Genomic DNA, 53,615 nt, shown 5'->3' with positions numbered 1-53,615 from the left:
GGCGCGCGCCAGGACGGAAATGTCGGGCCAGTCGAGGCGGATCGAGGTGGTCGGCACCGCAAAGTCCGGATCCGGCCCGCGCCACGTCTCCACGGCGCCCAGACGGCGATAGAACCGCTCCGCCCCGTCGTTTCCCGCGATGATGTAGAGGTAGAGCGACCGCGCCCCGGCCTCCTGCGCCCGCGCCGCCGCTTCCGCCAGCAATCGCGCGCCGATCCCAAGGCCCCGACCATGCGCCGCGACATGCAGCGCATCGACATAGGCCTCCTCGCCCGGCTGCACCCAGACGAACCCGGCGAGCCCCTGCGATCCGTCCGCCACCAGCACGACGCCCTCCGGAACCTGCGCCCACTTCGCGGCGAGCTCCGCTGGAACGGCCTCCGCGAGGTAGGCGGCAGGCAGAATGCCCCGATAAACGTCCCGCCAGCTCGCCACATGTAGCGCGGCGATAGCGGGCAGGTCGGAAGGGATCGCGTCTCGGAGCAACATGCAGCGGACGCTAGTCGTTGCAGGGCCTCTCCGTCCAGACGCCCATCTCCTATGGACACCGGGTTCGCGTATTTCGGGAAAGATGAAAGCGCCGCTCTCTTCTTCTTTGCCCATACACGCCGGGGTCCGGGGCAGCGCCCCGGCTGCCCGCAGGGCCAGAGGGCGCGCGCGTCAGCGCTCCGCCGTATTCAGACCGGCGTGCCCCAGAGGTCGTATTCGCTGGCCTCGTCGACCTCGACCGTCACGATGTCGCCGGGCGAGAGCGCCTCGAAGCCCTCGTCGATGAAGAGGTTGCCGTCGATCTCCGGCGCATCCGCCTTGGTGCGGCAGACGGCCCCCTCGCCGTCCACCTCGTCCACGATCACGTCGAGGCGGGTGCCGACCTTGGCCGCCAGCTTCTCGGCCGAGATGCGCTGGGCAACCTCCATGAAGCGGGCGTAGCGCTCCTCCTTCACCTCTTCGGACACGTGGTCGGGCAAGGCGTTGGAGCGGGCGCCGGCCACGTTTTCATACTTGAAGGCGCCGACCCGGTCGAGTCGCGCCTCCTCCATCCAGTCGAGCAGGTGCTGGAACTCGGCTTCCGTCTCGCCGGGATAGCCGACGATGAAGGTGGAGCGCAGGACGATCTCCGGGTTGATCGCGCGCCAGGCGGCGATGCGCTCCAGCGTCTTCGCCGAGGCCGCGGGGCGGGCCATGCGCTTGAGCACGTCGGGGTGGGAGTGCTGGAAAGGGATGTCGAGGTAGGGCAGCAGGTTCTCGCCCATATGCGGGATCAGCTTGTCCACATGCGGGTACGGATAGACGTAGTGGAGCCTGACCCACGCCCCGAGCGTCGCCATCTCCCGCGACAGGTCCTCGATATGGGTCCGGACCTCGCGCCCTTGCCAGTCGTGCACGTCATGCTTCCGGTCCACCCCGTAGGCCGACGTGTCCTGCGAGATCACGAGGATCTCCTTCACCCCGCTCTCCACCAGCTTTTCCGCCTCGCGCAGCACTGCGTGGACGGGGCGGGAGGCCAGCCGCCCACGCATATCCGGGATGATGCAAAACTTGCACTTGTGATTGCAGCCCTCGGAGATCTTCAGATACGCGAAGTGGCGTGGCGTGAGCTTCAGCCCTGCAGGCGGCAGCAGGTCGATGAAGGGGTCGGGGTCCGGCGGCACGGCGTCGTGCACGGCATCCAGCACTTGCTCGTACTGGTGCGGCCCGGTGACGGCGAGCACCGACGGATGGGTGCCGCGGATGTAGTCCTCCTCCGCCCCCAGACAGCCGGTGACGATGACCTTGCCGTTCTCCTGCAACGCCTCGCCGATCGCCTCCAGGCTCTCGGCCTTCGCGCTGTCGAGGAAGCCGCAGGTGTTCACGATCACTGCGTTGGCACCCGCATAGTCACCGGTGATCGCGTAGCCCTCTGCTCGCAGCCGCGTCAGGATGCGCTCGCTGTCCACCAGCGCCTTTGGACAGCCGAGCGAGACCATGCCGATCTTCGGCTGGCCGGGACGGGCGGTGTCGCCGACCGCGGCGCGCGGCGCGAGGTCGGGGCGCAGATTCGGCGGGTTGAGGCTCATGGCGCGGCCTTAGCCCAGATCGGGGGCGGAGGAAAGCGGGGCTAGCGGCTGCGCAGCTCCGCGAAGGCCCGATCCATCAGGAGGCCGAGCCCGGCATAGAAGACTGACACCCGCAACCGGCGCCCGCCGCGGAAGATCAACTGCGTCTCCAGCGATCCGGCGCTGGGGACGATCCGCTGGAGATCGGCCCAGGCAAAACTGCGCCAGCGGCCCAGCATGTCCCGGTCCATCACCTGCTCCGCGTCGAAGGCGATGGTCATGGACCACATCGACCAGCCCATCCACAGGAAGGCGGTGGCGCAGAGCGCCGCAACGGCCTGCGTGAGAAGCGTCGGCGCGGCCATGAAACCCCAGAAGACCAGCGCGGCGAGCGCCACGCCCAGCATCGCGCCGCCCCAGCGGGCGCCGGGTTTGAGCCGCATCACCACGACTTCGCCAGCGACCAGCTCTACCCGTTCGCCGCCGAGGCCGAAGATCCCCGCGATCAGGGCAAAGGCGGGAAGCGCAATCAGCGGCTGCGCCAGCAAGGTGAGCCCGATCAGGAGGAGCTGTTGCCCGCTGAGCGTGACGCCGATCTGCGTGAGGCCGAACCGCAGCGGCTCGGTCAGCAGAGGCGACTGCATCCACGCCAGCGCCGCTAAAAGCCCAAGACCGGCGAACAGCAACAACAGCCAGACGGCAACGCGCACCATCATGCTTCGAGCGCCGCCTTCCACCCGCTCACATCGGTCATGATCGCATCACCCATGTGGCGCATATTGGCGAGCGAGCGCGCCCCGGCCTCCGCCGAGCCGTGGCCGCACGCCTCCTCGATCACGATCGGGATCAGGCCGAGGTCGGAGCCGTGGCGGACGCTGGGATAGATCCCGATCTCGGTGGCCACCCCGCAGATGGCGAAGGACACCAGCCCCAGATCGCGCAGCGTCATGGCGAGCGGCGTTCCTTCGAAGGCGGACATGCCGAGCTTGTCGAAGATCGCCTCGTCCTCCCGCGGCGCCAGCTCCGGCGCCAGCGCATGGGCCGGGCTGCCGCGCAGGAACCAGGGCTTCACCGCCCCCGGATCGTCGGTCCGCTGCCACGTCATCGCCTGGCGCATCTGGAACGTGCCCATCAGTTTCACCGGCAGCGACATGTGCCGCAGGAAGATCACGGGCATCCCGGCGGTCCGCGCCGCCTCCAGCGCGCCCAGCACCCGCTCCAGCACAGCCGCGCCGTCTGCGAGCTGCGACAGAATCCCGGCCTGCATGTCATAGACCACCAGCGCGCACCGCTCCGGGCGCGCGAGGTCGGTCAGTGAAGTCGATGTGTTCGTCATGGCGTCCCTCTCCTGCGGCGCGCACCCTAGCATGGATTGGCGGGCAGTCAGACTGTTGCGAAGAGGACCTGCAGTGCTACTTCTGCGCCAGCACGGACCGGGATCGCCAGCCATGACCGAAGAGACCGAGGGCCAGCCGCCTTCCGACGACGCCTATGCCCTGAACGCCGCCACGGTGGACGCGATCCTCGCCGCGGTCGAGGTCGGCGCGCGGGAGCGGCTGATCGAGTATCTCGCCCACATGCACCCCGCCGACGTGGCCGACCTTCTCGAACAGATCGAGGAGCCGCGGCGGGTGAGGCTTGTCGAGCTCTGGGGACCCGATCTGAACGGCGACGTGCTCACGGAGCTGGAGGAGGGCGTTCGCGACACCGTCCTTGCCACCCTGACGCCAAAGCAGCTCTCCGAGGCGGTGCAGGAGCTCGACACCGACGACGTCGTCTACCTCGTCGAGGATCTGGACGAGCCGCAGCAGGAGGCCGTGCTTGACGCGCTCGACGATGCGGATCGGGTCGCCGTCGAGCAGTCGCTCACCTATCCCGAATACACCGCCGGCCGCCTGATGCAGCGGGAGATGGTGACGGCGCCGGTCCACTGGACCGTCGGCGACGTCATCGACTACATGCGCGCCTCCGACGATCTGCCCGAGCAGTTCTACGACATCATCATCGTTGATCCGGCCATGCACCCGGTGGGCGAGGTGCGGCTGGGCAAGGTCATGGCCCATCCGCGCAGCGTGAAGCTCGACACCCTGATGGAGCAAGACTTCCGCACCATCCCCGTCGATCAGCGGCAGGAGGATGTCGCCTACGCCTTCAACCAGTACCACATGATCCAGGCCCCGGTGGTGAACGCCGATGGCCGGCTCGTGGGCATCGTTACCATCGACGACGCGATGGACGTGCTGGAGGACGAGGCGGAGGAGGACATGAAGCTCCTCGCCGGTGTCGGCGACGAGGAGATCAGCGACAGCACCATGGCTATCGTGCAGCGCCGCTTCCCGTGGCTTCTGGTGAACCTGATCACGGCGATCATCGCCTCCATCGTGATCTCGCTGTTCTCCTCGACCATCGAGGCGATCGTGGCGCTCGCCGTGCTGATGCCGATCGTCGCCAGCATGGGCGGGAACGCCGCGACGCAGACGCTGACCGTGGCGGTGCGGGCGCTCGCCACGCGCGACCTCACCGGGTCGAACGCCATGCGGATCGTGCGGCGGGAGCTTGTCGCAGGCACGATCAACGGCGCCGCCTTCGCGGTCATCATGGCCGTGGTCGGCATCATCTGGTTCGGCAACCCGATGCTGGGCGTCGTGCTCGCCATCGCCATGGTCGGCAACCTCGCCGTCGCCGGGCTCGCCGGGATCCTCGTTCCCATCGGGCTCGACCGCGCCGGTGCGGATCCGGCGCTGGCCTCCGGTACTTTCGTAACCACCGTGACGGACGTGGTGGGCTTCCTGCTCTTCCTGGGGCTCGCCTCCGCCCTGCTGCTTTGAGGCGCGGAATCCGAGTATTTGTGCGAACTCGAAGCCCCTTTCGATTTCGTCCAAATACTCCCGCGCGGCGCGCACCCGACCTTCGCCCCCCTTGACCCGCCCGCCCGGACGGGCAGGCTGGCCCGACACCTGAGAGGAGCCTGCCCATGACCGACCTGCCCGACAGCATCGATGCGACGCAGGCGCTTCTGAGCGGTGCGGGCTACGTGGCGGGCCGCGACCTCGCCACCGTCGCCTTCCTCGCGCTGAAGCTCGGGCGGCCGCTGTTTCTGGAGGGTGAGGCGGGTGTCGGCAAGACCGAGATCGCGAAGGCGCTCAGCGCCGCGCTCGGCCGCCGCCTGATCCGGCTCCAGTGCTACGAGGGGCTCGACGCGGCCTCCGCTGTCTACGAATGGAACTTCCCCGCCCAGATGGTCGCGATCCGCACGGCGGAGGCGGCGGGCAGCGCCGACCGCGATGCGCTCACGCGGGAGCTCTTCTCCGGCGACTACCTCATCTCCCGTCCGCTCCTCGAAGCGATGGAGCCGCAGGAGGCCGGACCGCCGGTCCTGCTGATCGACGAGCTCGACCGCACCGACGAGCCGTTCGAGGCGTTCCTGCTGGAGGCCCTAAGCGATTTCGCCGTCACCATCCCGGAGCTCGGCACCGTCAAGGCGCCTGAGCCGCCCATCGTGATCCTCACCTCCAACCGCACGCGCGAGGTGCACGACGCCCTCAAGCGCCGCTGCCTCTATCACTGGGTCGACTACCCCAGCTTCGACCGTGAGATGCAGATCGTCACCGCCCGCGCGCCTGAGGCGGCGGAGGCGCTGAGCCGTGAGGTCGTCGCCTTCGTCCAGAAGCTGCGGACGGAGGATCTCTTCAAGAAACCGGGCGTGGCCGAGACCATCGACTGGGCCAAGTGCCTCGTCGCCCTCGACGCGATCGAGCTCAGCCCGCAGGTCATCGCCGATACACTCGGTGCGATACTCAAGTATCAGGACGACATCCAGAAACTGCAGGGGTCCGAGGCAAAAAGGATACTGGACGAGGCGCGCGCGGAGCTTGCCTGAGGCTCTTTCTTGACAGGTGGGATGCCGGCTCACACGGTTCAGTCGCCATCCAACAACGAAATGAAAGGTTCCAGGAATGCGCGCCCTTCTTCTGTCCACCCTGCTCGCCACGGCACCGGTCGCCGCCATCGCCTGCCCGAACTGGCAGGGCACGCCGACCTATGGCGACGTGCAACTGTCCGCGGGCTTCCTGCCCGATCCGCATACGGTCAACCTCGTGGCGGGCGGTCCGAACGACCTGACCAAGTGCGGTGTCGGCGGTGCCGGCTTCGTCGCGACCGACCCGGACTACGACGTCTACTGGTCCGACAGCACCGGCTCTCTGACCTTCAGCGTATCCTCGGCCGAGGACACGGTCCTGCTGATCAACGCGCCCGACGGCTCCTGGCTCTATAACGACGACACCAATGGGCTGAACCCGGAGATCGTGGTGAACAAGCCGCAGGAAGGGCTCTACGACATCTGGGTCGGCTCGTACGACCCGACGGGCTACGCCAACGCTCAGCTCAGCGTCAGCGAGTTCTGAGACATAGATCTGACGCCGCCGGGCTCACGTCGCGGCGGCGTGTTGACAGATTGGGGGGTGAGGTCGCAGCCTGAAGGGGCTGGGGGCATGTTCAACGCGAACAGGAAAGCCCATCAGCCATGCGCATGTTTCTCGCTGCCGCCCTTCTCGCCGCCTCACCCGCGATCGCCTGCCCCAACTGGCAGGGCGCTCCGCATTTCGGGCAGATCGATCTGCGGGCCGGTTTCCAGCCCGATCCCCATATCCGCTCCATCACGGCGGGGGGCACCCACGACCTCGCCCGCTGCTTCGGCAACAACTGGGCCGGTTTCGTCACCGTGCGCCCGGATTTCGACCTGTACTGGAACGGGCAGAGCCGCCAGCTTACCATTGCGGTCCAATCCAGGGCCGATACGGTGCTTCTGGTCAACGCGCCCGATGGCTCGTGGCACTACAACGACGACTATCAGGGCCTGAACTCGGCCATCACGTTCCGCAATCCGCAGCAGGGGCTCTATGACATCTGGATCGGCAGCTACGACGGGTCGCGGCGCAATCCCGGCACGCTCATGTTCACCGAGTACGATTACTGAGGGGTGCGGGGTCGGCGATGGCTGAGTTCGCCGACCTTCCGCTGCCGGAAAACCCGCGGCTCGCCCAGAACATCACGCATTTCGCCCGCGCCCTGCGCCGCGCGGGTTTGCGCGTCGGCCCCGGCCAGGTGGTCGATGCAATCCGCGCGGTGGAGGCCGCGGGCTTCTCCGAGAAGCGCGACTTCTTCTGGACGCTCCACGCCTGCTTCGTCCGCAAGCCGGAGGAGCGGAGCACCTTCGCCCAGGTCTTCCGCCTCTACTGGCGCGACCCGCAGTTCCTCGAAAAGATGATGGAGATGCTCACGCCCATGGTGCGCGGCGTGAACGAGCAGCCCGACCCCAAGGCGGCCGAACGGCGCGCCGCCGAGGCGCTGCTCGACCAGCCCGAGGCGCCGCCGCCCGAGCTGGACCGGGAGGAGGGCGAGCGGATCGAGATCGACGCGACGCTCACCTTCTCCGCCGAGGAGAAGCTGCGTCACACCGATTTCGAGCAGATGACCACCGCGGAACTGGCCGAGGCGCGGCGCGCGATCGCCAAGCTGGAACTGCCCGTCCGCCCCATCGCGTCACGCCGCACGCGGGTCTCCACCCGCGGCCATATTGCCGACTGGCGCGGCACCATGCGTGCGGCTATGCGCACCGGCGACATCACGCGGCTGGAGCTGAAGGAGCGGCGGACGCGCTGGCCGAACCTTGTGGCGCTCTGTGACATCTCGGGCTCCATGTCCGGCTACAGCCGCATGCTGCTCCACTTCCTGCACATGGCCGCGAACCAGAAGGGCGCGGGCTGGGCGCAGGTCCACGCCTTCACCTTCGGCACGCGGCTCACCAATATCACGCGGCACCTGCGCCAGCGCGACGTGGATGCTGCCCTCGCCGCCACGGGGGCGGAGGCGCTGGATTGGGAGGGGGGCACCCGGATCGGCGCCTGCCTGCACGCCTTCAACCGCGACTGGTCGCGGCGCGTGTTGGGGCAGGGCGCCGTGGTGCTGTTGATCACCGACGGCCTCGACCGCGACGCGCCCGAGCTGCTGGAACGCGAGGCCGAGCGCCTGCGCCTGTCGAGCCGCAAGCTCATCTGGCTCAACCCGCTCCTGCGGTTCGACGGGTTCGCGCCGAGGGCCAGGGGCGTGCAGGCTCTGCTTCCGAATGTGGACAGTTTTCGCGCGGCCCACTCGATCGCATCCCTTGAGGATCTCTCGGCCGCGCTGACGCGGGCGGAGGATCAGGGGCTCAGGGCCCGGATGCTCGGCCGCATGACGCCCGGCGGGCCATGAAGGCCGCGGGCGTCCGTCGGTCAGGTCAGCTACCCTGGCTGGGCGCCTGACGGGTCTGGATGACAATCGCGATTTCTTCCATCGTCATGTCATCGAGCTGTTCGGCGGTCAGGCCGGTCAGCCCTTGCAGGTGGTGGTTGCCCGTGTCCTGAGCGGCTGCGGGCGAGATCACGGCCATGAGGGCCGCGGCAAGGGCGAGTGCTTTAATCGAAATACGCATCTTCTTCTTCCTTTCCTCGGGGCGGTGCGGAATAGCCTCCGCCCGTCGATGGTAGATATGTGGTAGAGACCACCGGTCTCTTAAACTTCGATCTGCGCAATGGACCTGCGCGGATCGGGAAACAATCAGAACTGCGCCTGCCGTGCCTCGATTACGTCGGCGAGCTCTTCGAGGCTCATCTGCTCGATCGTCGCAGCGTCGAGGCCGGTTATCCCGCCAAGCGCGTGGTTGCCGGTGACAGCCACGTCACTCTGCTGAGCGGTCGCGGTCAGGGCGGCGGTGAGCATTGCTGCGAGGGCGATTGCCGTAAAGATCTTGGTCATGTCTTCGGTCCTTCCTTGGGCGGGTCCGGCTGTGTTGTCCCCTAGTTGGGGTCGGCCGGACGGTGCTTAAGGCACGAAACGTTCACCGTAAGAGTTTCGCACAGGAAACAATCACGAGGGTTTCACAACTGTGGCTGGCGGTCTGTGACCATTGCCACGTCCTGGGACACGCCGGCTCCTGCCGACGTGAGCGACAGGCCGGGCAGGCTGCCCGACGGCGCTTCGAGCATCGTGGCACGGCGTCCGTCGGCGAGCCCGGCGAGGGCCGCGACGAGTGCGAAGGCGAATACTGCGGTCTTCATGGTCCTGCTCCTCTCTCCGGTTCCGCGGCGCCGACCTGGCCGTTTCCGCGATGAGGCAGAGATGGCGACGGGCGCCGCGTCTGCGCAGGGGGCGAACTCGCCACCTCGTGTTGCGCGCGGCGCAACGCCCGTTGAGCAGGGGGGGAGCGTTCAGCTCCCCGGCGTGTCCCGGACGAAGTCGTTGCCGCGCTGTGCCGTCGCGAAGAAGCTCATCGCGTCGACCTGCCAGCCGTCCTCCGTCCGGATGAAACCGTGCTCATAGGTGCCCCATACCTCCCACAGCGGATCGCCGCCATTCTCCTCGGCGGCCCCGCGCTCCATTCGGTTCCAGGCATAGCCGTGGCTGTAGAGCGTCGCCTCGCCCGCGCCGTCGAAGACGACGCGGTGATTGCCGCGCAGGTGAAAGCTTGTCTTCTCCGCCGTCAGGTTCCCCGACCAGCCGTCGATCAGCGCGTCGGCGGGGATCGTCGCGGGCTCGCCCCCGGTCAGCGAGGTGAAATCCACCTCGATCGTCTCGGTGAAGAAGGAGCGGGCGAGCGGCCAGGCCTTCGCGTCGACGGCCGCGTCGATCGCGTCGGCGATGCGGATCATCTCCACCACGTCCACGGCATTCTCCGCCGTGATCGGATCGCCCGACTGGGCAGCGACAGGCGTTGCGAGGAGGAGGTTGGCAGCAACGGCAAGGTGTTTCATCGGGGGTCTCCTTCGATGCGGAACGTCTCTTTCGGGGATGTACTGCGGCGCGCCGCCGCGGCCAGCGAAGCCCTTGCACCTTCGCCCAAATTGCCACCGGCGCGAAAAGCCGTCACACTTGCCCAAAATGCAGTTTGGGAGGCTGCCGCATGCAGATCGCGGACATCGATCGCATCCCCGAGATCGCGCTCGACTGGCTGGGCGAGGGCCGCCGCGTCGCGCTCGCCACGGTGGTGGAGACATGGGGCTCGGCCCCCCGCCCGATCGGCTCCCAACTGGTGATCTCGGACGAGGCGCAGATGATGGGCTCCGTCTCCGGCGGCTGCGTCGAGGGCGCCGTGGTGGAGGAGGCGATGGCCGCGCTCGAGGACGGGACACCGCGGCTCCTCACCTTCGGCGTCAGCGATGACGAGGCCTTCGCCGTCGGGCTCGCCTGCGGCGGGACGATCCGCGTGCTGGTGGAGCCGGTGGGCGGCGAACACGGTATCGACCGGGGCCTCCTCCAGGCGCTCGCCGACGCGCGCGCGGCCGGGCGGCCGACCACCTACGTCGTCGGGCTCGCCGACTGGTCGCGCCTCCTGATGGACGGCTCCGCCGGCACCCCGCTGGGCGAAGTGGTGCGCAGCGCGCTCGCCGCCGACCGCTCCGGCATCGCGGAACTGGATGACGAGGAGTGGTTCGTCGGCGTCCACAATCCGCCCCTGCGCATGATCATCGTCGGCGGCGTTCACATCGCGCAGCCGCTCTCCGTCATGGCGCAGCTCGCAGGCTACGACGTGATGATCGTCGATCCCCGCGCCGCCTTCGCCTCGGAGGAGCGGTTCCCCGGTCTGCGCCTCGTCCACGACTGGCCCGACGCGGCGCTGGAGGCCGAGGGTATCGACACGCGCACCGCCGTCGTCACCCTGACCCACGATCCGAAGCTCGACGACCCGGCGATCCGGGCGACGCTCGCCTCGCCCGCCTTCTATCTGGGCTGCCTCGGCTCCAAACGCACCCATGGCAAGCGCGTCGCCCGGTTGGAGGAGGCGGGGCTCACCGCCGACCAGATCGCCCGCATCCACGCGCCCATCGGCGCCGATATCGGGGCGAAGAGCCCGGCGGAGATCGCGGTCTCCATCATGGCCGAGATCACCGAGCGGCTGCGCCGGGTCGAGACCCGGCCGGGCCCGTCATGACCTTCGGTGAGATCCCGCTCGACGCGGCCGAAGGCGCGATCCTCGCCCATTCCATTGCGCTGCCTGCGGGCGGGCGCCTGCGCAAGGGGCGGCGGCTGAGTGCGGCGGACATCGAGACGCTGCGCGCCGCCGGGCTGGAGCATGTCACCGCCGCCCGGCTGGATCCCGACGACCTAGACGAGGATGCCGCCGCCGCCGCCCTCGCCGCCGATCTGGGCGGGGAGGGGATCAGCGTCACCGCCCCCTTCACCGGCCGCGTGAACCTCCATGCGGAGGAGGCGGGCCTCGTCCGCGTGGATGCGGCCGGTGTCGCCGCCTTCAACGCCGTGGACGAGGCGATCACGCTCGCCACGCTGCCCGACTACGCGCGGGTCGAGCCGCGGACCATGCTCGCCACCGTCAAGATCATCCCCTACGGCGCGCCCGGGCTGGCAGTGGAGCGCGCCCGCGCCGCACGACCGCTGCTGGAGCTCCACCCCTTCCGCCCGCTCCGCGTGGACCTCTTGCTGACGGAGACGCCGGGGCTGAAGCCGAGCCTCCTGAAGAAGGGCGCCGAGGCGATCTCCCAACGGCTCGACCGTCTCGGCCTGCGCCGCGGCGCGCAGGAGGTCGTGCCGCATCGGACCGAGCCGCTGGCGGCCGCCGTCGCGGCCTCCGACGCGGACGTCGTCCTGATCCTCGGCGCCTCCGCCACCTCCGACCGGGCGGACGTGGCCCCAGCCGCTGTCGTCGCGGCAGGCGGCGAGATCGAGCGCTTCGGGATGCCCGTCGACCCGGGCAATCTCCTCTTCATAGGCGCGCTGGGCGGGCGGCCTGTCGTCGGCCTGCCGGGCTGCGTCCGCTCCCCCGCGCTCAACGGTGCCGACTGGGTGCTGGAGCGCCTCGCCGCGGGTCTCGCGGTCACCTCCGAAGACATCACCGCCATGGGCGTCGGCGGCCTGCTCAAGGAGATCCCGACGCGGCCGCAGCCCCGCAGCCTGCAACGCGCCGACCGCCCCCAGCGCCCGCGGATCGAGGCGCTGCTGCTCGCTGCCGGCGCCTCCCGCCGCATGGGCGGCCGCGACAAGCTGATGGAGCCGGTGGGCGGCGTCCCCCTCCTGCGACACGTCGCCAATACCCTGCGCCGCAGCCGCGTCGACGCCGTGCGCGTCGCCCTGCCGTCCGACCGCCCCGCACGCCGTTCGGTGCTGGAGGGCGCAGGCGCCGACCTCGTCACCATCCCCGATGCGCGCGACGGCATGGCCGCGAGCCTCCGCGGCGCGCTCGCCGCCATAGCGCCCGAGACCGACGCGGTGCTCGTGGTCCTCGCCGACATGCCGGACGTCTCCACCGCCGACATCGACGCGATCCTCGCGGCCTACGATGCCGACGAGGGTCGGGAGATCGTGCGCGCCACCACCGCCGACGGCCGGCCCGGACACCCGATCCTCTTCGGCCGCCGCTTCTTTGAAAGCCTCGCCCGTCTCGAAGGCGACGTCGGCGCGCGCGACGTCCTGCGCGACGCCGCCGATTTTGTGGTCGAGGTCCCCACCCGCGGCGACGCGGCCATCGTCGATCTCGACACACCGGAGGCCTGGTCCCGCTGGCGCGCAGGGCGCGAGGCGAGCTAGGGCAACTCGAGCCGCAGCACCGTCCCGTCGCTCTGCGCAAGCTGGATCGAGGCGCTGGCGATGGCGAGCACGCGCCACGCCCCGATCTCCGTCCCCCGCCGGGCCTGGACCACGTCGCCCGTGGGCAGCCGCACCAGCGCGCGGCGATCCTGCGGCGTGCCGAAGACGCCGAGCAGCGCCATCTGGTCGAGCGGCAGCGCGTCCTCGACCATCGCGCCGCGGCTGACGGGGCCGGGCGTGCGCGTGCCGTCATTCTCCGACTGCTGGGCCGCGATCTCCGCCGCCCGCCGCGCCGTGAGCGCCCGCTGCCCACCGCCAGCCGGGCGAGGACGAGGGATGACGACGACCTCTTCCTCTTCAGGGGCCGCCTCCGGCTCCTCCGCCGCCTCGGCGGTGTCCTCCGGCTCGTCGTTAGGCGACGCCGAGCCGGTCGCGGTCTCGGGCGTCGGCCCCACGTCGGAAGACGCGACCTCATCACCTTCTTGCTCCTCAGGCTCCTGTCCGACGTCTGCCGGGCGGGGCCGGGGAACGACGACGACCTCGTCCTCCTCTGGCGCCGCTTCCGGCTCCTCCACCGCCTCGGCCGTGCCCTCTGGCTCATCCGAAGGCGGCGGCGAGCCGGTCGCGGTCTCCGGCGTCGGCCGCACATCGGACGACGCAACCTCGTCCGCGGACGGATCCTCTGCCGTGTCGGTGACCTGCTCCGGTTCGCCAGCCGGGGGGGCGGAACCGGTTGCTGTCGCCGGCGTCGGGCCAGTATCGGATGACACCGTTTCCTCAGGTGACGCCGGCTCTTCTACGGCCTCGGCCGTTTGCTCTTGCTCATCGACAGATGGTGCCGCATCGGTCGGCGCCTCTGTGGTTGGAGAGGCGTCGGAGGCCGCGGTCTCTTCGGCTGCTGCCTCGTCCTCTGCGGCTTGCTCCCGCTCATCAGTCGATGGCGCGGCATCTGTCTCCGTTGCGGGTGCGTCGGAGGCCGCCAGCTCTTCTGCCACTTCTTCCGCTTGGTCCGGCTCCTCGGCAGGCGGCACGGATCCGGTCGCTGTCGCCGGTGCGGGGCGCTCATCCGACGACGCCAGCTCTTCAGCCGGTGCTGGCGCCTCCGCCGAGTCGGCAGTCTCTTCCGGCTCCTCGGTGGCCTCGACCGCCGGCGCCGGGCCCTCCTCGGACGCCGCCACGTCCGCTGCGGGTGCCGACTCCTCCACCGGGGCAGGCACCTCCTCGGGTGCCCGCACGACGGCGTAGCTCTCGTTCGGCTCCGGACCGAGCAGATAGCGCGCTTCCTCTGCCACCCGCGTCGGCACCACGATCCGCCGCAACGGGCGGATCGAGCCGTCCGGCCGAGACCGCGCGAAGGGCGGCAAGCCGCTGTACAGCGAGGAGATGATCAGCGGCCGCGGCCGGGGCCGTTCGGAGATCTCGGGCGCCACGAACGCCTCTTCGGCCACCTCCTGCGCGCCAGCCGGGGCGGCCAGCGTCAAGGCAACCGCAAGGGCGCACGCAAGATGCCCTGCCTTTCGCACCCGGTTCTCTCCTTTCCGCATAGCCTTCGAGCCTAGCGCGGCCGCGCCGCGGGACCATAGATCGCTTTGTGATCGCGCTGGCAAGGCGTAGCCTGCGCGCGCAACGCCTTATTGAGATGCAGGAGCCTTTTCCGATGTCCCGCCTGTCCCTTCTTCTGATCGCATTGCTTCTTCCCGCGGCCCCGGCCGCCCTCGCGCAGGAGGAGCCCGCCCCGCGCATCGTCAGCGTCGAAGGCTATGGCGAGGTTTTCGCCGCCCCCGACATGGCGACGGTGCGCATCGGTGTGTCGTCCCGCGCTGACACCGCCGCCGCCGCCCTGCGGGAGAACAACGAGGCGATGCAGCAGCTCTTCGACGTGCTCGACACCGCCGGGATCGTGGGCGCGGACCGGCAGACGGCGGGCCTCAGCCTCTTCGAAGTGCGCGGCCGCCGGGACGAGGGGACGGGCGAGTATCCCATCATCGGCTACGACGCGAACAACACGCTGGTGGTGCGGGTCACGAAGCTCTCCCAGCTCGGCACGGTGCTCGACGACCTGACGCAGGCCGGGGCCAACAACATCCAGGGCATCAACTTCGGAGTGCTGGAGACGGCCGCGCTGGAGGAGGAAGCCCGCCGCCTCGCCGTGCAGGACGCGGTGAGCCGTGCGACGCTCTATGTGGAGACGGCCGGGGCGGCGCTCGGCCCGGTACAGAGCATCTCCGAACGCGGCAGCGCGCGCCCGCAGCCGATGCCGATGGTGGCGATGGAGAGGGCCATGGTCGCCGACGCGGTGCCCGTCGCCGAGGGCGAGGTCGGCATCACCGCGCGCGTCGGCGTCACCTTTCTCATCGAGTAGCCCAGATCGAACGGGCCCGCGCCGAAGGCGCGCCACGCCCAACGGGAGGGATCGGGCAGGCCCATGGGCCTGCCCGGTCGTGACGGGCGGGAGCGACCCCGCCTGAACCCGGCTTACGCCGCCTGATCCTGCGCCAGTGCGGCGGTCAGCGCCTGGTCGAGATCGGCGATCAGGTCGTCCGCATTCTCGAGCCCGATCGAGACCCGCACCATGTCCGGGCTCGCCCCCGCCGCCTCCTGCTGCTCCGGCGTGAGCTGCCGGTGCGTGGTGGAGGCGGAGTGGATGATGAGGCTGCGCGTATCGCCCAGATTCGCCACGTGGCTGAAGATGTTGACGTTGTCGACCAGCCGCCGGCACGCCTCGTACCCGCCCTTCACCTTGAAGGTGAACAGCCCCGACGCGCCCTTGGGGCAGAGCTTGCGCGCGCGCTTGTAAACCGGGGAGGATTTGAGCCCGGCATAGCTCACGCTCTCGATCCGGTCGTCGTTCTCCAGCCACTCCGCGATGGTCTTGGCGTTCGCGCAGTGCCGCTCCATCCGCAGGCTCAGCGTCTCGACGCCCAGCAGCGTGATGAAGGCGTTCTGCGGGCTCTGGCAGGGCCCGACGTCGCGCAGGCCGACCGCGTGGCCGTGTAGCGTGTAGGCGAGCGGGCCGAAGGTCTCGTGGAACTTCAGGCCGTGATAGGCGGGCTCGGGCTGGCTGAGGCTCGGGAACTTGTCCGACGCCGACCAGTCGAAGGTGCCGCTGTCGACCACGATCCCGCCCATCGCGGTGCCGTTGCCGGACAGGTACTTGGTGGTCGAATGCACCACGATATGCGCCCCGTGCTCGATGGGCCGGCACAGATACGGCGTCGCCGTGGTGTTATCCACGATCAGCGGGATGCCCTTGCGCTCCGCGATCTTGGCAATGGCCGGCAGGTCGGTGACATAGCCGCCGGGGTTCGCGATCGACTCGCAGAAGATCGCCTTGGTCTTCTTCGTGCAGGCCCGGCTGACGGAGCCCTTGTCGTCGAAATCGACGAACTTCGCCTCCCACCCGAACCGCTTGATGGTCTGGGAGAACTGGGTGACCGTTCCGCCATAGAGCCGGGTTGACACCACGATGTTGTCGCCCGGCCCCATCAGCGGCAGCAGCGCGAGGATCTGCGCCGCGTGGCCCGAGGAGCAGGCGGTGGCACCCACGCCCCCCTCCAGCGTCGCGATCCGCTCCTGCAGCACGGCGACGGTCGGGTTGGTGAGGCGGGAGTAGATGAAGCCCACTTCCTGCAGGTTGAAGAGGGCGGCCGCGTGGTCCGCATCGCGGAACACGTAAGCGGTGTTCTGGTAGATCGGCGTCTGCCGCGCGCCGGTCGCGGGGTCGGGCTTCGCACCGGCGTGGATCTGCAGCGTCTCGAACGCGTAAGTCGGCTGGTCGGTCATGGGGTCCTCCTCCTGTCGGGTTTGCACCGGAACTTAAGGATCACGGGCCGCCTGCGCACGGACTTTTGATATCCGGGCCGCATTCGAGGGGGCGAGCGCAAGGCGGCGCAGCCCCGATCGGTGCTACCATCGGGCTGCGCCTCCCGCCGGAGCGCGCGCCTGTTTACCGTGTCCGAGGGTTTGCCCGATGTCCCGTTTCCCGACCTCCCCGCTCAACCGCCGCGAGGCGCTGGCCCTCACCGCCGGGGGCGCGGCCCTCGCCGCCTTGCCCGCCGCCATTCGCCCGGCACAGGCCCAGGCCGCGACGCCCGGCGCCCTGATGGTGGAGCGGGCGCAGCGTGTGCTCGGCCTCCTCGACGAGCCGCAGGTCGAGAGCGTCCGCTTCGGCTTCGACAGCGCGACCCGGCGCGCATGGGACTACATGATCGGCTCGGCCGTCCCCACCGGCCTGCCGCTCGAACAGATGACTGCCGAGCAGAAGGACGCGGCGATGGACCTCCTCGCCACGGCGCTCAGCCCCTCCGGCCTCGTGATGGCGGAGCGCATCATGCTTCAGCAGGACATCCTGCGCGACGAGTGGGGCAAGGGCTCGCCCACGCGCAACAGCGAGCGCTTCTCGCTGACGGTCTATGGTGAGCCCGGCGACGGCCCCTGGGCCTGGCGGTGGGAGGGGCATCACCTCACCCTCAGCCTGACGCTGGTGGGCGACCGCGTGGTGTCGGTGACGCCCAACGCCTTCGCCTCCGAACCCAACACCGTGCCCTCCGGCCCCCATGCTGGGATGGTCGTGCTGGAGGAGGAGGAGATGCTGGGCCGCCAGCTCTTCGCCGATCTCGCACAGCCGAACCGCGACCGGGCGCTCCTGCGCGAGGCGTCCTTCGGCAACGTGCTCACGACCGCGGGCAACGAGCGGCGTTTCGGAAACGACCGCGCCGGCGTGCCGCTCGCCGATCTTCCGCAGGCGCAGGCCGACCTCGCCGTCCGGCTGATCGAGGTCTACGCCGTCGATCCCCTGACTACAGCACTGGCCGAGGAGCAATCGGCCCGCATTCGCGAGGGCGACCTGATGGCGACCCGCTTCGGCTGGGCCGGGGCCGACCTCGACGGGCCGTCGATCTACTACCGCCTGCACGGCGACACCTTCGTCATCGAGTTCGCCACCGTGCGCAACCAGCCCCAGCACCTGCACACCATCCGCCATGATCCGGAGCGCAATCTCGGCAACCATGCCGTGTAGGCCCAGGGGATAGCCCCCGCGCGCTTTTGTCCCGGTCGGGACTGGAACAGACCGCGCCGCGACCCAATTTCCAAGATTGGGTCGGGTCAATTTGGTTGTGTTTCGATGGCGTTATCCTCGACGGACATCCCGGTGCGCGAGAACGGGGCGCTCGTGTCGCTGATCGTCGCGCTCAACGTGGTGCAGTTCGCCGTGGTCCCGCTCCTGCTTCTCCAGTCGCTCTGGTGGGCGCTGCTGCTCGTGCCGGTTGTGCTGTCGACGACGCCGACCTGGGCGCTGATCCACGAGGGCATCCACAACAACCTGCACCCCGACCGTGCCGTGAACGAGCGGCGCGCGCGGCTCGTCTGCATCCTCTTCGGCTCGCCCTTCCAGCTCCTGCGGCTGGGGCACCTGATGCATCACCGCTTCAACCGCTCGGAGCTCAACCGGCCCGAGGTCGCGCCCCGCGCCGGGCCGCTCGCGCGCCTGCGCTACTACGCCCTGCTGCTCGGCGGCCTCTGGATCGGGGAATTGCTGGCGAGCGTGCTCGCGATTCTGCCCAACCGCTTCTACCGCCAGATCATCATCCTCGGCTTCGGGGACGAGACCCCGGACGGCAAGTCGATGTGGGCCGCCGCCAGGCGCCAGTTGCTGGAGGAGCCGGGCCGCACCCGGATGCGCATTGACGGGGCGGTGATCACAGCACTCTTCACCCTCGCCTTCCTCGCCTACGGGGCGCATTGGTGGGTGCTGGCCCTCGCGCTCTACGGCCGGGCGCTGCTCGTGAGCTTCTTCGACAATGCCTACCACTACGCCAACCCGCTCGATGAGCCGATGGCGGGCCACAACCTGGCCCTGCCGCGCTGGGCCGAGCGGTGGTTCCTCAACTACAATTATCACGCGGTCCACCACGCCCGCCCGCAAGTGCCGTGGTCCGGTCTGCGGGAGGCATTCGGCAGCGGCGGCCACCGCTACGGCGACGATTTCACGACTGCGGCTCTCCGCCAGCTTCGCGGCCCGATCGAGGAGCAGGCGCTGGCCGAGCCCACACGCCCGGACCTCCCGCTCTCAAGCCACCTGCCGCGCTAGCTCCCGAGCTTCGAGGAGATCACGCCGGTCGCGAAGCCGCCCCAGCGCAGTTCCCCGAACAGGCGCTGGTACTCGATCTTCGGACAGCGGTTCATGATGACGTCGATGCCCCGCGCCTCCGCCCGCGCGGCGGCCTCCGCATCCTCGACCCCGATCTGCATCCAGATGGTCTTCAGCTCCGGCCCGAGGGTGGCGAGCGCCTCGTCCACCACCGCGCCCGCCTGGTCGGAGCGGCGAAAGATGTCGACCATGTCCACCGGTTCCGGCAGGTCGGCGAGGCTCGCGACGATGGTCTGCCCGAATTCCTCCTGCCCGGCATATGCCGGATTGACCCCGAACACCGCGAATCCCTTCAGCGTCAGGTAGCGCGCCACGAAGTACGACGGCCGCGTCGGATTGAGCGACACGCCCACGCAGGCGATGCGCCGGGTCCGCTCCAGAATCGCGCGCAGCTTGGCATCCGAATAGCTCATGGCGGCGAGCATAGCCTTGTGATGCCGGAAAAAAAGCGCCCGGGTCAGAGCCCGGGCGTGAAGTCAGAACGAGGGACAGTAGTGGAGACAAACCGGGGCCGTTCACACCCCACCTCCACGGAGCAACATAGCACAGTCGCAACCGTTTTTTTACTCTCTCATCGAGAGGTGACTTTTTTGTTAACGCCTTGTTTTGAAGGGGCGCTTCAGCTTCGCCGTGTAAGTGTGCGCGAATGAAAACAGTTTCTCGCCCGCACCTTGAGCACACAACCTGCAGATGATTCTCTATCCGATAAGCGTCGGATAGCGGGCGTCTGCAGCTTCGATGAAGCCGGCGATATCCTGCTCCCAGCGGCGCTGAATCTCGTCGTTGTAGTTGAGGTAGAGCTTTTCATCGACCACCCGCCAGTTGTCCGGGTCGATCGGTGCGAAATTGCCCTGCGCCATCGCCCAGGCGCACCAGCCGCCATATTGCGGGGCCCACCGCTCGGGATCCGCGTCGAACCGCTCCTTGTTGGCGGCACTCGCAAAGCGCCAGGTCGCTCCGGCCCAGTCCGAGGTGTAGGAGCGGCTGCCCTTCACCGGCGCGGCTTCCGTGAAATAGGCGACCGGGTCGTAGCCGCGGATCGCGCCGCCCAAGAGCGTCGAGAACACGCGCTCGTTCGCCGCGCGGGCGGGCAGGGCGGCAAGCGCGGTGGCTCCGGCGGCGAGGGCGAAGGTCTGGCGGCGGGTGATCAGGGTCATCGTGTTGCTCCAGGCAAATTCGGTTTCTGGAGCCAGAGATGATGCAAGGGACCCGTCGGCGCGACCCCCTCTCCCGTGCCTGTGATCTGGGTTCAGACGTCGTGATGACGGCGTGCGGCGTAGAGCGACACCGCCGCGGCGTTCGAGACGTTGAGCGAGCCGAACGCGCCCGCGAACGGTATGCGCACCAGCCGGTGGCAGGTCTGGCGCGTCAGCTCCCGCAATCCAGGCCCCTCAGCCCCCAGCGCGAGGCCCAACGGCACCTTGGGCAGCTCGGCGAGCGTGCCGTCCAGCGTATGCTCCGCCTCCCCGTCGAGCCCGGCGAGGAAATAGCCCATCTCCTTCAGCGCGTTCATCGCATTGGCCAGATTCGGCACCCGCAGGTAGGGCTGCCGTTCCAGCGCGCCCGAGGCGGTCTTGGCGAGCGCCCCCGTCTCCGGCGCGCTGTGGCGATGGGGTGCGATGACGGCCCGCGCGCCGAACACCTCGGCCGAGCGCAGGACCGCGCCCACATTGTGCGGATCCGTCACCCGGTCGAGCAGCACGATCAGCGGCGCGGCATCGCCCGGCGCACAGAGTTCGCTGACCGAGCCCCAGTCGAGCGGCCGCACCTCCATCGCCGCGCCCTGGTGCACAGATTGCGGGTCAAGCGGGGCGGGGAACCGGCGCGGATCGGCGATCTCGGGCTCCGGCCCCTCAGCCAGCGCCTCGCCCAGCCGGTCGGCGGCGTTCTTGGTCACGATCAGGCGCAGCTTCTCCCGCCGCGGATTGAGCAGGGCGTCGCGCACGGCGTGCAGGCCGAAGAGCCAGACCGTCTCGGGCTGGCCCGCGCGGCTCTTCTCCTTTTCCACCACCCAGGCGGGCTTTTTCTGCGGCTTGCGGCCCATGGCGGCGCTCCTCCGATCAGTTGCGCATTCTCTAGGGCCGTGCGCGGGGGCCGTAAAGCCGCCGCCCATTTTGCGTGTTGACGCGCCCCGGAGCCGGGAGTATCCCCCGCCCCTGTCACCATTGAGATGCGTGCATCGGGGGGGTGGCAGAGCGGTCAAATGCAACGGACTGTAACTCCGTCGGGGAAACCCTACACAGGTTCGAATCCTGTCCCCCCCACCATTCTCTCGCGACAGTTTTCCGGCGCGGTGACGTATCAGAACAGTCGATGATGGCGCCTTCGCGCTGCGGTCTCACCAATCCTGACTAGTGCATCGCAACTCCGTCATCATCGTCTCGTGAATAAGAGACCCTGGGTCACGGAAGTTCACGATCCGGCCTTGTTTTCGTGAACCCGCACCCCGACATGTCGCGGCAACAAAAGTGAACGAAGGAGCGGGCCATGGCTTATCACCTCTACTGGATCAGCGGCTCCCCCCCGTCTTGGCGCGTGATGCTGGGCCTGAACCTCAAGAAGATCCGCTTCACCGACACCCGCTTCATGACCGAGGACGAGGAGCACAAGGGCGAGCCTTATCTCGCGCTCAACCCGCGCGGCGAGGTGCCGACGCTGGTCACGCCGGATGGTCCGATCCGCGAGTCGCTGGCGATCCTCGCCTATCTCGACCGGGTGAAACCCGACCCGCCCCTCTTCGGCCGAACGGCGACCGAGGCGGGCGTGATCTGGTCGTGGATCATGGATTACGAGCACCACCTGCGCCCGGCCATGACCGTGATGACCGGCATCACCTTCGGCTTCCGGGAGGAGATGCATGAGGGTGAGCTCGAAGCCTCGATCCAGCAGGGCTGCGACGAGATGCAGACGATCCTGCGGCGGTTGAAGCTGATGCCGTGGCTCGGCGGCAACCAGGTCTCAGCCGCGGACATCGCTTTCTATCCGGGCGTGCAGTGGATGCGCCGCGCCCTGCGGCGCCTGCCCGATTGCCCGCTGCACGACGTCATGCAGGACCCGGCCCTTCTGCGGTGGGAGAAGAAGATCGAGAAGCTGCCGAAATTCGCCGACACCTGGCCGCCGCACTGGCGCGAGGCGGACGCGCAGGCGGCCGAGTAGTCAGGTCGCGAAGATGCCCGAGGTGTCGGCATAGCCCTTCACCTCGATCGGGTTGCCGGACGGGTCGCGGAAGAACATCGTCCACTGCTCACCCGGCTCCCCCTCGAAACGCACCTGCGGCGGGATCACCCACTCGGTGCCCGCCGCCTCCAGCCGGTCGCGGAGGCTGCGCCAGTCGTCGAGGCCGAGAACGACGCCCAGATGCGGCATCGGCACCATATGTGCGCCGACCTTGCCGGTGTCGGCGGTCGCGAAGGGTTTGCCGCGGTGCAGGCTGATCTGATGGCCGAAGAAGTCGAAATCGACCCATGTCTCGGTCGAGCGCCCCTCCGCACAGCCGAGCACGCCGCCGTAGAAGGCGCGCGCCGCGTCGAGGTCGGTGACGTGATAGGCAAGGTGGAAGACCGAGTTCATGTCCGCTCCGTTGCGGCGAGGACATGTTACAGGATTCCGCCCTCACCTTCTTTTCTGTAACAAATATCCGCGCCCGGACGGGCGAAGTCGGGTCTCAGGCGCTGCCCCCGACCGTCAGCCCGCCGATCATCAGCGTGGGCTGCCCGACGCCGACCGGAACCCACTGCCCGGCCTTGCCGCAATTGCCCATGCCGGGGTCGAGCGACATGTCGTTGCCGATCGCCCGGATCTGGCGCAGCGCCGTGGCGCCATCACCGATCAGCGTCGCTCCCTTCACCGGAGCGCCGACGACGCCGTCCTTCACCCGGTACGCCTCGGTGCAGGAGAAGACGAACTTGCCGTTCGTGATGTCCACCTGCCCGCCGCCGAAGCCGACGGCGTAGATCCCGTCCTTCAGGTCCGCGAGGATGTCGGCGGGCGCCGCGTCGCCGCCCAGCATGTAGGTGTTGGTCATGCGCGGCATCGGCGCGTGCTCGAAGCCCTGACGGCGGCCGTTGCCGGTGGGCTCGACGCCCATCAGGCGGGCGTTCTGCCGGTCCTGCATGTAGCCGACGAGCTTGCCGTCCTCGATCAGCACGTTGCGGCGGGACGGCGTGCCCTCGTCGTCGAAGGTGATGGAGCCGCGCCGGTCCGGGATCGTGCCGTCGTCGACGACGGTCACGCCCTTCGCAGCGACCTCCTGACCCATCAGCCCGGCGAAGGCGGAGGTGCCCTTGCGGTTGAAGTCACCCTCCAGCCCGTGGCCCACGGCCTCGTGCAGCAGGATGCCGGGCCAGCCGGGGCCGAGTACGATGTCCATCACGCCCGCCGGTGCCGGTTCCGCGTCGAGGTTGACCGTGGCGATCCGCAGCGCCTCGTCCGCGACCGCCTTCCAGTGATCACCGTCTAGCAGCCCGGCGAGCCCGTGGCGCCCGCCGCCGCCCGCACTGCCGGACTCGCGCCGCCCGTCCCGCTCCACGATGACGGAGATGTTGAGGCGCGCCATGGGGCGTGCATCCGCGTAGCTCTCGCCCGAGGGACGCAGGATCTCGACCTCCTGGTAGCTCGCGGCCATCGAGGCGCTGACCTGCACCACGCGTGCGTCCTTGCCGCGCAGGTAGTCGTCGATCGCCTTGAGCACGTCGATCTTCACCGGGAATTCCGCATCCGCGGTCGGGTCGATGTCGCCGTAGAGGTGCCGGTTGGTGCGCGCCGGATCGGCGGCCGCCGTACGCCCGCCCTCGCGCACGGCGAGGCGCACCGTCTCCGCCGCCCGCTTCAGCGCCGCCTCGTCGAGCGTCGTGGCATGGGCGTAGCCCGCCATCTCACCGTTCACCGTGCGCAGTCCGAACCCTTCGGAGGCGGTGTAGTTCGCCGTCTTCACCCGCTGGTCGTCGAGCACCAGCGCCTCGGTCCGTCGCCGCTCCAGAAACAGCTCGCCATCCTCGGCGCCCGCGAGCGCGCCCTGCAGAATGCCGAGGGACGCCTCGCGGTCGAGGTCGGTCTCGAACGGGCGGAAGCGGGCGGCGGGCGAATCGAGCATGGGCGAAGGTCTCCTCAAACGGTACTGACTGGACATATAGGGCGCGAAACCCCCGGCTGCCGCAGCGAAATTTCACGGTATGCGACGGAATGCGACAGCGTCCCGTCTTGTTCTGGAAGCGGGCTTCTGATTTATACGCGCCAGCCCTGCCATCTCCTTTCGGACTATGTGCGCACAGGCGCAAAGCGTGGCAGGATGGAACGAACCTGACGATCCGGGAATGCGACAATGCCCTTTGCCAAGACCCTGAGTGCCCTCGGCGCCCTGATGATGACCGGCGGTGCCGCCTTCGCGCAGGAGGAGGTGCTGAGCCCGCTTCCCACCATCGGCCGTCCGGTGCCCGGCGGCACCGGCTTCCAGCCTGCGGTGACCGAGCTCGCCCAGGACATCCGCTGGCTCGACAACTTTCTGCTGGTGATCATCACGCTGATTGTGCTGTTCGTGACCGCGCTGCTGGCGATTGTGATCTTCCGCTACAACGAGAAGAAGAACCCGAACCCCGCGCGCTTCACCCACAACACCAAGATCGAGATCGCATGGACCATCGTGCCCGTTCTGATCCTCGTGGTGATCGGCTCCTTCTCGCTGCCGGTGCTGTTCAAGCAGCTCGAGATCCCGGAAGCCGACGTGACGATCAAGGCGACGGGCTACCAGTGGTACTGGGGTCACGAGTACCCGGATCACGGCATCTATTTCGAGAGCTACATGCTCGCCGAGGAGGAGCTGGAGGAGTTCGGCTACGCGCCGGAGGACTACCTGCTCGCCACCGACACCGCCGTCGTCGTGCCCGTCGGTCAGGTCGTGAAGCTGCAGACCACCGCCGCCGACGTGATCCACGCGTGGAAGATCCCGGCCTTCGGTGTGCATCTCGACGCGATCCCCGGCCGCCTGAACGAGACGTGGTTCCAGGTGGACGAGCCCGGCATCTATTTCGGCCAGTGCTCCGAGCTCTGCGGTATCTCGCACGCCTACATGCCGATCACCGTGAAGGCGGTGCCGGTCGAGGAGTACGAGGCATGGCTGGAAGCTGCGACCGCGCGCTACGCCGATGGCGGTGCGCCGACGACCCGGGTCGCCGCGGCCGAGTGACAGCGCGGCGCCTTCGGGCGCCCGCCAGACGAGTTGAAGTGACGAGATCCTGATGACCGACCTGTCGATGGACGTGGCCCGCACCGGCGAAGCCCAGGTGAAGGACTACTTCGCGCTCCTGAAGCCGCGCGTGATGTCGCTCGTCGTACTGACTGCGGCGGTCGCGATGTTCGCCGCACCCGCACCGATCCACCCCATCGTCGCCTTCGCCTGCATCCTGTGCATCGCGGTCGGCGCGGGCGCGTCCGGTGCGCTCAACATGTGGTGGGATGCGGATATCGACGCGGTGATGAAGCGGACCTCCGCCCGGCCGCTGCCCGCGGGCAAGGTCGAGCCGGACGAGGCGCTGGCAATCGGCGTCGGTCTCTCGATCCTGTCGGTGGGGATGCTCGCGGTCTTCGGCAACCTGTTTTCGGCGGCCTTTCTCGCCTTCACCATCTTCTTCTATGCCGTCGTCTACTCGATGTGGCTGAAGCGCTCGACGCCGCAGAACATCGTGATCGGCGGGGCGGCGGGCGCGTTCCCTCCGATGATCGGCTGGGCGGTGGCGACCGGTGGCGTCAGCCTCGAAGCGGTGCTGATGTTCGCGCTGATCTTCCTGTGGACGCCGCCGCATTTCTGGGCACTCGCGATCTTCCGCAACGAGGATTACGTGCGCGCGGGCGTCCCGATGCTGCCGGTGGCCAAGGGCGACCGGGCGACGCGCAACCAGATCCTGCTCTACACGCTTGCTCTGTTCCCGGTGGCGATGGTGCTGGCCTTCACCCCGGTGGGCGGGCCGATCTACTTCCTCGTCGCACTCGCCTACAACGCCCGCTTCGTCTGGGGCGCCTGGGCGATCTGGCGGCGGGACGAGGCGACGGCGGCCTCAGACAAGTTCGCGGTCGAGCTGCGCGTCTTCCTCGAATCCATCGGCTACCTCTTCGCGCTCTTCATCGCGCTGGGGATCGAAGTGGCCCTGCGTGCCGCCGGTCTCGGCTGGTCGGCATGGCCCGTGTTGTTCTGAGTGAGGTGAGCATGTCCATCGGTCAACCCGAGCACGAGATCTACGACCGGCGCCGCGGGCGCAATACCGCGGTCCTCGTCATCCTGCTCGCCTTCGTCGCCCTGATCTTCGCCGTGACCATCGTCAAGATGTCGAGCGGCCAGAGCATGGAGGCGTTCGACCATGTCGTGCGCCCGTCGATTCTGCCTGAAACGGAGCCGAGCCAATGACCACCAAGCGCACCGCCTTCTACGCAACCGGCCTTGTCGTGTTCATGGTGGGGATGAGCTTCGCGGCCGTCCCGCTCTACGACCTCTTCTGCCGCGTGACGGGTTATGGTGGCACGACCGCCGAGGGCACGGGCTCCGACACCGTGCTGGACGAGACGATCAGCGTCCGCTTCGACGCTTCCAAATCGCGGGAGATGGAGTGGGAGTTCCGCGCGCCGGAGGTCCGCACCGTCGAGATCCCGATCGGGCAGACCGGCCTCGTCTTTTACGAGGCGCACAACCCGACCGACCGGCCCATCGCGGGGCAGGCGAGCTACAACGTGACGCCTTACTCGGCCGGCAGCTTCTTTACCAAGATCGACTGCTTCTGCTTCCAGGAGCAGGTGCTGATGCCCGGACAGACCATCCAGATGCCCGTGACCTTCTACGTCGATCCGGCAATCGTCGACGACCGCGAGGCACGGTTTGTGCAGGAGGTCACCCTGTCCTATACGTTCTACGAAATCGATATGCCGGAGAGCGCGGATACCGCCGCCCTCGACCCGGCCCGCGCCGAAGAGGGATAAGATGGCCCACGCGAAGAACCACGATTACCACGTCCTGCCGCCGAGCATCTGGCCTTTCGTCGGCGGGGTGTCCTGCTTCGTGATGCTGTTCGGCGCCGTGCTCTGGATGCAGGGCATCACGCCGTTCGTGTTTGCCATCGGCCTCGTCGGCACGCTCTTCACGATGTGGAGCTGGTGGGCCGAGGTGATCCTGGAAAGCCGCGCGGGCGACCATACCCCGGTGGTGCAGATCGGCCTGCGCTACGGCGTGATCCTCTTCATCATCTCGGAGGTCTTCTTCTTCGTCGCGTGGTTCTGGAGCTTCTTCAAGCACGCGCTCTACCCGGCCACGGTCGAAACCGTGGGTGGCGTCTGGCCGCCGGTCGGTGTCGAGACCTTCGACCCCTGGCACCTGCCGCTGATCAACACGCTGATCCTGCTGCTGTCGGGCTGTGCCGCAACCTGGGCGCACCACGCGATCGTGCATGACAACGACCGCAAGGCGATGGCGCAGGGCATCCTCGTCGCCGTGCTGCTTGGCGCGATCTTCACAGTGTTCCAGGCCTACGAGTACACGCACGCCTCGTTCGGCTTTGCGAACTCGATCTACGGCGCGAACTTCTTCATGGCGACGGGCTTCCACGGCGCGCACGTCCTGATCGGGACGCTGTTCCTGCTGGTCTGCCTTGTCCGTGCGCGGCAGGGCGACTTCACCGCGAACAAGCATGTCGGGTTTGAGGCTGCGGCCTGGTACTGGCACTTCGTCGACGTGGTCTGGCTGTTCCTGTTCGCGGCGATCTACATCTGGGGCGCCTGAACCACGCCTTGAGGGATTTTGGCGCCGCGCGGGTCCCTCGCGCGGCGCTTTTCGTTTCGGAGAGCCTTTGATGAGCCGTCTTGCAGCCCCGCTGATCCTCGGCCTTGCCGGCTGCGCGATCCTCGTCTCGCTGGGGATCTGGCAGGTGCAGCGGCTGGGCTGGAAGCAGGACCTGATCGCCCGGACCGAGGCGATGATGGCGAGTGCGCCGGGTCCGCTGCCGGCGGAGCCCATCGAGGAGACGCATGAATACACCCCCGTGACCGTCGCCGGGCGGATCGTGGAGGGAGAGCTTCACGCGCTCACCACCCGCCGCGGCTCCGGCCCCGGTTTCCGCGTCATCGCGCCCTTCGAGACCGAGGACGGCCGACGGATCATGATCGACCGCGGCTACGTCCGGGAGGTGGAGAAGACCGCCGTGCGTCCGCTCGGCGAGGCGGAGCTGATGGGCATCCTCCACTGGCCCGACGAGCGGACCTTCGACACGCCGGCCAACGATGTGGAGCGCAACTTCTGGTTCGCCCGCGACGTGGCCGAGATGGCGGAGGTGCTGGAGGCAGAGCCGGTGCTGGTGGTCGTCGCCGAGCCTGCCTTTGACGGCGCGCCGGAGCCGCTGCCGATCACGGCGGCCTATCACAACCGGCATCTGGAATATGCGGTGACGTGGTTCGGCCTCGCGCTCGCCTGGGCGCTGATGACGGTGATCTGGATCCGGTCGCGGCTGGTCTAGCGCCGGTCGGCGAGGGATTTCGCCAGCACGCACATGATCTCGAACATGATGTTCACGCCGAGCCAGGCGGTGCCGCCGGACGGATCGAAGGGAGGCGAGACCTCAACGAGGTCCGCGCCGATCAGGTTGAGCCCCTCGAGCGCGCGGACGCATTGCTGCGCCTGGAAGCTGGTCGGCCCGCCGACCTCCGGCGTGCCGGTGCCGGGCGCGTAGGCGGGGTCGATGAAGTCGATGTCGAAGGAGCAGTAGGTCGGCGCGTCGCCGAGGATGTCGCGCGCCTCCTCCATCACGTCGGCGATGCCGCGCTCGAAGAACTCCTCGATGGTCACGATGCGGACGCCCTGCGCGCGGCCCCACTCGATATCCTCGCCATCGTACATCGGGCCGCGGATGCCGATCTGGACGACGCGGCGCGGGTCGAGCACGCCTTCCTCGATCGCGCGGCGGAACGGGGTGCCGTGGGTGTAGCGATAGCCGCCGAAATAGCTGTCGTAGAGGTCGGTATGCGCGTCGAAGTGGATCATGCCGAGCGGGCCGTCGGCGCCGAGCGCGCGCAGAACGGGCAGGGAGGTGAGGTGATCGCCGCCCGCGGTCATCGGCGCGATGCCCTGGGCCGCGACGGCCTTGTAGAACGTCGTTACCCGCTCCAGCGTATCGTGCAGATCCACCGGATTGGGGTTCACGTCGCCGAGATCCGCGCAATTGCAGAGCGCGAAGGGATCGAGGCCGGAGGCCGGGTTCACCCGCCGCATCATCGTGGAGTAGTCGCGGAGCTGTCGTGGCCCGTGCCGCGGGCCCGGACGGTTGGTCGTGCCCGCGTCCCACGGGATGCCGATCAGGCCGAGCTCGACCTCGGCGCGCTTGGGATCCTCGGGCGTGAGATAGGGCAGGCGCATGAAGCTCGGCACACCGGCGAAGCGCGGCAGCTCCTGGCCGGAAATCGGGTGAAAGAACGGATCGGACATGGGGCCCCCTGGCAACCGGCGGGCCTCTTGCCGCGCCGCTCCTCCTCCGTCACCTTTCCAGAAAATACGCGCAGTGCAACAGGCTGCGTGCAGCGGGAGGGCAGTCATGGCGGGGATCGCGGTCATCACGGGAGCGGGCACGGGGATCGGTCGGGCGGCGGCGGAGGCGCTGGCCGCGGAGGGCTGGACGCTGGCCCTGATCGGGCGACGGCGCGGGCCGTTGGAGGAGGTGGCGAATGGCCGCGCTGCGAGCGTGCATCCGGCCGATATCTCGGATCCGGAGCAGGTGGAGCGGGCGTTTGCGGACATCGCGGCGGAGCATAGCCGGGTGGACCTGCTCTTCAACAATGCGGGCCGGGGCTCGCCGCCGCGGACGATCGATGAGACGACGCTCGACGACTGGTTCGGGGTGTTGGGCGCGAACCTGACCGGCGCGTTCCTGTGCGCGCGGGCGGCCTTCGGGATCATGCGGCGGCAGGCGCCGCAGGGCGGGCGGATCATCAACAACGGCTCGATCTCCGCCCATGCGCCGCGGCCGGGTTCGGTGCCCTATACGACGACGAAGCACGCGATGACGGGGCTGACGAAATCGCTGAGCCTGGACGGGCGGGCCTTCGATATCGCCTGCGGTCAGATCGATATCGGCAATGCGCTGACCGAGATGGCGCAGCCGATGACGCAAGGCGTGCCGCAGGCCGACGGATCGATACGGGCGGAGGCGACGATGGATCCGGCGCATGTGGGCCGCGCCGTGGCGCAGATGGCGGCGCTGCCGCTCGACGCCAACGTGCAGTTCATAACGATCATGGCGCGCGATATGCCTTACATCGGGCGCGGTTAGACCGAACGCGGTCAGGCGGCGGGCCGTCCCGGCGCGAAGACGGCGCGGTTCCGGCCCGTATCCTTGGCGTGGTAGAGCGCGGCGTCGGCGTCGCGCAGCAGTTCCGCATAGCCAAGATCCGCATCCGCGCGCACCACGCCGGCGGAGAGTGTCATGGGCACCGTTAGCCCCTCCACCGCCACGGTGCAGGTGAAGGGCTCGCAAAGGCGCGTGGTCAGCGCCTCCAGCGCGGCGGGATCGCGGGTTCGGGCGAGAACCGCGAACTCCTCCCCGCCGTAGCGCGCTACCACGTCGCCCGGGCCGACCGAGCCGCTCAGATGCGCTGCACAGCGGACGAGGCATGTGTCGCCGACCGCGTGCCCGTGCCGATCGTTGATGCGCTTGAAATGGTCGATGTCGAGCAGGATGAAGGCGCCGAAGCTCCTCCGCTCCTCCCCCAACCGCCGCAGCAGCTCACGCCGGTTCGGCAGGCCTGTCAGCATGTCGGTCGTGGCGAGATGCTTGAGCTGCCCCTGCAGGCGGTGCTGGTGCCGGATGATGCTCAGCGCGAAGAGGGTGAAGGGAAAGGCGACCATCGATGTGGTCTGAACGTGTGCGAGCAGCGACATGGAGAGCGCGCCGTTCATCGCGAACTCGACCGTCAGGTTCAGCCCGTTGATCGCCGCGATGAAGAGGGCGGTCTTCAGCACCCAGTCCAGCGGGCCGCGTGGCGCGAGATAGTCGACGAGGCGTTCCATATGCGTCCTGACAATCCGTCCCCGATCGCAAGAGACCCGCTGCACCTTACGATAACGTTAAGCGTCGTTGCTCAGATGCGTGCGCAGGTCGCGCAGGAAGGGGAGGGCGGCGCGGATCCGCTCACGCCCCATCCCCTCCAGCACGTCCTCGAAGACCGGCGTGACGGACTGGACGGCGTAGTCGCGGGCGGCGCGGCCGGCGGGGCTGATCGTGACCCACTTCTTGCGCCCATCTTCCCAATCGGGGCGGATGTGGACCCAGCCCGCGACCTCCAGCTTCTTGAGCGTGTTGGTCATCGTGCCCTTGGTGACATGGAAGACGCGGGCGAGCTGGGCTGGTGTCTTTTCCCCGCCCAACCGGGCAAAATGGTTGAGGACGGCGAACTGGCTGAGCTCCATCCCCTTGGGCAGGGCGCGTTGCAGGCGCCCGCGGGCGAGCTGCTCCAGCGTGTCGATCTCGCTGAGGAGCGCGATGGCCAGGGGGTCGGAGCTGTTTTCGGTCATGCGCGCGAAGGTGGCCGAAAGGCTCTCCTGTTGGCAAGCGCGGGGATGGCGCGGCGGGCCTTCGCGACGGCGTCGAGGTCGAGATCGACGAAGGTGACGCCGGGTGCCTCCCCACCATCGGCCAGCACCTCGCCCCAGGGGGAGATGGCGAGCGAGTGGCCCCAGGTCTTACGGCCCGAACCCCCATGCGTGCCGCACTGGGCGGGAGCGAGGACGAAACAGCCGGTCTCGATCGCGCGGGCGCGCAGCAGCACCTCCCAATGGGCGCGGCCGGTGGGCACGGTGAAGGCGGAGGGGACGGTGAGGATCTGCGCCCCGGCCTCGGCAAGCTGGGTGTAGAGCGGCGGGAAGCGCATGTCGTAGCAGACGGTCATGCCGAGGGTGGCGCCCGCCGCCTCCACCGTCACCGCGGCTTCGCCGGGGCGGTAGCCCTTCGATTCGCGATACGTGTTTTCGGCGTCCACGGCGGCGTCGAACATGTGGATCTTGTCGTAGGTGGCGCGGATGGCGCCGTCGGGGCCGATCAGGATGGAGCGGTTGGAAAAGCGGCTCTCGTTATCGTTCTTCACGGCGAGCGAGCCGATGAGGAGGGTGATGTCGAGCTCTGCTGCCACTTCGCGCAGGCGGGCGAGGGTCGGATCGTCGGCCTCGGTGCGCAGCATCTCCTCCTGCCGCTTGCGGGAGAGGGAGACGCAGTTGGTGACCTCGGGCGTCGCGATCAGGGTCGCGCCGCCTGCGGCGGCCTGGCGCACGAAGGCTTCCGTGATGGGAAGGTTGGCCGCCGGGTCGTCGCTGGAGGTGAGCTGGACCAGCGCGGCGCGCAGCATCAGGCGGCCAGCATCGGGTCGAGCTTGCCCGCGCGGTCGAGCGCGTAGAGGTCGTCGCAGCCGCCGATCGGCGTGCCGTCGATGAAGATCTGCGGCACCGTGCGCCCGCCATTGGAGCGCTGGGTCATCTCCGCCCGCTTGCCGGGGTTCGACATCACGTCGATCTCGGTGAAGCTGACGCCCTTCTGGTTCAGAAGGCGCTTGGCCGCATGGCAGAACCCGCAGATGGGCGTGGTGTAGATCTCGACCGGTTTCATGTCAGTCCTCCTGAGCCTTGGAGGATATAGGCATCGGCGCGTCGCGTACAACGCGGGCGAGGGTGAGGACGTTGACCTCGGCCGCTCCGGCCTCCGTCAGGGCGCGGGCGCAGGCGGATAGGGTGGCGCCGGTGGTCAGCACGTCGTCGATGAGGAGGACGGTCTTTCCGGCGACCGGGTGGGGGGAGAGGCCGATGGCGGCGTCGAGGATCTCCCGTCGCTCGCCGCGTGGTCGGCCGTCGAGGCTGGGGGTGGCGCGGGTGCGGCGCAGGAGGGTCGGGACGGCCTTGTCGGGCGCGACAGCCCGCGCGAGCTCCGCCGACTGGTTGTAGCGGCGTTTGACGAGGCGCGACCAGTGCAGGGGGACGGGAGCCACGATATCCGCCCGCTCGATCAGGTCGCCCCCGGCGCGGCGGAGCCAGGTGGCCAGCGCCGGCACCACGTCCAGCCGGTCGCCATGCTTGAGTTGCAGCACGATGCGGCGGCCGATCGCGGAGTAGACGAGGGCCGCGCGCCCCCGGTGCCAGTCCGGCGGGTGCCGGGTGCAGTCGTCGCAGCGCAGGTCGTCGGGCTTGTCGGCGCCGTCCACCGGCGCGCCGCATTGGGCGCAGACGGGGCCGGAGATGAACTCCGTGCCCGACCAGCAGTCGGAGCAGAGCCCGCCCGCAAGCTCCGTCTCCGCCGGGCAGGCGATGCAGCGGGGTGGGTAGATCAGGTCGATCAGCTTGCGCAGTGCGACAGTCATGCCCTTCCCCTTTGCCTGCCAGCGGATTAGGTCCACTTCATGGAACAGACCCTCGTCGATCGGATGGCCTTGGCCCGTCGCCGTGCCCGCGCAAGCGGCGCGACCTTCCTGCACGAGGAGGCGGCGCGCGAGGTTTCAGAGAGGCTCGCCGAGGTTAACAAATCCTTTACGGCGCCCGCGGTGATCGGGCCGGAGGCCGCACTCTGGGCCGATCTGCTGGGGCTCGACGCGGTGCAGGTGCCCGATGACGACGTGCTGGCGCTGGAGGAGGGGGCGCATGATCTGGTGGTCCACGGCCTCGCGCTGCACTGGGCGAACGACCCGGTTGGCCAGCTCGTGCAGATGCGCCGGGCGCTGCGGCCTGATGGGCTGATGCTCGCGGCGCTCTTCGGGGGCGAGACGCTGCAGGAGCTGCGCCGCGCCTTTTCCGACGCGGAGGTGGAGGTGACGGGCGGGCTCTCGCCCCGTGTCGCACCGATGGGCGAGATCCGCGACCTCGGCGCGCTGTTGCAACGGGCGGGCTTCGCGCTGCCGGTGGCCGATGCGATGCCGCTAACGGTGGACTACGCCGATCCCCTCGCCCTGATGCGCGACCTGCGCGCGATGGGGGAGACCAACGTCCTGGCCGCGCGTCATCGTGCTCCGCTGCGCCGGGCGGTGCTGATGCGGGCCGCCGAGCTCTACCACCAGCACTTCGCCCGGCCCGACGGGCGGATCACCGCGACCTTCGAGATCGTGTTCCTGACCGGCTGGGCGCCCGCCGAGAGCCAGCAGAAGCCGCTGCGCCCCGGATCGGCCCGCACCCGGCTCGCCGACGCGCTGCGCGTGCCGGAGCACAGCGCGGGGGAGAAGGCCGGTGGCTGATCCGCGCGCGCACGGCCCCCGTATGAACCACGGCCCTTCCGCTTGACGCGCGCCCGTCGCGGAAGAACAAGAAACGGAGCCCATGAGGAGCCCGACATGCTCGACCAGACCAAGACCGAAATCGACCATCCCGGCAGCGGCCGCCTCGCCCATGCGGAGAGCGACCACCCGCCGGTGCCGCGGGCACGGGTCGGCGTCATCATCGCCAATCTCGGGACGCCGGACGGGACGGATTACTGGTCGATGCGGCGCTATCTCAACGAGTTCCTGTCGGACCGCCGGGTGATCGACTACTCGCCGCTGCTCTGGCAGCCGCTGTTGCAGGGGATCATCCTGACGAAGCGGCCGTTCTCCTCTGGCAAGGCCTATGCGGGCATCTGGAACGAGGAGAAGGACGAGAGCCCGCTGCTCACCATCACCCGCGCGCAGACCGAAAAGCTGGCCGAGGCGATGGCCGCGAAGTTCGGCGACGACGTGATCGTCGATTTCGCCATGCGCTACGGCAACCCGTCGACCCAGTCGGTCATCGAGCGGGTGAAGGCGGCGGGCGCCGAGCGGATCGTGTTCTTCCCGCTCTATCCGCAGTATTCGGCCGCCACGACCGGCACCGCGAATGACCAGGCGTTCCGCGCGCTGATGAAGATGCGCTGGCAGCCCTACATCCGCACCGTCCCCGCCTATTACGAGCATCCGCTCTATATCGAGGCGCTGGCGAAGTCGGTGGAGGAGACCTACGCCAAGCTGTCGTCGAAGCCCGATATCCTCGTCACCTCCTATCACGGCGTGCCGAAGCGCTATCTGATGGAGGGCGATCCCTATCACTGCCAGTGCCAGAAGACGACGCGCCTGATGCGCGAGCGGCTGGGCTGGGACAAGTCGCAGGTGGTCACGACCTTCCAGTCGAAGTTCGGCCCCGAAGAGTGGCTTCAGCCCTACACGGTGGAGGAGGTCGCGCGCCTCGCCGAGGCGGGTCACAAGCACATCGCGGTGATGGCGCCTGCGTTCTCCTCCGACTGCGTCGAGACGCTCGAAGAGATCAACGAGGAGATCAAGGAGAGCTTCGAGGAGGCGGGCGGCGAGACCTTCACCTACATCCCCTGCCTCAACGACGCCCCGGCGCATATCGACATGATGATGGCCGTGCTCGAGAACGAGATGCGCGGCTGGGTCTGAGGCCGCGCCGGTCTTCCAAACTGTTCTCTGAAACGACAAACGCCGGCGTTTGCAGTTTGGTGAATCGGTCGTGTTTAGACCGGGTATCCGTGGAACAGCTTGTTGCCCACCCGGATGGTGATCCGGCCATCGCGCATCGCAGAGACGAAACGACCCTGCACGGCGATGTAGCTGCTGAGCATGATGGTTTTAAGCACGCGCATTTCCCCCTTTTTATATTTTTCTGAATAAGAAGTTATCGGCCGCTGCGATAGTGTCAAATGAGACAATCTACCTGAAATGGATCAAATTTTATCGATCTCGGTCAGAGCCAGTCGATCAGATGGGCCACAAGGGGAACATCGGCCTCCGGCATCGGCAGCTCACGCAGCTCCGACTTGCGGACCCAGCGCAGCGCCTGCCCCTCCTGTCCTTGCGCGATGCCGGTCCATTTCCGACAGGCGAAGAGCGGCATCAGGAGGTGAAAGTCCTTGTATGCATGGCTCGCGAAGGTGAGCGGGGCTAGGCAGCTCTCCCACGTGCCGATGCCGAGCTCCTCCTGCAGTTCCCGGATCAGGGCGGCTTCGGGCGTTTCGCCGGGCTCGACCTTGCCGCCGGGAAACTCCCAGAGGCCGGCCATGCTCTTGCCCTCGGGGCGTTGCGCCAAAAGGACGCGCCCGTCGGGATCGATCAGGGCGACGGCGGAGACGAGGACCATCCTCATGAGCGGTAGTCGGCGTTGATCGCGATGTAGCGGTCGGTCAGATCGCAGGTCCAGACGGTGTCGGTGCCACCGCCGATGCCCAGATCGACGCGGATAGTGATCTCGTCCTGCTTCATGTGCTCGGCGCCCGCATCCTCGCTGTAGCTCTCGGCCACCCAGCCCTCCTGTGCGACGAGCACGTCGCCGAAGCGGATGGTGAGGCGGTCGCGGTCGGCGGGCTCGCCCGACTTGCCTACGGCCATGACGATGCGGCCCCAGTTGGGGTCCTCGCCCGCGATGGCGGTCTTCACGAGGGGGGAGTTGGCGATGGACATGCCGATGCGGCGGGCTGAGGCGTCGGAGGCGGCGCCGCTTACCGCGATCTCCACGAACTTGCGAGCGCCCTCGCCGTCGCGGACCACCTGATGGGCGAGGTCGAGCATGACGGCGTGCAGCGCTTCCTCGAAGACCTGGACGCGCGGGTCGTCGCGCGTCTCGATCCGCTTCATCTCCGCGCGGCCGGTGGCGCCGAGGATCAGGGTGTCGGAGGTCGAGGTGTCGCCGTCCACCGTGATCGCGTTGAAGGTCTCGTGCGTGAGCTCCGACAGGATCTCCTGCAGCACGGGCCGGGCGATGGCGGCGTCGGTGAAGATGTAGACGAGCATCGTCGCCATGTCGGGCGCGATCATGCCGGAGCCCTTGGCGATGCCGGAGATCGTGACCGGCGCGCCGAGGTCGCAGGTCGTGCTCGCCCCCTTCACATAAGTGTCGGTCGTCATGATCGCGGCGGCGGCGCGGGCGCCGTTCTCCGCCGAGAGCCCCGCGATCAGTTCGTCGAGCTTCGCCTCGATCCGGTCGTGGGGCAGCCGCTCGCCGATCACGCCGGTGGAGGCGGGGAAGATGTGGGTGGCCGGGCAGCCCAGCCGGTCGGCGAGGGCCGTGGCCAGCGTATCCGTGGAGGTATCGCCATGCTTGCCGGTGAAGGCATTGGCGTTGCCCGAGTTGACGAGGATCGCGAAGGGCGCGTCGGCGGCAGGCAGGATCTTCAGGTGCCGCTCGCACATCAGCACCGGCGCGGCGCGGGTGGCGGAGCGGGTGAAGACGCCCGCGACGCTGCTGCCCGGTGCGAGCTCGGCCAGCATCACGTCGAGCCGGCCCTGGTAGCGGACACCCGCCTCGACGGCTGCGAACCGGACGCCGTCGACCGGCGCGAGCTTGGTCGCGCCCTCGCGCGGCGCCAGCGGGGCGGCGTCGGCCTTGGCCGTTTCCGGCAGCAATCGGGTGATGGTGGGCATGGGGTCCTCCCGGGCCGGATCACGGTCCGGGAGGGAATGCGCTTATTCGGCTGTCAGATCAAGCGTATCCAGGGCGCCTTCCGGAACGTCGAGTTCGACGCGCTCGATCTCCGCGCCCTCGCGCAGCGAATCGATTTCGCCCTGCAGGGCTTCCTGGTTGAGCTGTTGGATGATCTCCGGCCGGACCTGCTCGATCGGGGGCAGGGGGCTCAGCCGGGTCTCGTTGAGCAGGACGACGTGCCAGCCGAACTGGGTCTGCACGGGCTCGGACACGCCGCCGACTTCGAGCGCCTGGACGGCCGCATCGAATTCGGGGACCATCTGGCCCGGGCCGAACCAGCCAAGATTGCCGCCATTGGGCCCGGACGGGCCTGTGGAGCGTTCCTGCGCCAGAGCCGCGAAATCGGCGCCGCCGTCGAGCTCGGTGATGACCTCGCGGGCCTCCTCCTCGCTCTCGACGAGGATGTGGGAGGCGTTGAACTCGGTCGTCCGGGTCATGCCGGAGGTGACCTCTTCATAGGCCTCCTCGATCGCGTCGTCGGTGACGGCGGAGTTCAGCACCTCGGCGATGGTCTCGTTGGCGAGCACGCCGCGGCGCTCGTTCTCGAGCTGCACGCGGACGCGGCGGCGGTCGAGCGCCCCCTCCCCCTCGGCCTGATCGGCGAGCAGGGTCTGGTCGATGAGCTGGTCGACGAGGCCCTCGTAGAGCACCTCGGTCGGGAGCTGCCGATACTGTTGCGGCAGCCGGTCACGGATGGCGGCGACGTGGCCCAGCGTGATCTCGGTCCCGTTTACGGTGGCGACGACCGTGTCGAGGTCGAGCTCGACCGGTTCGGCCTCGGGCTCCGCCTCGGCGACGGGTGCCGCATCCTCGACAGGTGCCGCTTCGGTATCTGTCGTTTCGCTCCCAGTTTCCTGAGCCGTGGCGCTCCAGGCGATGGCAAGGCTCAGCGCGAGCGCAGTGGTCATTGTCAGCTTGGACATCTGATCTCCAGGACACGGACCGCTGGGGGGGAACGGCCCTGTTTGTATTCGTTTCGTGACGGCGGACACGTCTTGCCCGCCGTTGACAGCCGCAGTGCCGGGACTTACTTCCTTATGCGCTTTTGAAAGGCCAGACGCACCGCCGCCGCGCCAAACTAGGATGTCAGTCGCGGTCGGGCAACCTTCCCGGCATGACAGTTTCGGCAAGTGGGCAGGCTGCGCGGTCACAGCCAAGCGAGGAACATTCATGCTCGGATTCGGAACGGTCGCGAAGAAGCTCTTCGGCACGACCAATGACCGCAAGGTCCGCTCCGTCCGCCCGCTCGTCGAGAAAATCAATGCACTAGAGCCTGATATGCAGGCCCTCGACGATACCGCCCTCAAGGCCAAGACCCACGAATTCGTCGGCCGTCACGAGAATGGCGAGAGCCTCGACGACCTGCTGCCCGAAGCCTTCGCCGCGATGCGCGAGGCGGCGGTGCGGTCGCTGGGCATGCGTCCTTTTGACGTGCAGCTCATCGGCGGGATCTTCCTGCACCGCGGTAACATCTCCGAGATGAAGACCGGTGAGGGCAAGACGCTGATGGCGACGCTGCCCGTCTACCTCAACGCGCTCACCCGCCGCGGCGTCCATGTCGTGACGGTGAACGACTACCTCGCCCGCCGCGATGCGGAGTGGATGGCGAAGGTCTACAACTTCATGGGGCTGTCCGTCGGCGTCGTCGTGCCGGGGATGGAGGAGCAGGCGAAGAAGCAGGCCTACGATTGCGACGTGGTCTATGCCACGAACAACGAGCTCGGCTTCGACTACCTGCGCGACAACATGAAGACTTCGATCGACCAGATGGTGCAGCGCGACCACTACTTCGCCATCGTGGACGAGGTCGACTCGATCCTGATCGACGAGGCGCGCACGCCGCTCATCATCTCCGGCCCCACGCAGGACCGCTCGGAGCTCTACATCACCCTCGACAAGTTCATTCCCGAACTGAGCGAGGAGCATTACGAGCTCGATGAGAAGCAGCGCAGCGCCACGCTGACCGAGGAGGGCAACGAGTTCCTCGAAGGTCGGTTGAAGGAAGCGGGCCTGCTGGAAGAAGACGCGACGATGTACGACCCGGAGTCGACCACCATCGTGCACCACGTCACCCAGGCCCTGCGCGCGCACAAGCTCTTCACCCGCGACAAGGACTACATCGTCAAGAACGACGAGGTGATCCTGATCGACGAGTTCACCGGCCGCATGATGCAGGGCCGCCGCATGTCCGAAGGTCTCCACCAGGCGATGGAGGCCAAGGAAGGCGTGAAGATCCAGCCGGAGAACGTGACGCTCGCGAGCGTGACCTTCCAGAACTACTTCCGCCTCTACGACAAGCTCGGTGGCATGACCGGCACCGCGATGACCGAGGCCGACGAGTTCATGGAGATCTACGGCCTCGGCGTGGTCGAGGTGCCCACGAACCGGCCCATCGCGCGCGAGGATCACGACGATCAGGTCTACCGCACCACGCGGGAGAAGTACGAAGCCATCGTCGATGAGATCAAGAAGGCGCAGGAGAAGGGCCAGCCGACGCTGGTCGGCACCACTTCCATCGAGAAGTCGGAGCTCCTGTCCCAGATGCTGAAGAAGGCCGGGGTGCAGCACAACGTGCTCAACGCCCGCTTCCACGAGCAGGAGGCCGCCATCATCGCGCAGGCCGGCCGCTACGGCGCCGTCACGATCGCGACGAACATGGCGGGCCGCGGGACCGACATCAAACTCGGCGGCAACGCGGAGATGATGGCGCAGGTCGAGGCGGCGGAGAAGGGCATCACCGACGAGGGCGAGATCGCCACGCTCGAGCAGAAGCACGAGAGCGAGGTCGAGGCGGAGAAGCAGAAGGTGCTCGACGCCGGCGGCCTCTTCGTTCTGGCCACCGAGCGCCACGAATCGCGCCGGATCGACAACCAGCTCCGCGGCCGCTCGGGTCGTCAGGGCGATCCGGGTCGCACGAACTTCTACCTCAGCCTCGAAGACGACCTGATGCGCATCTTCGGCTCCGACCGGCTGGACAACATGCTCCAGAAGCTCGGGATGAAGGAAGGCGAGGCGATCATCCATCCCTGGGTGAACAAGGCGCTGGAGCGCGCGCAGGGCAAGGTCGAGGCGCGCAACTTCGATATCCGCAAGAACCTGCTGAAGTACGACGACGTGATGAACGACCAGCGGAAGGCCATCTTCGGCCAGCGGCGGGAGATCATGGAGGCGGACGACCTCTCCGAAATCGTCACCGACATGCGCCACGAGGTGGTCGACGATCTGGTCACGGAGCACGTCCCCGCCCGCGCCTATGCCGACCAGTGGGAGACGGAAGCGCTGTCCGAGCGGGTCCGCGACGTCTTCGGCCTCGACCTGCCGGTCGTCGCCTGGGCCGACGAGGAAGGCGTGGACGACGAGGATCTGCGCGAGCGCATCACCGCCGAGGTGGACAACGCCGCGGCGAAGAAGGTCGGCCAGTACGGGGCCGACACCATGCGCGGCGTCGAGAAGCGGATTCTGCTCCAGACCATCGACAAGGAGTGGCGCGAGCACCTGCTGACGCTCGACCACCTGCGCTCGGTCATCGGGTTCCGCGGCTACGCGCAGCGCGATCCGCTCAACGAGTTCAAGACGGAGGCGTTCGCGCTGTTCGAGGGGCTCCTGTCCGGCCTGCGGGAGAAGGTGACGAAGCAGCTCGCGCACGTGCAGGTCCTCTCGCCCGAGGAGCGCCAGCAGATCATCGAGCGGATGCAGGCGCTGGCCGCCGAGCAGGCGAACGCGCCGCAGGTCGCACAGACCCCGGCGCCGACGCCCGAGCCTGTCGGCGCGGGCGCGCCTGCCGGGCGGAGTGCCCCCGCAGGTCCGGCGCTCGACCCAGAGCGGCCCGAGACCTGGGGCGAGGTCGGCCGCAACGCCCCGTGCCCCTGCGGCTCCGGCAAGAAGTACAAGCACTGTCACGGCCGCGTTTGACCTGACGCGGCCTCCGGCCACCATCCCGCGCGATTGAAACGGCGCCCCTTCGCCGAGCGGGCGGAGCAGGGGAGGTGTGCGTGACCGGAGGACGCGAGCTCATGTACGACATCAATTCGGGTCTGATCGCGCTCGCGCTGCTCCTGATGATGCTGGCGGCGATGTGGGTGGGCAATCGCCGCGGCCTCGCCCGCCATGCCAGCGAGAACGAGGAGAGCCGGTCGCAGACGCTCGCGGTGCAGGGCTCCCTGTTGGGTGTGCTCGCATTGCTGCTCGGCTTCACCTTCAGCCTCGCGCTCGCCCGCTACGACGACCGGTCGCGGGCCGTGGTGGACGAGGCGAACGCCATCGGCACGGCGCAGTTGCGGGCCGATCTGTTGCCGGAGGCGTTGGCGGTCGAGGCCGGCCAGCTCTTCGACCGATACATCGAGCTGCGGATCACCGCCGGGGCTGTCGCGGTGGTGGAGGAAGACGAGCGCGCCGCCCTTCTGGCGGAGTCCGAGGCGGTGTTCGCGAGCCTCTGGGAGCTTGCGATGGTCGCGAACGAAGAGCAGCCGGGCCCGGCGAGCGTTTCCTTCGCCTCCGCCCTCAACGACATGATCGACAGCTATGCGGTGCGGGATGCAGCGCTCGACCGGCACGTGCCTGAGATCGTGCTGATGCTGCTCTACCTGACCTTCGTCTTCCTCGGCGCGATCCTGGGCTACGCCGCAGGTGTGACGGGCATCCGGCCCGGTCCGCCGGTCCACGCAATGGTGGTGCTGATCGTGATGCTGGTCTTCGTGATCGTGGACCTCGACCGGCCGCGGCGCGGACTGATCGCCGTGGATCAGTCCGCGCTTCTGGCCATGGCGCCCTAGGCGGCCTTGCTCTCGTCGAGGAAGGGGTAATCGGTGTAGCCCTCGCGCCCGCCACCGTAGAAGGTGGAGGGGTCAGCCTCGTTCAGCGGGGCGTTCACCTCCAGCCGATGCGGCAGGTCCGGGTTCGCGATGAAGGGCACGCCGAACGCGATGGCGTCGGCTTGGCCCTCGCCGACCGCCTCGATGGCGAGCGCCCGGTCATAGCCGTTATTGGCGATATAGGCGCCGTCAAACGCCTCGCGCAGCGGCGCGGTGGAGTGCCCCTCGGCCAGATCGCGCGGGCCGCCGGTCTGGCCTTCCACGACGTGGATATAGGCGAGGCCATATTCGTTGGCGGCGTTCACCGCCTCGGCGAACAGGGCCATCGGGTCGCTGTCCTTCAGCCCGTTCATCTCGGAGAAGGGGGAGAAGCGGACGCCGGTGCGCCCGGCGCCGAACTCCTCGGTCACCGCGGCGAGGACCTCGCGCAGCAGGCGCACGCGTTTCTCGATCGAGCCGCCGTACTCGTCATCGCGCTGGTTCGCACCGTCGCGCAGGAATTGGTCGATCAAGTAGCCGTTCGCGGCATGGACCTCGACCATGTCGAAGCCTGCTTCCTTGGCATTGCGGGCCGCGACGCGGAAATCGTTCACGAGGCGCTTCACCTCCGCCGTCTCCAGCGCACGTGGCTCGGAGACGTCGACCATCTGCTGACCGTCGAAGGTCTGCGCTTCGGCCTTGATCGCCGAAGGTGCCACCGGCGGCTGGCCGCCCGGCTGCAGCGAGGTGTGCGAGATGCGGCCGACATGCCAGAGTTGCAGCGCGATCTTGCCGCCCTTGGCGTGCACCGCGTCGGTCACGGCCTTCCACCCGGCGATCTGCGCGTCGGAGTAGATGCCGGGCGTCCAGGCATAGCCTTTGCCCTCCGGCGTGACCTGCGTCGCCTCGGTGATGATGAGGCCCGCGCCCGCGCGCTGCGCGTAGTAGTCGGCGTGGATCTCGTAGGGGGCGTCGTCCTCGGCCCGGGCGCGGTTGCGCGTCAGCGGGGCCATGAACACCCGGTTCTTCAGCTCGACGTCGCCGATGGTGACCGGGGTAAAGAGTGTCTCGTCCGACATGGGTCCTCCTTCAAAAAGCAAACCAATCGGACTGCGGAGATGGCCCGCTGCGAAGGCTGCTTCAACCCGGCGGACTGCGGCGAAACGCGTTGTTCGCAGGGGCGGGATTATCGATGGTTCAGCGCTTCCCACACGCGGACGGGGGTGTAGGGCGGGGCGAGATCGTGGACGTCCGCCAGCGCGAGTGCGTCCATCACCGCGTTCGCCGTCGCCCCGACGGCGGCGACGGAGCCCGCCTCGCCGCAGCCCTTCAGCCCCAGCGGGTTCGAGGGTGTCGGCAGCTCCACCAGCTCCACGTCGAAGAAGGGCAGGTCGGCGGCTCGCGGCATCCGGTAATCCATGTAGGAGGCGGCGAGGGGCTGGCCGTCCTCGTTCCAAACCATGGCCTCGCCCAGCACTTGGCCGATGCCTTGCGTGACGCCGCCATGCACCTGTCCGGTCACGATCATCGGATTGATGACGCGGCCGAAGTCGTCGACGACGGTGTAGCGGGTGAGGCGGACCTCGCCCGTGTCAGTGTCCACCTCGACCTCCGCGATATGGGCGCCGTTGGGCGTCGTGGTGATCTTGTCGTCCACGGCGCCGGTGGCGGTGAGGCCGCCGGCATGGGCCGCGACCTCCTGCAGCGAGGCGGCGCGGTCGGTGCCCGCGATGCGGATCGCGCCGGCCTCCCGGTCGAAGGCGAGGTCGGGGCGGGCGACCTCCAGCAGTTCCGTCGCGGCATCGAGGGCGGCGTCCACCAGCGCTTCGGAGGCGCGCAGGAAGACCCGGCTCGCCTGAACAGCGGAGCGGGAGCCGCCGGTGCCGCCCCCATCGGGCAGGGCGGCACTGTCGCCCGCCTCGATCCGGACACTGTCGAAGGGAACGCCAAGCTGGTCGGCGATGACCTGCGCCCACGCGGTCTCATGCCCCTGGCCGGAGCTCTGCGTGCCGACATGGGCGAGGATGGTGCCGTCCGCCTGCATCTCGATCCGCCCGCGCTCCACCGGGCCGCCGCCGGTGCGTTCGTAGTAGTAGGCGAGGCCGATCCCGGCGAGGCGTCCGGCGCTGCGCGCCGCCTGCGCCCGCGCGGGGAAGCCCGCCCAGTCCGCCGCCGCGATGGCCTTGTCGAGCACGGCGGGCGCGTCGAGTGCGTCGAACTCGATTCCACCGGCGGTGGTGTAAGGGATCTGGTACGGGCGGATGAGATTGCGCCGCCGGATCTCCACCTGGTCGAGCCCGATCCGCCGGGCGGCGGCACTCATCAGCCGCTCCATGACGTGGAGCACCTCGGGCTTGCCCGCGCCGCGATAGGCGTCCACCGGTGTGGAGTTGGTGACGACACCCTCGACCACGTGGTGAACGGCCGACACGTCGTAGACGCCGCCGATCAGGTGCCCGGAAAACATGGTGTGCACGGCCGCACCGTAGCCGGGCGTGTAGGCCCCAACATTCGACGTGGAGTGCCAGCGCAGGCCGAGCAGACGCCCCTTGGCATCGAAGGCGCCCTCGGCCCGCGTGTGCAGATCGCGGGCCTGCACATCGGCGAGAAAGGACTCGCTGCGGCCCGCGGTCCATTTCACCGGCTGGCCGGTCTCCTCGGCCAAGGCGACGGCGAGGCTGTACTCCGGATGATTGATTAACTTCATGCCGAAGCCGCCACCGACATCGGGGGACAGCACCTGCAAAGTGTCGGCGTTCCGGGCGAGGTCGCGGGTGATGTCGTTGCGCGCGGCGTGGACACCCTGGTTGCTGACCCAGATCCGTGTCGCCTCCCCACCGGGATCGACGACGATCCCGCGCGGCTCCAGCGCGTTCACGACGAGCCGCTGGTTCGTGATCGCCACCTCGACCACGGTCTCGGCACGCTCGAAGGCCGCGGCGGTCGCGGCCTCGTCCCCGACCTCCCACCGAAAAAGCCGGTTGCCCGGCAAGTGCTCGTGCAGATCCGGCGCATTCGAAGCATTCAATGTGTCGACATTTGCGCAAACATCATCGACCTCAACGCGAATCAATTCGGCCGCATCCATCGCTTCTTTCACGCTATTGGCGAGTACGACAGCGATCGGCTCGCCGACATAGCGGACCTTTCCGCGGGCGAGATGTGGTTGCGGCGCCGCGCCGAAGGGCCGACCGCCGACCCCCATCAGCGGCATGTCGGCATCGATCGGATGGATGCGCCCCGCGATGTCATCGGACATCCACACCCGGACCACGCCGGGGGCTTGCCGGGCGTCGGATATGTCCACCTCGCGCAGGTGGCCGTGCGGCACGTCCGAGCGCAAAACATGCATAAAAAGAACAGTTTCTGGTTGTATATCGTCGACGTAGCGGCCCGCGCCCGTGAGGAACCGGACGTCCTCGCGACGCCGGACCGGCTGGCCAATTCCGAACTTCATTGCGTGCCCCTTCTGCAACGCCGCAGGCTGACGCTACGGACGGATCATTCTGCCGCTTTCGCGCCACATTGGCTAACTAACCGTTTTCCCAATGCCTTGGTGCCGGGAAAAAAGAATTAGGAAAGTTGAAAATCGAAGCGGAATCGATGTTAACTCGACAGGTCACGCGATGAGGGACGCGGGGCGACGATTCGTGGGGGATCAACGATGAAAGCCGATGATCGGCTCATGGTGCTTCTAACGGCGGTGGTTCTGGTCATCGCAGTCGGCACAATGGCACAACGCAGCGAATTCATTATGGCCGCTTTCGGCTCCGTCGACGCCTACGAGGCTGTCGAGGACGAGTACGATGTTCGGGCCGGGCGCACGCAGACGCTGGACGTTCTGTCCAATGACGTGAACGTGGCCCAGGGCGATGCAGATCGCCTTCTGATTGTTGAAAACCCGGTTTGCGGCACCGTGCGCCGCTCGGGCGGGCAGATCGAGTACCTCAACTCGGACGCCTGCTCCGGCCAGGTCGTCTTTACCTACTGTGTGATCCAGGGCGACACCTGCCCGAGCGCGCAGGTCCGGCTGTCGGTCGCCCTCCCCGACGCGCTGCCGAACCGCAGCAACGCGGTTGCCGACAGCAACTCCGCGTTCCCCACGCTGCGCGCACCGTCGCTCGCCGCTCCGAACTCCAATGTCGGCATCGCGCCGGCGGACGCGCTGGCGTCCATCCGCAATCGTAATGTCCAGCCGGTGCAGATCGGCCGCCCGATGCAGGGCTCCGGCTCCGGCCTCGACCGGCAGGAGAGTGCGGCTGTCACCGCGCGCGGTCTCGCCTCCAGCGGCTTTGGCGCGCCGAGCCTCGATATCGACGGCAGCGCGCCGACGCTGCGCCGCGGCTCCGCGCCCGAGCGCATCGCAGTCGGCCGCCCGGCCGCGCCGCAGCTTGGCAGCGTGAGCCGCGACTTCGCAGCCGCGTCGCCCTCGCCGTCCCGCCCGAGCCTGGGTGGCGGCCAGCAGATCGCGTCGCTTCCGAACGCACCGGACGCGTCCAACGCACGTCCGTCCGCACCGTCCCTGCCGCAGCGCCCCGGCGCCGGCGGCACCGCACCGCGCCTGGGTGGCGGCGATGCCGACAGCGCCCCGGTGGCGCGTCCCGGTCTGCCGTCGCAGCCCCGCGTCGCAGCGGTCGAGCCCTCCGCGGCCAATGTTCAGGGCGCGCGCAGCGGCGGCAGCCTGACGCTCCGCTCCGTGACGTCCATGTTCCGCCCGGCGCCTGCCGCACCGCGGCCCGAGGCGGTCGAGAGCCCGCGCGTCGCGGTGGCCTCCCAGACCAGCGCGGCCCGTCCGCAGGTTCAGGGCACGGCCAGCCTCAGCAATGCAGGTGTCGTGACCGAGCGCGCCGCGCAGATCATCGTGCCGCTCGCATCCGACAGCGCGTCCTCGCGCAGCGGTGAGTCGCCGCAGGCGCCCTCGCTGCCGGTCGAGCAGCAGGTCACCGCACTCGGCCTGCCGCAGTCGCCGCGCGCACCCAGCGTCAACAACTCCAGCGACAGCAACGAGGTCCGCACCGCGGCCCTCACGCCGGCCGAGCCGACGGTTCCCGAGGTGAACGAGACGCCGACGACAGACGCGGCCGTCGCGACCTGCAGCGCCAACATGATTGCTTCGGCCAAGCTGGGCGAAGTGCTCGCCGTCACACTGACGTCCGAGTGCCGGCCCAACTCGCTGGTCACGATCGGCTATTCCGGTCTCGAGGTCGACAGCGTCACCGACGCGAACGGCCAGCTTCAGATCGACCTTCCGGCCTTCGACGAGGAGACGACCATCTCGGCGCGCTTCGTCGACGGGGCCGAGGCGGAAACCGACATCGTCGTGCGCGGCATCGACCGGGTTGCCCGCGTCGCGATCGCCTGGAACGGCGACATCAATCTCGACCTCCACGCGCTGGAGTACACCGCAGCCGAGGGCAGCGACGGTCACGTGTGGGAGCAGAACCCGCGCAGCTACCGCGACTCGCGCCGGAACGGCGGCGGTTACCTGACGCAGCTCGGCCTGCCGGGTGCGCGCCAGGTGGAGGTCTACACTCTTCCTGTGTCTCGTCGGACACAGGCGGGCGTCGTCAACACGCAGGTGCGTGTCTCAGAAGGCGCAGAATCCTGCAATGACCGGGTCCAGGTGCTGTCTCTTTACAACAACCAGGCACTGACTTCGGACCGTGACACCGTCTCCATCGAAACGGCGGGTTGCGGAACGGACGGGGACATCGTGTCATTCTCATCGGCAGTGCGTGATATCACCGTCGCGCAGCGCTGATACGACGATGGACTACATATTAGCAGCGTAAAAGGCGCCGGAACCGGCCACAGGAAAGATGAGGGACTTAGGGATGAAACTGAGTAAGGTTGTCCGCGGCACAATCGGTCGAGTGGGGCTCGCGGCCGCGCTGACGTTGACGACCGCACCCGTGGTTGCACAGCAAGTCACCCTGCAATCGTATGACGGCTCGATCACCCTGCGTGGTGATCTGGTCGAGTTCGATGGGCAGAACTACCTGATCCGATCGGCGATCGGTGACATCACCATCGACGCCTACCAGGTCTCCTGCGAAGGCACGGGCTGCCCCGATCCGTCGCTTCTGGTGTCCGAGTTCCGCATCGCGGGCTCCGACACGATCGGCGGCGACCTGATGCCGGCACTGGTCGAAGGCTACTCCTTCGCACTCGACGCCGACATCGCGGCAAACCAGCTGAACGCCGACGGCTCCCGCGCTCTGGCCATCGAGGATCTCTCGGGCGGCAAGATCGCGGATGTGGAGATCGCCTCCGCGAACTCCGGCGCGGCGTTCCAGTCGCTCCTGGAAGGCTCCGCTTCGATCGGCATGGCGTCCCGCCAGGTGCGTCCGCGTGAGGCGCAGGCCTTCGACGCGGCCAATCTCGGCAACATCACGGACCCGACGCAGGAATACATCCTCGCGCTCGACGGTCTGCTGGTGGTAACGTCCCGGACCAACCCGGTGCGCAATCTCTCCCTCGAGGAGATGGCGGGCATCTTCTCCGGCGACATCACCAACTGGTCGCAGGTCGGCGGCGCGAACGCTCCGATCAACGTCTACAGCCGTGAGGCCGGCTCCGGCACCCGCGGCGTGTTCGCCAGCACCGTGCTCGACCCGCTCGGCCTCGAGATGACGTCGAACGCACGCGTGATCAACGACAACGCGGACCTGTCCGACGCGGTCGCCAACGATCCGTTCGGCATCGGCTTCACCTCCTACGCCAACGAGCGCAACGCTCAGGCCGTGGGGATTGAGGAGGTCTGCGGCATCGTCACCGAGCCGTCGGTCTTCAACATCAAGGCCGAGGAATACCCGCTGGCGCGTCGTCTCTACCTCTACACGACGAACCAGACCCTGCCGAACCACGCCCGCAACCTGATCGACTTCGTGAGCTCCGATGCCGCGCAGGACATCATCGCAGACGCGGGCTTCATCGACCAGGGCATCTCCGGTGCCGCGATGAACGAGCAGGGCCTGCGCCTCGCCTCCGCCATGCTGGCGGCCGAGGATGCGGAGCAGCTGACGGATGTGCGTGACTTCGCCTCCCTGATGCTGAACGCCGAGCGTCTGTCCACCACGCTGCGCTTCCAGCCGGGCTCTTCGCTGCTCGACGCGAAAGCACAGCGCGACGTCGTGCGCGTCGCGGAGCAGCTCGCCCGCGGTGCCTATGACGGCAAGGAAGTGATGCTGGTCGGCTTCACCGACTCGATCGGCCGTCCGGACCTCAACCGCGCGCTGTCCGAGCGTCGCGCCGAGCAGGTGCTCGAGGCAATCGTTCAGGCCGCACCGGCCGGTTCGCTCGACGATCAGCAGATCAACGTGCTGGGCTTCGGCGAGATCTCCCCGGTGGGCTGCAACGAGACCTTCCAGGGCCGCCAGGTGAACCGCCGCGTGGAAATCTGGATCCGCGACCGCGTCTGATCCGGACCTCAGAGAAACAGGAAGCGGCGCCCCCCGGGGCGCCGTTTTCGTTTGGGGTCAGAGATAGCCACCGGCGCGCAGGCTCACTTCGTGCCCCTTGCCGACGACGATGTGGTCGTGGAGCACGATGTCGAGCGGGCGCAGGGCGGCTTCGATTGTGCGGGTCATGTCCACGTCCGCCTGGCTGGGCGTGGGATCGCCCGAGGGGTGGTTGTGGACGAGGATGAGGGCGGAGGCGCCGAGTTCTAGCGCGCGCCGGGCGACCTCTCGCGGGTAGACCGGAACGTGGTCGACGGTGCCGCTCTGCTGCACCTCGTCGGCGATCAGGATGTTGCGCCGGTCGAGGAAGAGGATGCGGAACCGCTCCGTCGGCGCGTGGGACAGCACGATGCGGCAGTAGCGGACCAGCGCGTCCCAGGAGGAGATGACCTCCCGCCCCATCACCTCGGCCCGGGCGAGGCGGTGGGCGGCGGCCTCGACGATCTTCAGCTCCTGCACGACGGCGTCGCCGACCCCTTGCACCTCGGTCAGCCGTGCGGTGGGGGCGGAGATCACGGCGTTGAAGTCGCCGAAGCGCGCCATCAGGGCCTTTGCCAGCGGCTTCACGTCCCGGCGCGGGATCGCGCGGAACAGCACCAGCTCCAGCAGTTCGTAGTCCGGCAGCGCGTCGGCCCCGCCCGCCATGAACCGTGCACGCAAGCGGGCGCGGTGGTTCACCTGGTCGGGCCGTGCGCCTGTGGCCGGGAACGACTGCGGCGCTTCGGAGAAGCCGGGCAGGGGCGGAGCATCCTTCATGCCCCGCAGGCTCATCCAGCGGTGGTTAAGGTGGGCTTAACGGGAGAAGTCGGGTTCGTAGAGGCCGCCGGGCGAGAGGGTGAAGATCTCGCACCCCGTCTCGGTCACGCCGATCGAGTGCTCGTACTGCGCGCTCAGCGACCGGTCCTTGGTCACGGCGGTCCATTCGTCGGCGAGGATCTTGGTCTCCGCCCGGCCGAGATTGATCATCGGCTCGATGGTGAAGAACATGCCGGGCTCCAGCACCGGACCGCGCCCGGGCCGTCCGTAATGCAGCACGTTGGGCGCCGAGTGGAACTGCCGCCCCAGCCCGTGCCCGCAGAAATCGCGCACGACCGAGCAGCGCTGCGCCTCGGCGAAGCGCTGGATCGCGTAGCCGATGTCGCCGAAGGTCTTGCCGGGCTTCACCGCGGCGATCCCCTCCATCAGCGCGTCATGCGTGATGCGGATCAGACGCTCCGCTTTCCGGCTGGGCTTGCCGGCCCAGAACATGCGCGACGTGTCGCCGTACCAGCCGTCCAAGATCACGGTCACGTCGATATTGAGGATGTCGCCGTCCCGCAGGACCTTCGCCCCCGGAATGCCGTGACAGACCACGTGATTGATCGAGATGCAGGAGGCGTGCTGGTAGCCCTTGTACCCGATGGTGGCCGAGAGGGCGCCTGCCGCCTCGATCTTGTCCTGGATGACCCGGTCCAGCTCCCCGGTCGTCACGCCGGGCTGAACGAGCGGCCCGATCTCGTCGAGGATCTGGGCCGCGAGGCGGCCCGCCTTGTGCATTCCGGCGTAATCCTCGGCGGCATGGATGTTGATACCGTCGCGGTTGGTCTGGATTGTACGGGGCTGGTCCATGAGTGTCATCGGGGGTCCAAGAGCGGGTTTGGCAGCAATATAGGCAATTCACCGCCGAATGACAGGCAGGGCGCCCGCGAGCTGAACACCATCTGGTGAAATGCGGGTTCCATGACAGATCATCTCCACCCCGGTGTCCGCGGCGCGCTCGAACGCCTCCGCATAGGCCGGGTCGAGATCGGCGGCCATCGCGATCCTATCACAATCCGTACGTTGTATGACGTAGAGCATGACGGCCCGCTCCCCGGCGGCGACCCGGGCGGAGAGCTCGCGCAGATGCTTGGCGCCTCGAGTGGTCACGCTGTCGGGAAACTCGGCGAGGGTGTCCTCCCGGCGGAGGTGGACGTTCTTGACCTCCAGCCAGATGTCGGGGCCCGGCCCGCCCGAGAGGTGGAAATCCACGCGGGAGTTCTCGCCATACTTCACTTCGGGCCGGATGGTCTGCCAGGGCGCGAGCTCCGGGATCGCGCGGGCGCTCAGCGCCTCGCCGACGATCCGGTTGGGCACGCCGGTGTCGATGCCCGCGAGGTGCCCGTCCTCCAGCTCGATCAGCCGCCATGACCATTGCAGCTTCCGCTTCGGATCGGTGGCGGGCTGCAGCCAGACCCGCGCGCCGGGCGTGGAGACGCCGAGCATCTTGCCCGGATTGGCGCAGTGCACCGTCACCTCTCGCCCATCCTCCAGGATGACATCGGCCAGGAAGCGCTTATACCTGCGGAGCAACGTGGCGGGGACGAGGGGCGGATCGAACTGCATCCCCTCCGCCTACAGAAGAAACCGGAGAAGCGCCATGCCCACCGCCGCCATGCTCGTGATCGGGGACGAGATCCTGTCGGGCCGCACCCAGGACGTGAACGTGCAGGTGCTCGCCCAAGCGCTGGGGGCCAAGGGGATCGGGCTGGCGGAGGTCCGAATGGTCCCGGATGTGGAGGCGGAAATCGTGGGCGCGGTGGATGCGCTGCGCTCGAAATACGACCACGTCTTCACTTCCGGCGGGATCGGCCCTACGCACGACGACATCACCGCCGACTGCATCGCCAAGGCGTTCGGCGTCGGCATCGACGTGCGGGAGGATGCGCGCGCGATCCTCGCCACGAACTACGCCGATCCGGAGAACGACCTGAACGAGGCGCGCCTGCGCATGGCGCGCATCCCCGATGGGGCGGCGCTGATCGACAACCCGATCTCCAAGGCGCCGGGCTTCACCCTCGGCAACGTGCATGTGATGGCGGGCGTGCCGAAGATCTTCGCCGTGATGGTGGAGAGCGTGGTCGCGACGCTGGAGGGCGGCGCGCCGCTGATCTCCGAAGAGCATCGGGTGGAGTCGGGGGAGGGGGACCTCGCGGCCCCGCTGGCGCAGATCGTGGCGCGGCATCCCGAGGTGTCGATCGGCTCCTACCCGCGGATTGTGGACGGGCGCTTCCAGGTCAACGTCGTCGCGCGGGCTGTTGATCGCGCGAAGCTCGACGCGGCGATGGCCGACATCCGCACCCTCTGATCGCCCTACCGCCCGCCGTGTCGGGGTGCTATCAGGCGAGGACTGCGGACGTGGCGGAATCGGTAGACGCAACGGACTTAAAATCCGTCGGCCTCGGCCATGTGGGTTCAAGTCCCACCGTCCGCACCATTTTTTGTATGTCGGTTGGCGAGGGGGATGCCCCGGCTCTGATGCCCGGGCGTCAGGATGACGCCGCTTCGACGTCTCCTAGGGAGAGCAGCTTCTTCGCGAAGCGCCCCGCCTTGCCGCCGCTGCGGATCTGCTGAAGGAAGGCGCGGACGGCGGGATCGTCCAGCCTAGCGCCAGTCTCGACATGTAGTTCGAAGAGCAGTTCTAGCATGGCGCCGAGCTCGCGGGGCGGCTCCTCCGGATCGAAGCGCAGGAGCCCCGTCATGACCGCCCGGACGAAGGCAGCGTGGATGCCGGACAGCGCCGCGAGATCGCGGAACGCCCGCAGCCAGCGACCTAGCGGTAGCGCGCCGATGGCGAGGAAGGGCCAGAGCTGCGCAGCGAAGGCATCCGGTGGGATCCGCCCTTCCTCCACCAGACCCGAGATCGCATCCACGGCGAGGTCTGTCACGGATCGGTCGGCGGAGGCGAGGTAGTAGCCGAGCGTGGCGAGCGCCAGCGGTCCGGTTGGTGGGTCCGGCCGGAAGAACGGTTCGAGAAAGGCGCGGCAATGGTGATCGGTCAGCTTCTGATCGGTGTCCAGCGCCAGAACCGCGACCGCGAAGAACGGCTCCATGTGGCCGGGCCAGACGGTGGACGACCAGGCGATGTCCTCAAAGGAATGCCCACAGGGGTTGGCGTGGAGGTAGCTGTATTCCGACTTCAGATGGAACAGGCTGGAGGCGAATTTCTCATTGGCGTCGGTGGACGGTGGCGTGACCTCGACATCGATCACAGGCCAGATGTAGGGGGTGCTTGATCGGGTTGTCACGTTCAGCGAGAGCGCGGTGGGTGTCCCGCCGCCCGCAACGGGTGCTCCGACGAGGCGGACGATGTCGGGATCGGCTGCATCCGGCGACCGGGCAGCCCAGGCCGCGACCCAG

56 protein-coding genes, 2 tRNA genes and 1 pseudogene (2 of these 59 running past the window's edge) are annotated in these 53,615 nt (G+C 68.2%); 27 read left to right on the top strand and 32 right to left on the bottom strand.

Going from position 1 to position 53,615, the window contains the following annotated elements; genetic code table 11:
* From I0K15_RS06720 to I0K15_RS06705, 4 genes are all read right to left on the bottom strand, one after another.
* Positions 1–489 carry the 5' portion of a GNAT family N-acetyltransferase gene (locus I0K15_RS06720; protein ID WP_196104621.1) on the bottom strand. Its footprint begins 15 nt before the window's first position, so the window shows 489 of its 504 coding nt (coding positions 1–489); the start codon lies at positions 487–489; its stop codon lies beyond the left edge, outside the window.
* Between the two features lie 188 nt (positions 490–677).
* Entirely contained in the window at positions 678–2,057 is a 1,380-nt protein-coding gene (gene rimO, locus I0K15_RS06715; RefSeq protein ID WP_196104620.1) for a 30S ribosomal protein S12 methylthiotransferase RimO, read from the bottom strand.
* A 41-nt stretch (positions 2,058–2,098) separates the two neighbouring features.
* The gene (locus I0K15_RS06710; RefSeq protein ID WP_196104619.1) at positions 2,099–2,752 is read right to left on the bottom strand and encodes a hypothetical protein; all 654 of its coding nucleotides are present in this window, start codon (positions 2,750–2,752) and stop codon (positions 2,099–2,101) included.
* Entirely contained in the window at positions 2,749–3,372 is a 624-nt protein-coding gene (locus I0K15_RS06705) for a cysteine hydrolase family protein (protein ID WP_196104618.1), read from the bottom strand. Before I0K15_RS06705 ends, I0K15_RS06710 begins: the two co-directional genes overlap by 4 nt.
* Positions 3,373–3,484: 112 nt before the next feature.
* On the opposite strand from I0K15_RS06705, the gene mgtE reads away from it, so the two are divergent.
* The 5 genes from mgtE (at position 3,485) to I0K15_RS06680 (ending at position 8,291) form a co-directional block, all read left to right on the top strand.
* On the top strand, positions 3,485–4,864 hold the full coding sequence (mgtE, locus tag I0K15_RS06700) for a magnesium transporter (RefSeq protein WP_196104617.1): 1,380 nt from the start codon (positions 3,485–3,487) through the stop codon (positions 4,862–4,864).
* A 146-nt stretch (positions 4,865–5,010) separates the two neighbouring features.
* The gene (locus tag I0K15_RS06695) at positions 5,011–5,916 is read left to right on the top strand and encodes an AAA family ATPase (RefSeq protein WP_196104616.1); all 906 of its coding nucleotides are present in this window, start codon (positions 5,011–5,013) and stop codon (positions 5,914–5,916) included.
* Between the two features lie 76 nt (positions 5,917–5,992).
* Positions 5,993–6,442 (top strand): peptidase S1, encoded by a 450-nt coding sequence (locus tag I0K15_RS06690; protein ID WP_196104615.1) that lies wholly within the window; start codon positions 5,993–5,995, stop codon positions 6,440–6,442.
* 125 nt (positions 6,443–6,567) lie between these two features.
* Positions 6,568–7,014: a peptidase S1 gene (locus I0K15_RS06685; RefSeq protein ID WP_196104614.1), complete on the top strand. Its 447-nt coding sequence runs from the start codon at positions 6,568–6,570 to the stop codon at positions 7,012–7,014.
* 17 nt (positions 7,015–7,031) lie between these two features.
* Entirely contained in the window at positions 7,032–8,291 is a 1,260-nt protein-coding gene (locus tag I0K15_RS06680) for a vWA domain-containing protein (protein ID WP_196104613.1), read from the top strand.
* A gap of 25 nt (positions 8,292–8,316) precedes the next feature.
* Here the strand turns inward: I0K15_RS06680 and I0K15_RS06675 are convergent, their stop codons facing one another.
* The 4 genes from I0K15_RS06675 to I0K15_RS06660 all read right to left on the bottom strand — a co-directional run bounded on the left by I0K15_RS06675 (position 8,317) and on the right by I0K15_RS06660 (position 9,829).
* Positions 8,317–8,511, bottom strand: a complete 195-nt coding sequence (locus tag I0K15_RS06675; protein WP_196104612.1) for a hypothetical protein — start codon at positions 8,509–8,511, stop codon at positions 8,317–8,319.
* 125 nt (positions 8,512–8,636) lie between these two features.
* The gene (locus tag I0K15_RS06670; protein WP_196104611.1) at positions 8,637–8,834 is read right to left on the bottom strand and encodes a hypothetical protein; all 198 of its coding nucleotides are present in this window, start codon (positions 8,832–8,834) and stop codon (positions 8,637–8,639) included.
* Positions 8,835–8,956: 122 nt separating this feature from the next.
* Positions 8,957–9,136 (bottom strand): hypothetical protein, encoded by a 180-nt coding sequence (locus I0K15_RS06665; protein WP_196104610.1) that lies wholly within the window; start codon positions 9,134–9,136, stop codon positions 8,957–8,959.
* Positions 9,137–9,286: 150 nt separating this feature from the next.
* A complete protein-coding gene (locus I0K15_RS06660) occupies positions 9,287–9,829 on the bottom strand; it encodes a nuclear transport factor 2 family protein (protein WP_196104609.1) in 543 nt (180 codons plus the stop codon).
* A 155-nt stretch (positions 9,830–9,984) separates the two neighbouring features.
* Between I0K15_RS06660 and I0K15_RS06655 the strand changes: the two genes are divergently transcribed.
* Positions 9,985–11,007, top strand: a complete 1,023-nt coding sequence (locus I0K15_RS06655; protein ID WP_196105395.1) for an XdhC family protein — start codon at positions 9,985–9,987, stop codon at positions 11,005–11,007.
* Positions 11,004–12,617: an NTP transferase domain-containing protein gene (locus I0K15_RS21220; protein WP_196104608.1), complete on the top strand. Its 1,614-nt coding sequence runs from the start codon at positions 11,004–11,006 to the stop codon at positions 12,615–12,617. The genes I0K15_RS06655 and I0K15_RS21220 overlap by 4 nt, the downstream gene beginning before the upstream one ends.
* Here the strand turns inward: I0K15_RS21220 and I0K15_RS06645 are convergent.
* Positions 12,614–14,098 (bottom strand): hypothetical protein, encoded by a 1,485-nt coding sequence (locus tag I0K15_RS06645; RefSeq protein WP_196104607.1) that lies wholly within the window; start codon positions 14,096–14,098, stop codon positions 12,614–12,616. The genes I0K15_RS21220 and I0K15_RS06645 overlap by 4 nt on opposite strands.
* Positions 14,099–14,274: 176 nt before the next feature.
* Here I0K15_RS06645 and I0K15_RS06640 point away from each other — a divergent pair, with 176 nt between their 5' ends.
* The gene (locus I0K15_RS06640; RefSeq protein ID WP_196104606.1) at positions 14,275–14,979 is read left to right on the top strand and encodes an SIMPL domain-containing protein; all 705 of its coding nucleotides are present in this window, start codon (positions 14,275–14,277) and stop codon (positions 14,977–14,979) included.
* 113 nt (positions 14,980–15,092) lie between these two features.
* On the opposite strand, the gene I0K15_RS06635 is transcribed toward I0K15_RS06640, so the two are convergent.
* Entirely contained in the window at positions 15,093–16,400 is a 1,308-nt protein-coding gene (locus I0K15_RS06635) for an O-acetylhomoserine aminocarboxypropyltransferase/cysteine synthase family protein (RefSeq protein ID WP_196104605.1), read from the bottom strand.
* Between the two features lie 187 nt (positions 16,401–16,587).
* Between I0K15_RS06635 and I0K15_RS06630 the strand changes: the two genes are divergently transcribed.
* Together I0K15_RS06630 and I0K15_RS06625 are read left to right on the top strand one after the other, a co-directional pair.
* Positions 16,588–17,637 carry a DUF3500 domain-containing protein gene (locus I0K15_RS06630; protein ID WP_196104604.1) on the top strand — a complete coding sequence of 350 codons (1,050 nt, stop codon included), beginning with the start codon at positions 16,588–16,590 and terminating at the stop codon, positions 17,635–17,637.
* Positions 17,638–17,742: 105 nt separating this feature from the next.
* The gene (locus tag I0K15_RS06625; RefSeq protein ID WP_196104603.1) at positions 17,743–18,708 is read left to right on the top strand and encodes a fatty acid desaturase family protein; all 966 of its coding nucleotides are present in this window, start codon (positions 17,743–17,745) and stop codon (positions 18,706–18,708) included.
* On the opposite strand, the gene I0K15_RS06620 is transcribed toward I0K15_RS06625, so the two are convergent.
* From I0K15_RS06620 to rlmB, 3 genes are all read right to left on the bottom strand, one after another.
* Positions 18,705–19,181 (bottom strand): CoA-binding protein, encoded by a 477-nt coding sequence (locus tag I0K15_RS06620; RefSeq protein WP_196104602.1) that lies wholly within the window; start codon positions 19,179–19,181, stop codon positions 18,705–18,707. The two genes, I0K15_RS06625 and I0K15_RS06620, sit on opposite strands and share 4 nt — an antisense overlap.
* Positions 19,182–19,466: 285 nt before the next feature.
* Positions 19,467–19,925 carry a YHS domain-containing (seleno)protein gene (locus I0K15_RS06615; protein WP_196104601.1) on the bottom strand — a complete coding sequence of 153 codons (459 nt, stop codon included), beginning with the start codon at positions 19,923–19,925 and terminating at the stop codon, positions 19,467–19,469.
* Between the two features lie 92 nt (positions 19,926–20,017).
* Entirely contained in the window at positions 20,018–20,812 is a 795-nt protein-coding gene (gene rlmB / locus I0K15_RS06610; RefSeq protein ID WP_196104600.1) for a 23S rRNA (guanosine(2251)-2'-O)-methyltransferase RlmB, read from the bottom strand.
* 137 nt (positions 20,813–20,949) lie between these two features.
* Here rlmB and I0K15_RS06605 point away from each other — a divergent pair.
* Positions 20,950–21,035, top strand: a tRNA-Tyr gene (locus tag I0K15_RS06605).
* 220 nt (positions 21,036–21,255) lie between these two features.
* Positions 21,256–21,924, top strand: a complete 669-nt coding sequence (locus I0K15_RS06600; RefSeq protein ID WP_196104599.1) for a glutathione S-transferase family protein — start codon at positions 21,256–21,258, stop codon at positions 21,922–21,924.
* Here the strand turns inward: I0K15_RS06600 and I0K15_RS06595 are convergent, their stop codons facing one another.
* Positions 21,925–22,338 (bottom strand): VOC family protein, encoded by a 414-nt coding sequence (locus tag I0K15_RS06595; protein WP_196104598.1) that lies wholly within the window; start codon positions 22,336–22,338, stop codon positions 21,925–21,927. It lies immediately after the preceding gene.
* 94 nt (positions 22,339–22,432) lie between these two features.
* Positions 22,433–23,860, bottom strand: a complete 1,428-nt coding sequence (gene tldD / locus I0K15_RS06590) for a metalloprotease TldD (protein WP_196104597.1) — start codon at positions 23,858–23,860, stop codon at positions 22,433–22,435.
* A gap of 228 nt (positions 23,861–24,088) precedes the next feature.
* On the opposite strand from tldD, the gene coxB reads away from it, so the two are divergent.
* The 6 genes from coxB (at position 24,089) to I0K15_RS06560 (ending at position 28,256) form a co-directional block, all read left to right on the top strand.
* Entirely contained in the window at positions 24,089–24,949 is an 861-nt protein-coding gene (gene coxB / locus I0K15_RS06585; protein WP_196104596.1) for a cytochrome c oxidase subunit II, read from the top strand.
* Positions 24,950–25,001: 52 nt separating this feature from the next.
* Positions 25,002–25,955 carry a heme o synthase gene (locus I0K15_RS06580; protein ID WP_196104595.1) on the top strand — a complete coding sequence of 318 codons (954 nt, stop codon included), beginning with the start codon at positions 25,002–25,004 and terminating at the stop codon, positions 25,953–25,955.
* Between the two features lie 11 nt (positions 25,956–25,966).
* Positions 25,967–26,164 carry a hypothetical protein gene (locus tag I0K15_RS06575; protein WP_196104594.1) on the top strand — a complete coding sequence of 66 codons (198 nt, stop codon included), beginning with the start codon at positions 25,967–25,969 and terminating at the stop codon, positions 26,162–26,164.
* Complete coding sequence (locus I0K15_RS06570; protein ID WP_196104593.1) at positions 26,161–26,730, top strand: cytochrome c oxidase assembly protein; 570 nt, start codon at positions 26,161–26,163, stop codon at positions 26,728–26,730. Before I0K15_RS06575 ends, I0K15_RS06570 begins: the two co-directional genes overlap by 4 nt.
* Position 26,731: 1 nt before the next feature.
* Positions 26,732–27,526: a cytochrome c oxidase subunit 3 gene (locus tag I0K15_RS06565; RefSeq protein WP_196104592.1), complete on the top strand. Its 795-nt coding sequence runs from the start codon at positions 26,732–26,734 to the stop codon at positions 27,524–27,526.
* Positions 27,527–27,596: 70 nt separating this feature from the next.
* Positions 27,597–28,256: an SURF1 family protein gene (locus I0K15_RS06560; RefSeq protein WP_196104591.1), complete on the top strand. Its 660-nt coding sequence runs from the start codon at positions 27,597–27,599 to the stop codon at positions 28,254–28,256.
* Here I0K15_RS06560 and speB read toward each other — a convergent pair.
* The gene (speB, locus tag I0K15_RS06555; protein ID WP_196104590.1) at positions 28,253–29,221 is read right to left on the bottom strand and encodes an agmatinase; all 969 of its coding nucleotides are present in this window, start codon (positions 29,219–29,221) and stop codon (positions 28,253–28,255) included. The two genes, I0K15_RS06560 and speB, sit on opposite strands and share 4 nt — an antisense overlap.
* A gap of 106 nt (positions 29,222–29,327) precedes the next feature.
* Here speB and I0K15_RS06550 point away from each other — a divergent pair, with 106 nt between their 5' ends.
* Positions 29,328–30,062 (top strand): SDR family oxidoreductase, encoded by a 735-nt coding sequence (locus I0K15_RS06550; RefSeq protein WP_196104589.1) that lies wholly within the window; start codon positions 29,328–29,330, stop codon positions 30,060–30,062.
* Positions 30,063–30,073: 11 nt separating this feature from the next.
* Here I0K15_RS06550 and I0K15_RS06545 read toward each other — a convergent pair whose 3' ends face one another.
* Genes I0K15_RS06545 through I0K15_RS06525 form a run of 5 tightly spaced genes read right to left on the bottom strand, consistent with a single transcriptional unit; the run spans position 30,074 to position 33,132 of the window.
* Entirely contained in the window at positions 30,074–30,799 is a 726-nt protein-coding gene (locus I0K15_RS06545; protein WP_196104588.1) for a GGDEF domain-containing protein, read from the bottom strand.
* Between the two features lie 57 nt (positions 30,800–30,856).
* Complete coding sequence (locus I0K15_RS06540) at positions 30,857–31,303, bottom strand: MarR family winged helix-turn-helix transcriptional regulator (RefSeq protein ID WP_196104587.1); 447 nt, start codon at positions 31,301–31,303, stop codon at positions 30,857–30,859.
* Positions 31,300–32,127, bottom strand: coding sequence for a carbon-nitrogen hydrolase family protein (locus tag I0K15_RS06535; protein WP_196105394.1), 828 nt, complete (start codon positions 32,125–32,127; stop codon positions 31,300–31,302). Before I0K15_RS06535 ends, I0K15_RS06540 begins: the two co-directional genes overlap by 4 nt.
* A 2-nt stretch (positions 32,128–32,129) precedes the next feature.
* Positions 32,130–32,387 (bottom strand): glutaredoxin 3, encoded by a 258-nt coding sequence (gene grxC, locus I0K15_RS06530; RefSeq protein ID WP_196104586.1) that lies wholly within the window; start codon positions 32,385–32,387, stop codon positions 32,130–32,132.
* A 1-nt stretch (position 32,388) separates the two neighbouring features.
* Complete coding sequence (locus I0K15_RS06525) at positions 32,389–33,132, bottom strand: ComF family protein (RefSeq protein ID WP_196104585.1); 744 nt, start codon at positions 33,130–33,132, stop codon at positions 32,389–32,391.
* Between the two features lie 39 nt (positions 33,133–33,171).
* On the opposite strand from I0K15_RS06525, the gene I0K15_RS06520 reads away from it, so the two are divergent.
* Together I0K15_RS06520 and hemH are read left to right on the top strand one after the other, a co-directional pair.
* Positions 33,172–33,996, top strand: coding sequence for a methyltransferase domain-containing protein (locus tag I0K15_RS06520; protein WP_196104584.1), 825 nt, complete (start codon positions 33,172–33,174; stop codon positions 33,994–33,996).
* Positions 33,997–34,092: 96 nt separating this feature from the next.
* Positions 34,093–35,169, top strand: a complete 1,077-nt coding sequence (gene hemH / locus I0K15_RS06515; protein ID WP_196104583.1) for a ferrochelatase — start codon at positions 34,093–34,095, stop codon at positions 35,167–35,169.
* Positions 35,170–35,243: 74 nt separating this feature from the next.
* On the opposite strand, the gene I0K15_RS21165 is transcribed toward hemH, so the two are convergent.
* The 4 genes from I0K15_RS21165 to I0K15_RS06500 all read right to left on the bottom strand — a co-directional run bounded on the left by I0K15_RS21165 (position 35,244) and on the right by I0K15_RS06500 (position 38,130).
* A complete protein-coding gene (locus I0K15_RS21165; protein ID WP_277882917.1) occupies positions 35,244–35,372 on the bottom strand; it encodes a hypothetical protein in 129 nt (42 codons plus the stop codon).
* 101 nt (positions 35,373–35,473) lie between these two features.
* Positions 35,474–35,872: a (deoxy)nucleoside triphosphate pyrophosphohydrolase gene (locus I0K15_RS06510; RefSeq protein ID WP_196104582.1), complete on the bottom strand. Its 399-nt coding sequence runs from the start codon at positions 35,870–35,872 to the stop codon at positions 35,474–35,476.
* Positions 35,869–37,146, bottom strand: a complete 1,278-nt coding sequence (gene argJ, locus I0K15_RS06505; RefSeq protein ID WP_196104581.1) for a bifunctional glutamate N-acetyltransferase/amino-acid acetyltransferase ArgJ — start codon at positions 37,144–37,146, stop codon at positions 35,869–35,871. The genes I0K15_RS06510 and argJ overlap by 4 nt, the downstream gene beginning before the upstream one ends.
* Positions 37,147–37,188: 42 nt before the next feature.
* Positions 37,189–38,130 carry a peptidylprolyl isomerase gene (locus I0K15_RS06500; RefSeq protein WP_230374319.1) on the bottom strand — a complete coding sequence of 314 codons (942 nt, stop codon included), beginning with the start codon at positions 38,128–38,130 and terminating at the stop codon, positions 37,189–37,191.
* Positions 38,131–38,377: 247 nt separating this feature from the next.
* On the opposite strand from I0K15_RS06500, the gene secA reads away from it, so the two are divergent.
* Together secA and I0K15_RS06490 are read left to right on the top strand one after the other, a co-directional pair.
* The gene (secA, locus tag I0K15_RS06495; RefSeq protein WP_196104580.1) at positions 38,378–41,119 is read left to right on the top strand and encodes a preprotein translocase subunit SecA; all 2,742 of its coding nucleotides are present in this window, start codon (positions 38,378–38,380) and stop codon (positions 41,117–41,119) included.
* 80 nt (positions 41,120–41,199) lie between these two features.
* A complete protein-coding gene (locus tag I0K15_RS06490; protein WP_196104579.1) occupies positions 41,200–41,979 on the top strand; it encodes a bestrophin-like domain in 780 nt (259 codons plus the stop codon).
* Here the strand turns inward: I0K15_RS06490 and I0K15_RS06485 are convergent.
* The 3 genes and pseudogenes from I0K15_RS06485 to I0K15_RS21260 all read right to left on the bottom strand — a co-directional run.
* Positions 41,976–43,076 carry an alkene reductase gene (locus I0K15_RS06485; RefSeq protein ID WP_196104578.1) on the bottom strand — a complete coding sequence of 367 codons (1,101 nt, stop codon included), beginning with the start codon at positions 43,074–43,076 and terminating at the stop codon, positions 41,976–41,978. The two genes, I0K15_RS06490 and I0K15_RS06485, sit on opposite strands and share 4 nt — an antisense overlap.
* Before the next feature lie 107 nt (positions 43,077–43,183).
* Positions 43,184–44,989: a xanthine dehydrogenase family protein molybdopterin-binding subunit gene (locus tag I0K15_RS06480; protein WP_230374318.1), complete on the bottom strand. Its 1,806-nt coding sequence runs from the start codon at positions 44,987–44,989 to the stop codon at positions 43,184–43,186.
* A gap of 126 nt (positions 44,990–45,115) precedes the next feature.
* Positions 45,116–45,349, bottom strand: a pseudogene (locus I0K15_RS21260) (xanthine dehydrogenase family protein molybdopterin-binding subunit); the annotation flags it as partial.
* A 312-nt stretch (positions 45,350–45,661) separates the two neighbouring features.
* On the opposite strand from I0K15_RS21260, the gene I0K15_RS06475 reads away from it, so the two are divergent.
* Both I0K15_RS06475 and I0K15_RS06470 read left to right on the top strand, forming a co-directional pair.
* Positions 45,662–47,758, top strand: coding sequence for a hypothetical protein (locus I0K15_RS06475; protein WP_196104576.1), 2,097 nt, complete (start codon positions 45,662–45,664; stop codon positions 47,756–47,758).
* Between the two features lie 73 nt (positions 47,759–47,831).
* Positions 47,832–49,418, top strand: a complete 1,587-nt coding sequence (locus I0K15_RS06470; protein WP_196104575.1) for a substrate-binding domain-containing protein — start codon at positions 47,832–47,834, stop codon at positions 49,416–49,418.
* A gap of 57 nt (positions 49,419–49,475) precedes the next feature.
* Here I0K15_RS06470 and radC read toward each other — a convergent pair whose 3' ends face one another.
* The 3 genes from radC to sfsA are packed head-to-tail and all read right to left on the bottom strand — an operon-like array spanning position 49,476 to position 51,821.
* A complete protein-coding gene (gene radC / locus I0K15_RS06465) occupies positions 49,476–50,213 on the bottom strand; it encodes a RadC family protein (RefSeq protein WP_230374316.1) in 738 nt (245 codons plus the stop codon).
* 36 nt (positions 50,214–50,249) lie between these two features.
* The gene (map, locus tag I0K15_RS06460; protein WP_422394007.1) at positions 50,250–51,074 is read right to left on the bottom strand and encodes a type I methionyl aminopeptidase; all 825 of its coding nucleotides are present in this window, start codon (positions 51,072–51,074) and stop codon (positions 50,250–50,252) included.
* A gap of 39 nt (positions 51,075–51,113) precedes the next feature.
* Positions 51,114–51,821: a DNA/RNA nuclease SfsA gene (gene sfsA, locus I0K15_RS06455; protein WP_196104573.1), complete on the bottom strand. Its 708-nt coding sequence runs from the start codon at positions 51,819–51,821 to the stop codon at positions 51,114–51,116.
* A 34-nt stretch (positions 51,822–51,855) separates the two neighbouring features.
* On the opposite strand from sfsA, the gene I0K15_RS06450 reads away from it, so the two are divergent.
* Both I0K15_RS06450 and I0K15_RS06445 read left to right on the top strand, forming a co-directional pair.
* Positions 51,856–52,563 carry a competence/damage-inducible protein A gene (locus tag I0K15_RS06450; protein ID WP_196104572.1) on the top strand — a complete coding sequence of 236 codons (708 nt, stop codon included), beginning with the start codon at positions 51,856–51,858 and terminating at the stop codon, positions 52,561–52,563.
* A gap of 44 nt (positions 52,564–52,607) precedes the next feature.
* Positions 52,608–52,692 (top strand) — tRNA-Leu (locus I0K15_RS06445).
* A gap of 52 nt (positions 52,693–52,744) precedes the next feature.
* Here I0K15_RS06445 and I0K15_RS06440 read toward each other — a convergent pair.
* On the bottom strand, positions 52,745–53,615 hold the final stretch of the coding sequence (locus I0K15_RS06440; protein ID WP_196104571.1) for a DUF6493 family protein. Its footprint extends 1,820 nt past the window's final position; only the last 871 of its 2,691 coding nucleotides appear in the window; its start codon lies off the right edge, out of view; its stop codon occupies positions 52,745–52,747.

It is taken from the genome of Pontivivens ytuae (assembly GCF_015679265.1).
Taxonomy (GTDB): domain Bacteria; phylum Pseudomonadota; class Alphaproteobacteria; order Rhodobacterales; family Rhodobacteraceae; genus Pontivivens; species Pontivivens ytuae.
The sequence above is the reverse complement of the archived record's forward strand: the minus strand, read 5'-3'. Positions and strand labels throughout refer to the sequence as shown.

What these genes read in the sequence shown, in the direction of transcription:
- I0K15_RS06685 (WP_196104614.1), top strand. Translation starts at nt 6,568, where the DNA reads ATGTTTCTCGCTGCCGCCCTTCTCGCCGCCTCACCCGCGATCGCCTGC.
- map (WP_422394007.1), bottom strand. Translation starts at nt 51,074, where the DNA reads ATGACACTCATGGACCAGCCCCGTACAATCCAGACCAACCGCGACGGT.
- I0K15_RS06545 (WP_196104588.1), bottom strand. Translation starts at nt 30,799, where the DNA reads ATGGAACGCCTCGTCGACTATCTCGCGCCACGCGGCCCGCTGGACTGG.
- I0K15_RS06475 (WP_196104576.1), top strand. Translation starts at nt 45,662, where the DNA reads ATGAAAGCCGATGATCGGCTCATGGTGCTTCTAACGGCGGTGGTTCTG.
- I0K15_RS06450 (WP_196104572.1), top strand. Translation starts at nt 51,856, where the DNA reads ATGCCCACCGCCGCCATGCTCGTGATCGGGGACGAGATCCTGTCGGGC.
- rlmB (WP_196104600.1), bottom strand. Translation starts at nt 20,812, where the DNA reads ATGGGCCGCAAGCCGCAGAAAAAGCCCGCCTGGGTGGTGGAAAAGGAG.
- hemH (WP_196104583.1), top strand. Translation starts at nt 34,093, where the DNA reads ATGCTCGACCAGACCAAGACCGAAATCGACCATCCCGGCAGCGGCCGC.
- I0K15_RS06620 (WP_196104602.1), bottom strand. Translation starts at nt 19,181, where the DNA reads ATGAGCTATTCGGATGCCAAGCTGCGCGCGATTCTGGAGCGGACCCGG.
- rimO (WP_196104620.1), bottom strand. Translation starts at nt 2,057, where the DNA reads ATGAGCCTCAACCCGCCGAATCTGCGCCCCGACCTCGCGCCGCGCGCC.
- mgtE (WP_196104617.1), top strand. Translation starts at nt 3,485, where the DNA reads ATGACCGAAGAGACCGAGGGCCAGCCGCCTTCCGACGACGCCTATGCC.
- sfsA (WP_196104573.1), bottom strand. Translation starts at nt 51,821, where the DNA reads ATGCAGTTCGATCCGCCCCTCGTCCCCGCCACGTTGCTCCGCAGGTAT.
- I0K15_RS06670 (WP_196104611.1), bottom strand. Translation starts at nt 8,834, where the DNA reads ATGACCAAGATCTTTACGGCAATCGCCCTCGCAGCAATGCTCACCGCC.
- I0K15_RS06470 (WP_196104575.1), top strand. Translation starts at nt 47,832, where the DNA reads ATGAAACTGAGTAAGGTTGTCCGCGGCACAATCGGTCGAGTGGGGCTC.
- coxB (WP_196104596.1), top strand. Translation starts at nt 24,089, where the DNA reads ATGCCCTTTGCCAAGACCCTGAGTGCCCTCGGCGCCCTGATGATGACC.
- I0K15_RS06600 (WP_196104599.1), top strand. Translation starts at nt 21,256, where the DNA reads ATGGCTTATCACCTCTACTGGATCAGCGGCTCCCCCCCGTCTTGGCGC.
- I0K15_RS06675 (WP_196104612.1), bottom strand. Translation starts at nt 8,511, where the DNA reads ATGCGTATTTCGATTAAAGCACTCGCCCTTGCCGCGGCCCTCATGGCC.
- I0K15_RS06510 (WP_196104582.1), bottom strand. Translation starts at nt 35,872, where the DNA reads ATGAGGATGGTCCTCGTCTCCGCCGTCGCCCTGATCGATCCCGACGGG.
- I0K15_RS21220 (WP_196104608.1), top strand. Translation starts at nt 11,004, where the DNA reads ATGACCTTCGGTGAGATCCCGCTCGACGCGGCCGAAGGCGCGATCCTC.
- I0K15_RS06500 (WP_230374319.1), bottom strand. Translation starts at nt 38,130, where the DNA reads ATGTCCAAGCTGACAATGACCACTGCGCTCGCGCTGAGCCTTGCCATC.
- I0K15_RS06680 (WP_196104613.1), top strand. Translation starts at nt 7,032, where the DNA reads ATGGCTGAGTTCGCCGACCTTCCGCTGCCGGAAAACCCGCGGCTCGCC.
- I0K15_RS06565 (WP_196104592.1), top strand. Translation starts at nt 26,732, where the DNA reads ATGGCCCACGCGAAGAACCACGATTACCACGTCCTGCCGCCGAGCATC.
- I0K15_RS06640 (WP_196104606.1), top strand. Translation starts at nt 14,275, where the DNA reads ATGTCCCGCCTGTCCCTTCTTCTGATCGCATTGCTTCTTCCCGCGGCC.
- secA (WP_196104580.1), top strand. Translation starts at nt 38,378, where the DNA reads ATGCTCGGATTCGGAACGGTCGCGAAGAAGCTCTTCGGCACGACCAAT.
- I0K15_RS06485 (WP_196104578.1), bottom strand. Translation starts at nt 43,076, where the DNA reads ATGTCGGACGAGACACTCTTTACCCCGGTCACCATCGGCGACGTCGAG.
- I0K15_RS06575 (WP_196104594.1), top strand. Translation starts at nt 25,967, where the DNA reads ATGTCCATCGGTCAACCCGAGCACGAGATCTACGACCGGCGCCGCGGG.
- I0K15_RS06630 (WP_196104604.1), top strand. Translation starts at nt 16,588, where the DNA reads ATGTCCCGTTTCCCGACCTCCCCGCTCAACCGCCGCGAGGCGCTGGCC.
- I0K15_RS06665 (WP_196104610.1), bottom strand. Translation starts at nt 9,136, where the DNA reads ATGAAGACCGCAGTATTCGCCTTCGCACTCGTCGCGGCCCTCGCCGGG.
- I0K15_RS06580 (WP_196104595.1), top strand. Translation starts at nt 25,002, where the DNA reads ATGACCGACCTGTCGATGGACGTGGCCCGCACCGGCGAAGCCCAGGTG.
- speB (WP_196104590.1), bottom strand. Translation starts at nt 29,221, where the DNA reads ATGTCCGATCCGTTCTTTCACCCGATTTCCGGCCAGGAGCTGCCGCGC.
- I0K15_RS06710 (WP_196104619.1), bottom strand. Translation starts at nt 2,752, where the DNA reads ATGATGGTGCGCGTTGCCGTCTGGCTGTTGTTGCTGTTCGCCGGTCTT.
- I0K15_RS06550 (WP_196104589.1), top strand. Translation starts at nt 29,328, where the DNA reads ATGGCGGGGATCGCGGTCATCACGGGAGCGGGCACGGGGATCGGTCGG.
- argJ (WP_196104581.1), bottom strand. Translation starts at nt 37,146, where the DNA reads ATGCCCACCATCACCCGATTGCTGCCGGAAACGGCCAAGGCCGACGCC.
- I0K15_RS06690 (WP_196104615.1), top strand. Translation starts at nt 5,993, where the DNA reads ATGCGCGCCCTTCTTCTGTCCACCCTGCTCGCCACGGCACCGGTCGCC.
- I0K15_RS21165 (WP_277882917.1), bottom strand. Translation starts at nt 35,372, where the DNA reads ATGCGCGTGCTTAAAACCATCATGCTCAGCAGCTACATCGCCGTGCAG.
- grxC (WP_196104586.1), bottom strand. Translation starts at nt 32,387, where the DNA reads ATGAAACCGGTCGAGATCTACACCACGCCCATCTGCGGGTTCTGCCAT.
- I0K15_RS06560 (WP_196104591.1), top strand. Translation starts at nt 27,597, where the DNA reads ATGAGCCGTCTTGCAGCCCCGCTGATCCTCGGCCTTGCCGGCTGCGCG.
- I0K15_RS06625 (WP_196104603.1), top strand. Translation starts at nt 17,743, where the DNA reads ATGGCGTTATCCTCGACGGACATCCCGGTGCGCGAGAACGGGGCGCTC.
- I0K15_RS06520 (WP_196104584.1), top strand. Translation starts at nt 33,172, where the DNA reads ATGGAACAGACCCTCGTCGATCGGATGGCCTTGGCCCGTCGCCGTGCC.
- I0K15_RS06660 (WP_196104609.1), bottom strand. Translation starts at nt 9,829, where the DNA reads ATGAAACACCTTGCCGTTGCTGCCAACCTCCTCCTCGCAACGCCTGTC.
- I0K15_RS06540 (WP_196104587.1), bottom strand. Translation starts at nt 31,303, where the DNA reads ATGACCGAAAACAGCTCCGACCCCCTGGCCATCGCGCTCCTCAGCGAG.
- I0K15_RS06615 (WP_196104601.1), bottom strand. Translation starts at nt 19,925, where the DNA reads ATGACCCTGATCACCCGCCGCCAGACCTTCGCCCTCGCCGCCGGAGCC.
- I0K15_RS06525 (WP_196104585.1), bottom strand. Translation starts at nt 33,132, where the DNA reads ATGACTGTCGCACTGCGCAAGCTGATCGACCTGATCTACCCACCCCGC.
- I0K15_RS06695 (WP_196104616.1), top strand. Translation starts at nt 5,011, where the DNA reads ATGACCGACCTGCCCGACAGCATCGATGCGACGCAGGCGCTTCTGAGC.
- I0K15_RS06635 (WP_196104605.1), bottom strand. Translation starts at nt 16,400, where the DNA reads ATGACCGACCAGCCGACTTACGCGTTCGAGACGCTGCAGATCCACGCC.
- I0K15_RS06705 (WP_196104618.1), bottom strand. Translation starts at nt 3,372, where the DNA reads ATGACGAACACATCGACTTCACTGACCGACCTCGCGCGCCCGGAGCGG.
- tldD (WP_196104597.1), bottom strand. Translation starts at nt 23,860, where the DNA reads ATGCTCGATTCGCCCGCCGCCCGCTTCCGCCCGTTCGAGACCGACCTC.
- I0K15_RS06595 (WP_196104598.1), bottom strand. Translation starts at nt 22,338, where the DNA reads ATGAACTCGGTCTTCCACCTTGCCTATCACGTCACCGACCTCGACGCG.
- I0K15_RS06570 (WP_196104593.1), top strand. Translation starts at nt 26,161, where the DNA reads ATGACCACCAAGCGCACCGCCTTCTACGCAACCGGCCTTGTCGTGTTC.
- radC (WP_230374316.1), bottom strand. Translation starts at nt 50,213, where the DNA reads ATGAAGGATGCTCCGCCCCTGCCCGGCTTCTCCGAAGCGCCGCAGTCG.